Source organism: Lentzea cavernae (genome assembly GCF_014653695.1).
Taxonomy (GTDB): domain Bacteria; phylum Actinomycetota; class Actinomycetes; order Mycobacteriales; family Pseudonocardiaceae; genus Lentzea; species Lentzea cavernae.
In genome coordinates, this window is the sequence record NZ_BNAR01000003.1 from 324,420 (window position 1) to 380,061 (window position 55,642).

Annotated in this window: 60 protein-coding genes (2 of these 60 only partly in view); 32 read left to right on the top strand and 28 right to left on the bottom strand. The window is 69.4% G+C overall.

Going from position 1 to position 55,642, the window contains the following annotated elements:
- Both IE307_RS11640 and IE307_RS11645 read left to right on the top strand, forming a co-directional pair.
- Nucleotides 1-357, top strand: the 3' end of a protein-coding gene (locus tag IE307_RS11640) for an ESX secretion-associated protein EspG (protein WP_191297919.1). It extends 462 nt beyond the left edge of the window; only the last 357 of its 819 coding nucleotides appear in the window; its start codon lies beyond the left edge, outside the window; its stop codon occupies nucleotides 355-357.
- Nucleotides 358-401: 44 nt separating this feature from the next.
- Entirely contained in the window at nucleotides 402-2,045 is a 1,644-nt protein-coding gene (locus IE307_RS11645; protein WP_191297920.1) for a glycosyl hydrolase family 28-related protein, read from the top strand.
- Here the strand turns inward: IE307_RS11645 and IE307_RS11650 are convergent.
- Together IE307_RS11650 and IE307_RS11655 are read right to left on the bottom strand one after the other, a co-directional pair.
- Entirely contained in the window at nucleotides 2,040-3,728 is a 1,689-nt protein-coding gene (locus tag IE307_RS11650; protein WP_191297921.1) for a hypothetical protein, read from the bottom strand. The two genes, IE307_RS11645 and IE307_RS11650, sit on opposite strands and share 6 nt — an antisense overlap.
- Complete coding sequence (locus IE307_RS11655) at nucleotides 3,725-5,257, bottom strand: type VII secretion protein EccC (protein WP_191297922.1); 1,533 nt, start codon at nucleotides 5,255-5,257, stop codon at nucleotides 3,725-3,727. The genes IE307_RS11650 and IE307_RS11655 overlap by 4 nt, the downstream gene beginning before the upstream one ends.
- A 59-nt stretch (nucleotides 5,258-5,316) precedes the next feature.
- On the opposite strand from IE307_RS11655, the gene IE307_RS11660 reads away from it, so the two are divergent.
- Entirely contained in the window at nucleotides 5,317-5,694 is a 378-nt protein-coding gene (locus IE307_RS11660) for a sterol carrier family protein (protein WP_229904628.1), read from the top strand.
- Here the strand turns inward: IE307_RS11660 and IE307_RS11665 are convergent.
- Together IE307_RS11665 and IE307_RS11670 are read right to left on the bottom strand one after the other, a co-directional pair.
- On the bottom strand, nucleotides 5,691-7,652 hold the full coding sequence (locus tag IE307_RS11665; protein ID WP_191297923.1) for an alpha/beta hydrolase: 1,962 nt from the start codon (nucleotides 7,650-7,652) through the stop codon (nucleotides 5,691-5,693). The two genes, IE307_RS11660 and IE307_RS11665, sit on opposite strands and share 4 nt — an antisense overlap.
- Nucleotides 7,649-7,972 (bottom strand): DUF2563 family protein, encoded by a 324-nt coding sequence (locus IE307_RS11670; protein ID WP_191297924.1) that lies wholly within the window; start codon nucleotides 7,970-7,972, stop codon nucleotides 7,649-7,651. Before IE307_RS11670 ends, IE307_RS11665 begins: the two co-directional genes overlap by 4 nt.
- 94 nt (nucleotides 7,973-8,066) lie before the next feature.
- Between IE307_RS11670 and IE307_RS11675 the strand changes: the two genes are divergently transcribed.
- From IE307_RS11675 to arfB, 7 genes are all read left to right on the top strand, one after another.
- The gene (locus IE307_RS11675; protein WP_229904629.1) at nucleotides 8,067-8,813 is read left to right on the top strand and encodes a maleylpyruvate isomerase N-terminal domain-containing protein; all 747 of its coding nucleotides are present in this window, start codon (nucleotides 8,067-8,069) and stop codon (nucleotides 8,811-8,813) included.
- Nucleotides 8,813-9,133: a hypothetical protein gene (locus IE307_RS11680; protein ID WP_191297925.1), complete on the top strand. Its 321-nt coding sequence runs from the start codon at nucleotides 8,813-8,815 to the stop codon at nucleotides 9,131-9,133. The genes IE307_RS11675 and IE307_RS11680 overlap by 1 nt, the downstream gene beginning before the upstream one ends.
- Nucleotides 9,133-9,444 (top strand): hypothetical protein, encoded by a 312-nt coding sequence (locus IE307_RS11685; RefSeq protein ID WP_191297926.1) that lies wholly within the window; start codon nucleotides 9,133-9,135, stop codon nucleotides 9,442-9,444. The genes IE307_RS11680 and IE307_RS11685 overlap by 1 nt, the downstream gene beginning before the upstream one ends.
- Before the next feature lie 172 nt (nucleotides 9,445-9,616).
- A complete protein-coding gene (purF, locus tag IE307_RS11690; RefSeq protein ID WP_191297927.1) occupies nucleotides 9,617-11,143 on the top strand; it encodes an amidophosphoribosyltransferase in 1,527 nt (508 codons plus the stop codon).
- A 30-nt stretch (nucleotides 11,144-11,173) separates the two neighbouring features.
- Nucleotides 11,174-12,235 carry a phosphoribosylformylglycinamidine cyclo-ligase gene (gene purM / locus IE307_RS11695; protein ID WP_191297928.1) on the top strand — a complete coding sequence of 354 codons (1,062 nt, stop codon included), beginning with the start codon at nucleotides 11,174-11,176 and terminating at the stop codon, nucleotides 12,233-12,235.
- 52 nt (nucleotides 12,236-12,287) lie between these two features.
- Nucleotides 12,288-13,388 carry a SigE family RNA polymerase sigma factor gene (locus IE307_RS47420; protein WP_191297929.1) on the top strand — a complete coding sequence of 367 codons (1,101 nt, stop codon included), beginning with the start codon at nucleotides 12,288-12,290 and terminating at the stop codon, nucleotides 13,386-13,388.
- Nucleotides 13,389-13,397: 9 nt separating this feature from the next.
- A complete protein-coding gene (gene arfB / locus IE307_RS11705) occupies nucleotides 13,398-13,826 on the top strand; it encodes an alternative ribosome rescue aminoacyl-tRNA hydrolase ArfB (protein WP_191297930.1) in 429 nt (142 codons plus the stop codon).
- Here arfB and IE307_RS11710 read toward each other — a convergent pair.
- Nucleotides 13,809-14,480 carry a response regulator gene (locus IE307_RS11710; RefSeq protein ID WP_191297931.1) on the bottom strand — a complete coding sequence of 224 codons (672 nt, stop codon included), beginning with the start codon at nucleotides 14,478-14,480 and terminating at the stop codon, nucleotides 13,809-13,811. The genes arfB and IE307_RS11710 overlap by 18 nt on opposite strands.
- Nucleotides 14,477-16,015 carry a sensor histidine kinase gene (locus IE307_RS11715; RefSeq protein ID WP_191297932.1) on the bottom strand — a complete coding sequence of 513 codons (1,539 nt, stop codon included), beginning with the start codon at nucleotides 16,013-16,015 and terminating at the stop codon, nucleotides 14,477-14,479. Before IE307_RS11715 ends, IE307_RS11710 begins: the two co-directional genes overlap by 4 nt.
- A gap of 130 nt (nucleotides 16,016-16,145) precedes the next feature.
- Between IE307_RS11715 and IE307_RS11720 the strand changes: the two genes are divergently transcribed.
- The 3 genes from IE307_RS11720 to IE307_RS11730 are packed head-to-tail and all read left to right on the top strand — an operon-like array spanning nucleotide 16,146 to nucleotide 19,144.
- Complete coding sequence (locus IE307_RS11720; protein WP_229904696.1) at nucleotides 16,146-17,114, top strand: Bug family tripartite tricarboxylate transporter substrate binding protein; 969 nt, start codon at nucleotides 16,146-16,148, stop codon at nucleotides 17,112-17,114.
- A complete protein-coding gene (locus tag IE307_RS11725) occupies nucleotides 17,111-17,632 on the top strand; it encodes a tripartite tricarboxylate transporter TctB family protein (protein ID WP_191297934.1) in 522 nt (173 codons plus the stop codon). Before IE307_RS11720 ends, IE307_RS11725 begins: the two co-directional genes overlap by 4 nt.
- The gene (locus IE307_RS11730; protein ID WP_191297935.1) at nucleotides 17,633-19,144 is read left to right on the top strand and encodes a tripartite tricarboxylate transporter permease; all 1,512 of its coding nucleotides are present in this window, start codon (nucleotides 17,633-17,635) and stop codon (nucleotides 19,142-19,144) included. It abuts the gene before it with no gap.
- A gap of 43 nt (nucleotides 19,145-19,187) precedes the next feature.
- Here the strand turns inward: IE307_RS11730 and IE307_RS11735 are convergent, their stop codons facing one another.
- The 5 genes from IE307_RS11735 to IE307_RS11755 form a co-directional block, all read right to left on the bottom strand.
- Nucleotides 19,188-19,505 carry a hypothetical protein gene (locus tag IE307_RS11735; RefSeq protein WP_191297936.1) on the bottom strand — a complete coding sequence of 106 codons (318 nt, stop codon included), beginning with the start codon at nucleotides 19,503-19,505 and terminating at the stop codon, nucleotides 19,188-19,190.
- Entirely contained in the window at nucleotides 19,502-19,768 is a 267-nt protein-coding gene (locus IE307_RS11740) for a hypothetical protein (RefSeq protein WP_191297937.1), read from the bottom strand. The genes IE307_RS11735 and IE307_RS11740 overlap by 4 nt, the downstream gene beginning before the upstream one ends.
- A gap of 233 nt (nucleotides 19,769-20,001) precedes the next feature.
- Nucleotides 20,002-20,283 (bottom strand): hypothetical protein, encoded by a 282-nt coding sequence (locus IE307_RS11745; RefSeq protein WP_191297938.1) that lies wholly within the window; start codon nucleotides 20,281-20,283, stop codon nucleotides 20,002-20,004.
- 311 nt (nucleotides 20,284-20,594) lie between these two features.
- Nucleotides 20,595-22,088, bottom strand: a complete 1,494-nt coding sequence (locus tag IE307_RS11750; RefSeq protein ID WP_191297939.1) for a CoA-acylating methylmalonate-semialdehyde dehydrogenase — start codon at nucleotides 22,086-22,088, stop codon at nucleotides 20,595-20,597.
- Nucleotides 22,085-23,086: a LacI family DNA-binding transcriptional regulator gene (locus IE307_RS11755; protein WP_191297940.1), complete on the bottom strand. Its 1,002-nt coding sequence runs from the start codon at nucleotides 23,084-23,086 to the stop codon at nucleotides 22,085-22,087. The genes IE307_RS11750 and IE307_RS11755 overlap by 4 nt, the downstream gene beginning before the upstream one ends.
- A gap of 109 nt (nucleotides 23,087-23,195) precedes the next feature.
- Between IE307_RS11755 and IE307_RS11760 the strand changes: the two genes are divergently transcribed.
- The 11 genes from IE307_RS11760 to IE307_RS11810 all read left to right on the top strand — a co-directional run bounded on the left by IE307_RS11760 (nucleotide 23,196) and on the right by IE307_RS11810 (nucleotide 34,267).
- Nucleotides 23,196-24,191, top strand: coding sequence for a Gfo/Idh/MocA family protein (locus IE307_RS11760; RefSeq protein ID WP_191297941.1), 996 nt, complete (start codon nucleotides 23,196-23,198; stop codon nucleotides 24,189-24,191).
- A 2-nt stretch (nucleotides 24,192-24,193) separates the two neighbouring features.
- Entirely contained in the window at nucleotides 24,194-25,054 is an 861-nt protein-coding gene (locus IE307_RS11765; protein WP_191297942.1) for a TIM barrel protein, read from the top strand.
- Nucleotides 25,055-25,068: 14 nt separating this feature from the next.
- Nucleotides 25,069-26,058: a sugar ABC transporter substrate-binding protein gene (locus IE307_RS11770; RefSeq protein ID WP_191297943.1), complete on the top strand. Its 990-nt coding sequence runs from the start codon at nucleotides 25,069-25,071 to the stop codon at nucleotides 26,056-26,058.
- 14 nt (nucleotides 26,059-26,072) lie between these two features.
- Nucleotides 26,073-27,122, top strand: a complete 1,050-nt coding sequence (locus IE307_RS11775; RefSeq protein ID WP_191297944.1) for an ABC transporter permease — start codon at nucleotides 26,073-26,075, stop codon at nucleotides 27,120-27,122.
- Entirely contained in the window at nucleotides 27,119-27,889 is a 771-nt protein-coding gene (locus IE307_RS11780; protein WP_191297945.1) for an ATP-binding cassette domain-containing protein, read from the top strand. The genes IE307_RS11775 and IE307_RS11780 overlap by 4 nt, the downstream gene beginning before the upstream one ends.
- Nucleotides 27,886-28,818, top strand: coding sequence for a 5-dehydro-2-deoxygluconokinase (iolC, locus tag IE307_RS11785; RefSeq protein ID WP_191297946.1), 933 nt, complete (start codon nucleotides 27,886-27,888; stop codon nucleotides 28,816-28,818). The genes IE307_RS11780 and iolC overlap by 4 nt, the downstream gene beginning before the upstream one ends.
- Nucleotides 28,815-29,720 carry a Cgl0159 family (beta/alpha)8-fold protein gene (locus IE307_RS11790; protein WP_191297947.1) on the top strand — a complete coding sequence of 302 codons (906 nt, stop codon included), beginning with the start codon at nucleotides 28,815-28,817 and terminating at the stop codon, nucleotides 29,718-29,720. The genes iolC and IE307_RS11790 overlap by 4 nt, the downstream gene beginning before the upstream one ends.
- Entirely contained in the window at nucleotides 29,717-30,604 is an 888-nt protein-coding gene (gene iolB, locus IE307_RS11795; protein WP_191297948.1) for a 5-deoxy-glucuronate isomerase, read from the top strand. The genes IE307_RS11790 and iolB overlap by 4 nt, the downstream gene beginning before the upstream one ends.
- Nucleotides 30,601-32,454, top strand: coding sequence for a 3D-(3,5/4)-trihydroxycyclohexane-1,2-dione acylhydrolase (decyclizing) (gene iolD, locus IE307_RS11800; protein ID WP_191297949.1), 1,854 nt, complete (start codon nucleotides 30,601-30,603; stop codon nucleotides 32,452-32,454). Before iolB ends, iolD begins: the two co-directional genes overlap by 4 nt.
- 51 nt (nucleotides 32,455-32,505) lie before the next feature.
- Nucleotides 32,506-33,189, top strand: coding sequence for a pentapeptide repeat-containing protein (locus tag IE307_RS11805; RefSeq protein WP_191297950.1), 684 nt, complete (start codon nucleotides 32,506-32,508; stop codon nucleotides 33,187-33,189).
- An 82-nt stretch (nucleotides 33,190-33,271) separates the two neighbouring features.
- Nucleotides 33,272-34,267 (top strand): NADH:flavin oxidoreductase/NADH oxidase, encoded by a 996-nt coding sequence (locus IE307_RS11810; protein WP_191297951.1) that lies wholly within the window; start codon nucleotides 33,272-33,274, stop codon nucleotides 34,265-34,267.
- Nucleotides 34,268-34,340: 73 nt separating this feature from the next.
- On the opposite strand, the gene IE307_RS11815 is transcribed toward IE307_RS11810, so the two are convergent.
- Nucleotides 34,341-34,529 (bottom strand): DUF3073 domain-containing protein, encoded by a 189-nt coding sequence (locus IE307_RS11815; RefSeq protein ID WP_191297952.1) that lies wholly within the window; start codon nucleotides 34,527-34,529, stop codon nucleotides 34,341-34,343.
- Nucleotides 34,530-34,702: 173 nt separating this feature from the next.
- Between IE307_RS11815 and IE307_RS11820 the strand changes: the two genes are divergently transcribed.
- The gene (locus IE307_RS11820) at nucleotides 34,703-35,563 is read left to right on the top strand and encodes a DUF8083 family protein (protein ID WP_191297953.1); all 861 of its coding nucleotides are present in this window, start codon (nucleotides 34,703-34,705) and stop codon (nucleotides 35,561-35,563) included.
- Here the strand turns inward: IE307_RS11820 and IE307_RS11825 are convergent.
- Genes IE307_RS11825 through IE307_RS11845 form a run of 5 tightly spaced genes read right to left on the bottom strand, consistent with a single transcriptional unit; the run spans nucleotide 35,506 to nucleotide 39,652 of the window.
- Nucleotides 35,506-36,687 carry an MFS transporter gene (locus IE307_RS11825; protein ID WP_191297954.1) on the bottom strand — a complete coding sequence of 394 codons (1,182 nt, stop codon included), beginning with the start codon at nucleotides 36,685-36,687 and terminating at the stop codon, nucleotides 35,506-35,508. The two genes, IE307_RS11820 and IE307_RS11825, sit on opposite strands and share 58 nt — an antisense overlap.
- A 43-nt stretch (nucleotides 36,688-36,730) precedes the next feature.
- A complete protein-coding gene (locus IE307_RS11830; protein WP_191297955.1) occupies nucleotides 36,731-37,300 on the bottom strand; it encodes an RsiG family protein in 570 nt (189 codons plus the stop codon).
- A gap of 60 nt (nucleotides 37,301-37,360) precedes the next feature.
- The gene (locus IE307_RS11835; protein ID WP_191297956.1) at nucleotides 37,361-38,185 is read right to left on the bottom strand and encodes a beta-keto acid cleavage family enzyme; all 825 of its coding nucleotides are present in this window, start codon (nucleotides 38,183-38,185) and stop codon (nucleotides 37,361-37,363) included.
- A 19-nt stretch (nucleotides 38,186-38,204) separates the two neighbouring features.
- A complete protein-coding gene (gene ygfZ / locus IE307_RS11840) occupies nucleotides 38,205-39,266 on the bottom strand; it encodes a CAF17-like 4Fe-4S cluster assembly/insertion protein YgfZ (protein ID WP_191297957.1) in 1,062 nt (353 codons plus the stop codon).
- Nucleotides 39,263-39,652 carry a Fur family transcriptional regulator gene (locus tag IE307_RS11845; RefSeq protein ID WP_373306007.1) on the bottom strand — a complete coding sequence of 130 codons (390 nt, stop codon included), beginning with the start codon at nucleotides 39,650-39,652 and terminating at the stop codon, nucleotides 39,263-39,265. The genes ygfZ and IE307_RS11845 overlap by 4 nt, the downstream gene beginning before the upstream one ends.
- Before the next feature lie 81 nt (nucleotides 39,653-39,733).
- Between IE307_RS11845 and IE307_RS11850 the strand changes: the two genes are divergently transcribed.
- Complete coding sequence (locus tag IE307_RS11850; RefSeq protein WP_191297959.1) at nucleotides 39,734-40,576, top strand: aminodeoxychorismate lyase; 843 nt, start codon at nucleotides 39,734-39,736, stop codon at nucleotides 40,574-40,576.
- A 5-nt stretch (nucleotides 40,577-40,581) separates the two neighbouring features.
- Here IE307_RS11850 and IE307_RS11855 read toward each other — a convergent pair whose 3' ends face one another.
- The 11 genes from IE307_RS11855 to IE307_RS11900 form a co-directional block, all read right to left on the bottom strand.
- The gene (locus IE307_RS11855) at nucleotides 40,582-43,116 is read right to left on the bottom strand and encodes a glycosyl hydrolase family 18 protein (protein WP_191297960.1); all 2,535 of its coding nucleotides are present in this window, start codon (nucleotides 43,114-43,116) and stop codon (nucleotides 40,582-40,584) included.
- A gap of 84 nt (nucleotides 43,117-43,200) precedes the next feature.
- Nucleotides 43,201-44,052, bottom strand: a complete 852-nt coding sequence (locus tag IE307_RS11860; protein WP_191297961.1) for a 5-oxoprolinase subunit C family protein — start codon at nucleotides 44,050-44,052, stop codon at nucleotides 43,201-43,203.
- Complete coding sequence (gene pxpB, locus IE307_RS11865; protein WP_191297962.1) at nucleotides 44,049-44,636, bottom strand: 5-oxoprolinase subunit PxpB; 588 nt, start codon at nucleotides 44,634-44,636, stop codon at nucleotides 44,049-44,051. The genes IE307_RS11860 and pxpB overlap by 4 nt, the downstream gene beginning before the upstream one ends.
- 194 nt (nucleotides 44,637-44,830) lie before the next feature.
- Nucleotides 44,831-45,442, bottom strand: a complete 612-nt coding sequence (locus tag IE307_RS11870) for a heme-binding beta-barrel domain-containing protein (RefSeq protein WP_191297963.1) — start codon at nucleotides 45,440-45,442, stop codon at nucleotides 44,831-44,833.
- Nucleotides 45,443-46,520: 1,078 nt separating this feature from the next.
- Nucleotides 46,521-46,820 (bottom strand): DUF1416 domain-containing protein, encoded by a 300-nt coding sequence (locus IE307_RS11875; RefSeq protein ID WP_191297964.1) that lies wholly within the window; start codon nucleotides 46,818-46,820, stop codon nucleotides 46,521-46,523.
- 2 nt (nucleotides 46,821-46,822) lie between these two features.
- Complete coding sequence (locus IE307_RS11880; RefSeq protein ID WP_191297965.1) at nucleotides 46,823-47,668, bottom strand: sulfurtransferase; 846 nt, start codon at nucleotides 47,666-47,668, stop codon at nucleotides 46,823-46,825.
- A gap of 30 nt (nucleotides 47,669-47,698) precedes the next feature.
- Nucleotides 47,699-48,166: a DUF4395 domain-containing protein gene (locus tag IE307_RS11885; RefSeq protein WP_191297966.1), complete on the bottom strand. Its 468-nt coding sequence runs from the start codon at nucleotides 48,164-48,166 to the stop codon at nucleotides 47,699-47,701.
- A gap of 41 nt (nucleotides 48,167-48,207) precedes the next feature.
- Nucleotides 48,208-48,285 carry a putative leader peptide gene (locus tag IE307_RS47615; RefSeq protein WP_373306008.1) on the bottom strand — a complete coding sequence of 26 codons (78 nt, stop codon included), beginning with the start codon at nucleotides 48,283-48,285 and terminating at the stop codon, nucleotides 48,208-48,210.
- Between the two features lie 79 nt (nucleotides 48,286-48,364).
- Entirely contained in the window at nucleotides 48,365-48,778 is a 414-nt protein-coding gene (locus tag IE307_RS11890; RefSeq protein WP_191297967.1) for a thioredoxin family protein, read from the bottom strand.
- Nucleotides 48,775-49,593 carry an LmeA family phospholipid-binding protein gene (locus IE307_RS11895; RefSeq protein ID WP_191297968.1) on the bottom strand — a complete coding sequence of 273 codons (819 nt, stop codon included), beginning with the start codon at nucleotides 49,591-49,593 and terminating at the stop codon, nucleotides 48,775-48,777. The genes IE307_RS11890 and IE307_RS11895 overlap by 4 nt, the downstream gene beginning before the upstream one ends.
- Nucleotides 49,590-50,297, bottom strand: a complete 708-nt coding sequence (locus IE307_RS11900) for an alpha/beta hydrolase (RefSeq protein ID WP_229904631.1) — start codon at nucleotides 50,295-50,297, stop codon at nucleotides 49,590-49,592. Before IE307_RS11900 ends, IE307_RS11895 begins: the two co-directional genes overlap by 4 nt.
- A 190-nt stretch (nucleotides 50,298-50,487) precedes the next feature.
- On the opposite strand from IE307_RS11900, the gene IE307_RS11905 reads away from it, so the two are divergent.
- From IE307_RS11905 to pstB, 6 genes are all read left to right on the top strand, one after another.
- The gene (locus tag IE307_RS11905) at nucleotides 50,488-51,249 is read left to right on the top strand and encodes a response regulator transcription factor (RefSeq protein WP_229904632.1); all 762 of its coding nucleotides are present in this window, start codon (nucleotides 50,488-50,490) and stop codon (nucleotides 51,247-51,249) included.
- A 10-nt stretch (nucleotides 51,250-51,259) separates the two neighbouring features.
- Nucleotides 51,260-52,135, top strand: coding sequence for a mycothiol synthase (gene mshD, locus IE307_RS11910; RefSeq protein ID WP_191297970.1), 876 nt, complete (start codon nucleotides 51,260-51,262; stop codon nucleotides 52,133-52,135).
- A 197-nt stretch (nucleotides 52,136-52,332) separates the two neighbouring features.
- Nucleotides 52,333-53,448, top strand: coding sequence for a phosphate ABC transporter substrate-binding protein PstS (gene pstS / locus IE307_RS11915; protein ID WP_191297971.1), 1,116 nt, complete (start codon nucleotides 52,333-52,335; stop codon nucleotides 53,446-53,448).
- Nucleotides 53,449-53,481: 33 nt separating this feature from the next.
- Entirely contained in the window at nucleotides 53,482-54,546 is a 1,065-nt protein-coding gene (pstC, locus tag IE307_RS11920) for a phosphate ABC transporter permease subunit PstC (RefSeq protein ID WP_191297972.1), read from the top strand.
- A complete protein-coding gene (gene pstA, locus IE307_RS11925) occupies nucleotides 54,543-55,457 on the top strand; it encodes a phosphate ABC transporter permease PstA (protein ID WP_191297973.1) in 915 nt (304 codons plus the stop codon). The genes pstC and pstA overlap by 4 nt, the downstream gene beginning before the upstream one ends.
- 10 nt (nucleotides 55,458-55,467) lie before the next feature.
- Nucleotides 55,468-55,642: the 5' end (the start) of a phosphate ABC transporter ATP-binding protein PstB gene (gene pstB / locus IE307_RS11930; RefSeq protein ID WP_191297974.1), read on the top strand. It continues 602 nt past the right edge of the window; only the first 175 of its 777 coding nucleotides appear in the window; the start codon lies at nucleotides 55,468-55,470; its stop codon lies beyond the right edge, outside the window.

Below are 55,642 nucleotides of genomic sequence, written 5' to 3' on the forward strand. Positions count from 1 at the left end.
GTCGAGAAGGCGATCGGGCAGACCGACGGCTCGCCGAAGTCGATGGAGGCCGCGTTCCGGAACGTCGGCCTCCGCGAGGACGACGCGAAGGCGCTCGTGAAGATGTTCACCGGGCTCCTGCACACCGGGAACTTCGGCGCCGCGGCCCGCGACAAGTACGGCAAGCGCTGGCGCCCCGAGCGCGTGGTCGCGTTCTTCGACACCGAAGAGGGCCGCTACCTGCAGCAACGCAAGTCGTCGAACGGTCAGCCGCCGTGGAGCACGTTCACGCCGACCGACGCGCGCCGGATGATGCACCAGGTCGACGAGCTGATCGCCGAGGCAACGCGTTCCGCAGGAGCCTCAGGTCTGGTTTGATCTGATCACCGCCGCCGTGGCCAAGACCCCTTGGAGACGGCGAAATGAGCATCGACAGAAGGCTGTTCCTGCTGGCTACAGGGGCTGCACTGGTCGGGACGTCGACGATGACGGGGACTGCCACCGCGCAGTCCTCCGCGTCGCTGTGGCAGGAGTTCGCTGCCAACCCGTACAACCACCCGCAGATCCCCAACATCGCCTACGCCGGCTACCGCACCGGTGAGAAGCCCGCCCGTCGGCCCGTTCTCGCGAACGTCCTGTTCTTCGGCGCGCGCCGCGACGGCTCGGCCGACGCCTCCGCCGCGATCAACAAGGCGATCGAGTTCGTCGGCAGGCTGGGCGGCGGCACCGTGTACGTGCCACCGGGCCGCTACCGCATCGACGACGTCGTCCGCATCGGCTACGACAACGTGGTGCTGCGCGGCGCGGGCAGCTCGAAGACGACCTTCTACGCGTCCCGGTCGCTGGAGGAGATCGTCGGCATCAACCGCAGCCGGTACGGCTCGGAGAACTCGGCGTGGAGCTGGTCCGGCGGCCTGGTCTGGGTCTGCCACCGCGATCGCTACCAGCCGCTGGTCGACGCGATCAAGGCGAAGAAGTGGCCCTTCGAGGGCTGGACGGGCAACGAGCTGGAGCAGGGGTCGACGCTGACGGCCGTGACCGGTTCTGCCGCACGGGGTTCGTTCGTGGTGACCGTCGAGAACGGACGGTCGCTGCGCGCCGGTCAGCGCGTGCTGCTGCGGCTGGACGACTCGGACTACTCGCTGCCCAAGCACATGTGCGGCGACGTTCCCGGGACCACGACCTATCGCTGGGACGACAAGGACAAGCTCCTGTCGTACTTCCCGTTCCTGTGGCCGGTGCGCGTGGAGTGGGTGCGCGGCAACAGGGTCAAGCTCGCGCAGCCGTTGCCGCTGGAGATCCGCCCGGAGTGGAAGGCCCGCCTGACCACGATGGCCCCCGTGATCACCGGTGCCGGCGTCGAGGGCATCAAGATCGAGATGTTCAAGGTGCCGACCCCCAAACACCTGCTGGACAAGGGGTACAACGGTCTCGCGTTCCAGTGCGCGTGGGACTGCTGGGCCGACGACGTGCACGTCCAGGACGTCGACAACGGCTTCCTCCTGGTGTCCTCCAAGGGGATCTCGCTGCTCAACACCCGCGTCTCCGGCCGCGGCCACCACCACGCGTACGCCGTGCGCGAGCAGTCCCACGACAACCTGACCGACGGGTTCGTGATCGAGGCGCCGTCCGAACCCTCGCAGGCGGGCGCGGGCAACCACGGTCTGAACGTGGAAGGCCTGTCCTGCGGCAACGTCTGGACCCGCGGCCGCATGGACCACGACGTCTTCGACACCCACCGCGGCCTGCCGTTCGCCAACGTCCGCACCGAGATCACCATCAACAACGTCGGCGCCCACGGCGGCAGCGCGAACGCGGGTCCGCTGTACGGCGCCCGTTTCGCGCACTGGAACGTCACCGTCACCAACCAGCGGGCGGGCAACGTCCGCATCGACCAGGTAGCGCCGTGCAGTGCGACCGTGGCGATCTCCGAGGTCCGCGACTTCGGCCAGGTCGACAAGCCGGACTTCACCGGCGAGCTGAACTCCCGCCTGGAGCTCTACGGCACGACGTCCGTGGTGCCGCGCAACCTCTACGACGCGCAACGAAAGTTGCGCCGCTCATGATCCGGCCATCCTGATCGGCAACGACCACACCACGTCGTTGAGGTCGGTGGGGAGCACGAACCTCTCCACCGACCGCCCGATCCTCCGCGCCCAGCCCTGCTCGGTGAACTCCAGCCGGTACGACCCGTGCTCGCCCGGTGTCGTGTCCGACAGCAGCAGGTGCTGGCCGTAGGTGCGCCCGGCCGTGGCCAGTGTCTGCAGGACCTCCCGGAACTGCGGGCGTTCCTCGAGCAACGCGTGCACGCCGTCGACGCAGACCAGCAGTTCGGGCAGGACGAGTCCGGCGGCGCGGTAGTCCCAGATGTTGCGGAAGTTGTTGTGCGCCAACGTCCGGGTGCGCTGTTCGTGGTCCTCCAGCAGGTCCACGATGCCGTGCCGCACGTGCGGTGCGCCGTCGATGCCCGCGAACACCCCGTTGCCGTGGAAGTCGATGAGGACGACCTCCATCTCCTCCGGGGAATGCCGTGCCATCTGCCCGAGGACCAGCGCGCGGACGGCTTCCGCACGCCGGTCGTCCGGTGCCACGACCTCGCCGTGCGGTCCCATCCCGTCCTGCAGGTGCTTGGACTTCAGGTCCACCTCGACCGGTTGCCCGAACTCGTCCACCCCCACCGGGACCCGGTACTGCAACCGGACCGGGCGCGGCCGCCACGCGTGCCTGTTCGGCATCTCGTGCAGGGTGAAGAAGTCCGGTGCGGGTTCCTCCTCGTGCATCAACGGGGGCAACGACCTCGCCATCTCGCCGAGGTTCGCGGGCGCCGCGCAGTCGTCGACCAGCAGGTCCGCCAGGTCGCTCGGTGCGTCGAGCAGGAGCTGCATCCCGGACTTGCCGACGTCCGCCGCGATGGCCTCGAACGCCTCCCCGCCGATGTCGGAGAACCCGCTGACGCACACCAGGAGCTGCGGCAACACCTGGTCGAAGCCCCGGTGGTCGAAGACCGTCCACGTGTTGCCGACGACCTCGAGCCGCCGCTGCGACTCCTCGGCCAGCAGGTCCGCGATCTTCCGCGGATCGCGTGCCGCGTGCCGGTGACGTGCCAGCACGTGCGGGGCCTGGTCGAGCCCGTCGAACACGTCCGAGTCGTGCGCGTCGACGAAGATCGCCTGGAACAGCTTGGGCGAGTGCGTGGTCATCAGGCCCAGCACCACGCTGCGGAACGCGTCCGGCGACGTGACGCTCAGATGCGACCCCGTGCGCCACTTCCCGTCGGCGAAGTGCGTCAGCTCCACGACCACCGGCACGCCGTCCGAGTCGACGCCGGCCGGGACCTTCCACCACCGGCCCTTCCACGCGAGCGCCTTGGTGAACCGCCGCAACCCGTGCAGCGCCAGGAAGTCCAGCACCTCGACCCGCAGCGGCACCCGTTCCGGCAGCTCCTCCACCGCCCGCGCGGTGACGATCACCCGGACGTTCCACGAGGCCGCCGCGATCCACCGGACGGTGTCGGCGAGCCCGGGATCGCTGTCACTGCAGTACTTCCAGTCGTCCACCAGCAACGTGGCACCGGGCTCCGCGCCGCGTTCGAACCACGCCAGCAGGTTCTGCCGCCGCCGCTCGTCGCCGGGGTCGAAGCTCACCGCGACGCCCGCCGCCTCACCGCGTCCGATGCGGTAGACCCCCTGCAGCGACGCGATCCGCCGCGCGACGAGGCCGGGCGGTCCGATGAGCGCGAGGTGGTTCACGGCAGCGCGATCTGCGCCTGGCGGCGGTCGGGGAGCGAGAGGCCGAAGCCGGGCCGGTCCGGCACGCGGGCGGCCTGGTCCGGGTCGACCAGCGACGTGGCGGGGTCGTCCAGGCGGAACTCGACGGCGAACGCCAGGCTGTTGCGGATGAACGGCGGCACCTGGTCCCACGAGCGAGCGGTCACGACGATGTGGCGCTGCGGGTCGAGCGGCTCGCCAGGGCCGTCGAGGAGCTGGTAGCGCTCCGGATCGCCGAGCACCGCCCTCAGGGTGCGCAGCGTCGTGCTCTTGCCCGAGCCCGGCTTGCCGACGATGGCCCCGTGGCGCCGTTCCCGGGTGAAGTCGGGCACCAGGGCGTCGCGCTGGTGCTCGAAGGGCCGGTCCACCAGGCCGATGGCGCCCGGCGGCAGCATGTCCAGCCTCAGGTCCGAAGTGGACGGACGCGGCGGCAGGGTGAGCTTTTGGGTGGACTGGAAGGCGCCGGGCGGCGGCAGTGCGAGCACGTGCGCGGGCGGGCAGGTGCCGGCCAGGGCCGGTGGCAGGACCTCGGCCCACTCCTCGAGGTCGTACGGCGCGACCGCGGCCGGCCAGGCGGGGATCTGCGCCGGCGGGGGCGCCGCCTGCCCGTCGCCGGAGTAGAGCAGGTGGACGCCGAGCTCGTGACCCGCCCCGCTGAGGGACTGCAGGAGACCTCGGTAACCGGGGTGCCGTTCCACCAGCGCCTCGGGGCTGTCCACGCAGACCATGAGGGCGGGGAAGGGCTCACCCGCCTGCTTGAGCCGACGCCGGCGGTCGAGCTCACCGGCCAGGCCGTCGTGGAACTGCTGGAGCACCTCGTCGTCGTCCTCGCCCGAGAGCGCGCACGCCACGTGCGGCGCCTCCTCGAGACCGTCGAACAACCCGACGTTCTTCATGTCGAAGAGGGCGAAGTTCAAGTCCGTCGACGAGTGCGTGACCATGAGGCCCAGCAACGCGCTCAAAAGCTTCTGCTCGCGTTCCGCGGGCGGGGCCAGGCAGGCGGCGAGAGTGCTGTTGACGTCCACGTACACCGGCCAGCCGCGGGCGTCGGCGCCGATGGCCGCCTTGAGGTCGTGGCGCTGGTACTTGTTGCTCAGATCGAGTTCGATCTCGTGCAGCGCAAGGAAGTCCGTGGCCTCGCCGTGCAGGTGCCGCCGCAGCCGGTCCGGCACCTCGGACCACCTCCGCGCCGTGACGACGACCTGCACGCCCCGCGCCGGCCCGAACGCCGCGATCCACTCGACGGTCCTGTCGAGCTCGCGGTCGAGGCCGGAGCACAGCTCCCAGTCGTCCATCAGCAGCACCGCACCCGACGGCGCGCCCCGCTCGAACCAGTCCAGCAGGCTGCGGCAACCCGGCTCGTCCGCCGGGTCGAACGTGGCCGAGACGGGCAGCGGGTCCGCGCCACGCCCGATCCGGTAGACCGAGATGTTCGGCGCCGCGGCCAGAGCGGTGCTCAGCCGCTCCCTGGTCGCCTGCCCGGGACCGACGACGGCGAAGTTCCTGATCACAGCCCAGATATACCAACAGCGCCCGGAGCGCCGCTGGCCCCTTCGCTAATGTGGGGGCCGTGCCAGCCAAAGCCGTCGACCCCGCCGAGATGCGAGCAGCGGTGGCCGCCGTGCTCCCGTGGCTGCGCGGCGACGCTGACCAGCCAGAACGCCCGGTGCTCGCCGCCGCCGTCCGCCTGAGCCTGCGCACCCTCGAACAGATCGCGCCGGGCCGCAGCGTCGAGGTGCGCGTTCCGCCGTTCGCCGCGGTGCAGTGCGTCGAGGGCCCGCGCCACACCCGCGGCACGCCCCCGAACGTCGTCGAGACCGACCCCCGGACGTGGCTCGAGCTGGCCACGGGCGCCCTCGGCTGGGACACCGCCCTGGACGGCGCCCGCGTCACCGCGTCGGGAACCCGGGCCGACCTCTCGCCCCTGCTGCCGGTCGTGAAGTTCTAGAACCACGACCCGATCGTCTTGATCGCGCCACCGACACCCTCGACGGCGTCACGCCCGAGCTCCACCACGTTGCCCACGGTGTCGACCACGACGTCGCCGACGTCGCTCGCGACCTCTCCGACGGTGTTCGCCGCGTGCCCGGCCGCGTCACCCCAGCGCCCGTTCGAGATGTCGTCCACGACCTGGCCACCACCGCGCCAGACGTCCTCGCCGATGTCGGCGACCTCCTTGCCGGTGTTGACGCCCCAGTCGATGACGGGCCCGATGCCGGGCAGGTCCGAACCGGGCACCTCACGCGGCGTGGGAGCGTCCTGCCAGCGCTGCTCGGTGACGCTGCCGCCGTCACCGTTGGCGATCCTGGCGAGGTTCTGCAGCGACTCGGAGTCCTTGTCGTAGTACGACGAGTGGGCGTGCCCGATCCACGACTCACCGGACGTGCCGAACGTCTTGCCGCCGAACGAGGAGTCGTAGGGGCCGGTCGACGACCCGTCCTTGGTGAACCAGTCACCGCTGGTCGCCTGGATGACCGGGTCGTGCTCGGTGCCACCGACGTAGACGTGACCGGCACCGGCGGAGAGCTGGTCGACGTTGGACGCGCCGACGCCCGGCGAGCCGACGAACACGATGTCGTCCGCCTTCAGGCCGTTGTCCATGGCGGAGTAGCCGACGACCGTGCTGCCATAGCTGTGGCCGATCACCGTGACGTGCGCACCGGGGTTGGCGACGCGGTAGCCCTCGACGTCCTTCGCGAGGACCTGACCGCCCTCGATCGCCTGCGCGGGGTCGTTCACCTGGCCGGGCAGGAACTCCGGCGCGTCGTAGCCGAGCCACTGGATCGAGGCGCCGTCCGGGCCCATCTCCGCGCTGAGGTTCGCGGACTGGTCCAGGCCGAAGCTGCTGAGCGTGGACGTCGTGCCGGGCACGCACACCGCGACGTTCTTCGCCGTGTCCGGGTTGCCGAACGCGACTGCGATCGCACCTTCCTTGGCACCGGCGCCGTCGGGGCTCCACGCGAGGATGTACGGCTTCTTGCCGGTCTCGTTGCCCAGCCTGTCCGCCTGCTGCATCGCGCCGTACGCGTCGTCCGCGTTCTTCGCGCGCCGCGCGGCTTCGTCGTACTGCGACATCAGCTGCGAGCCCTGGGCGTCGTTGCGCAGTGCGCGCTGACCCTCGGCCGAGTCCGGGTCGACGCCGAGTTCGCGGGCACGGTCGGCGAGCTGCTGCTTGAGCCGGTCCTGCTCGGCGTGGAACCGCGCCTGGTCTTCGGGGATCCGCCTGCGGTTCGCGTCGTTCAGCACGTCGGCGGGAAGACCGCGGAGCTGGCCGAGCTCCTGGTACTTGGTGTTCTTGAGCGCGTCCTGCTGTTCCTTGGTCAGCGACTTCCACCAGTCGGCGACGGCCTTCGGGTCGGAACCCGGCGGCGGCACCGGCGGCAGGGCGCCGCCTTGCTGGACGGCCCGGCTCCAGCCCCCGTCCGTGCGCGCGGACTCCTCGAAGCCGGGCTGGATCTTGCCCAGCGCGCTCGCGTAGGACCGCAGAACGTCGTTGTAGCCGGCCCGCACCTTGTCCATGTGCTGGTTGACCTGGTTGGCGAGCTGGCGGGTCTGCTCCTCGTCCATGCCCGGCGGACGGCCGCGCCACACGCCGATCGCCTGGTCGGCGGCACCGCGCATCTGGCCGTAGGCGCGCGAGGCGGCCTGGACGATGTCGACGCCGGCGCCGAGCCGTTCGGCGGCGTTCTTGGCGGCGGTGGCGGAGAGCTGGGCACGCGCGGTGAACTTCGAGGCGGCGTCACCGGTCCAGCTGCTGGCGGCGGTCTTGCCGCCGTTCGCGACGGACTCACCGGCCCGGCCGACCGCGCTGATCGCACCGGTGATCGGGTCGGCCGCGGCGGCGATCCTGCCGGCGTCGCCGGACGCCAGCCGGCCGTACAGGCTCTCCGGGTCCACGTAGCTCACTTGCCGCCCCCGAACCCGTGCATGATCTTCTTCAACACGGCCGTGTGGTCGTCCTCCGTGCGCTGGTAGGCCTCGGCGTTCGACACGAGACCCTCTGCGGCGTCGGTGATCCAGGCGGACCCGCGCTGCAGGTCCTGGGCGTGCGTGCCGACGAACTTCGACAGCGCGCTCGCGAACTCCGCCGCGGCGTCGACCTCCCCGAACGCGCCCGCGTCGAGCTGGAGCATCGAGATCATCTCCGCTGCCTCGCGGACCGCGTCGGAGCCGTTGCCGAACTCCTTCGACGCGGTGCGCAACAGCTCTGGCTCAACGCCGAACATCGCCACCCCCTGTTGGTCCTCGATCACTGCGACGCGAATACATCATGGCCGGTTCCCCACTCACCCGAAGAGCGTTTCGGGCACGATGTCGCTCATGGTGCAGACAGGGTGGACGGCCCAGCGGTGGACCGCTGTGTTCATCGAGCAGGCCGAGTTGTTCCGCAAGGCCGTGGCGGACGCGGACCCCTCCGCTCCGGTGCCGACACGGCCGGGCTGGACCGTGCAGGACCTGGTCATCCACCTCGGGCGCTTCCTGGAGACCTCCACCGAGTACCTGCGCACCGGCAGCCGCACCGCGATGCAGCCGCCGCCCCCGCAGGCGGGACTCACCCCGCTGCAGTACCTCGACCTGCAGATCACCGCGGCCGCCGAGATCCTGTCGGCGGTGCCGGGAAACCGCGCCGTCTGGACGTTCTCGCCCGCCGCGCCTGACCTCGCGTGGGTGTGGCACCGCCGGATCGCGCACGAGACCGTGCTGCGCCGGTTCGACGCGCAGACGGTCGTCCGCCAGGTCGTGGCCACGGATCCCGACCTCTGCGCCGACGGCATCGACGAGGTGCTGACCACGATCGTCGCGGCCCAGCTCGACGGTGACGTGCCGAGTGACGTGACCGGCACCGCCGTGGTCCGGCCGACCGACGTGCCGGAGTCGTGGGTGATCTCCCTGGTGCCGGGCGAGGTGCCGGTGATCCGTGCCGCGGCACCGGGTGAGGACGGCGACGCGCAGGTGACCGGCGAGGCCGAGGTCGTCTACTTCTGGCTCTGGAACAGGATGAACTTCAAGGAGATGACCGGCGACCGGCGCGTGCTGGACGTCCTGCAGGTCGGACGGGGTCACTGATGCGCAAGCTCGCCGTGGTCCTCCTCAGCTGCCTGGCGCTGACCGCCTGCGGCTCAACCTGGCAGGCCGATGTTCGCTACAAGATCGTCGCGGTGGACGAGAGCAACTCGCCGACCGTGTACTTCAAGCTCGAACCGGTGGACGAGGCTCCCCAGGGCACGCTCGAACCCGAGCAGTTGAAGAGGCAGCTCCTGCAGACGAACCTGATCGAAGGCGGTCAGGTCGGTGACGAGGTGCTTTGCGCCGTCGAGCAGGAGAAGGGGAGCGCTTTCGGCAACTCGAACGTCGTGACGCACCTGAGGAACTGTAAAAAGGCTTGATGCGGAAGACCATCGTGGCGTTGGCCGGCCTGCTCGCGCTGGCCGGCTGCAGCTCGAACTGGCAGGGCGACGTCGGCTTCAAGGTCGTGGAGTTCTTCGACCACAAGATCGACGAGAGCGGCGCGGTCGAGAAGCGCGTCAGGCTCGAGCCCGTCGGGTCCCTGCCGGAGGACGCGGAACAGGACCACCTCAAGGGCGCGTGGGTCCTCGAGCACGACATCGCCGGCACCGTCGGCGTCGAGGACGGCGTGGTCTGCGCCGTGCGGTACGAGGCGGACGCCACGAAGATCAGCAAGTGCAAGAAGGCTTGACGCGCGAGATCATCTGCGCGGCGCGGGAGGTGTCCGAGGAGTTCGGTTACCTCAACGGTGTCCCGCTGGAGCTCGAAAAGTGCCGGAAGGCATGAGTTTCATCACCTCACCAGGGGTCTGAGGGGGGTCTACCACGTGGTGCTCCACTTACACTCGGGTTGAAGCCAGCCCCATGCGTGAGGGAGCCAATTCGGTGGTCGACGACCATTCCCAGTCCGAACAGGAACCCCGTGAGGAGTGCGGCGTCTTCGGCGTCTGGGCTCCGGGTGAAGACGTCTCGAAGATGACCTACTACGGCCTCTACGCCCTGCAGCACCGCGGGCAGGAGGCGGCCGGCATCTCGGTCGGAGACGGGACGCAGGTCGTCGTCTTCAAGGACCTCGGACTCGTCAGCCAGGTGTTCGACGAGCAGGTCCTGCAGAGCCTCAAGGGCCACGTGGCCGTCGGGCACTGCCGCTACTCCACCACCGGATCCACGACCTGGGAGAACGCGCAGCCGACGTTCCGCACGACGGCCACCGGAAGCGCGCTGAGCCTCGGCCACAACGGCAACCTGGTGAACACCGCCGAACTGCTGGAGAAGGCCAAGAGCCTCGGCATCAGCAGCCGCAACGGCGCCACGACCGACTCGGACATCCTCACCGCCCTGCTCGCCCACGCGGCGGCAGACAAGGGCATCGAGCAGGCCGCCCTGGAGCTGCTGCCGACGGTCAAGGGCGCGTACTGCCTGACCTTCTCCGACGAGTCCACGCTGTACGCGGCGCGCGACCCGCACGGCGTCCGCCCGCTGGTGCTCGGCCGGTTGGAACGAGGCTGGGTCGTGGCGAGCGAGACCGCCGCACTCGACATCGTCGGCGCGAGCTTCGTGCGCGAGGTCGAGCCCGGCGAGCTGATCGCGATCGACGAGGACGGGCTGCGGTCCACCCGGTTCGCGACCCCCGAACCCAAGGGCTGCATCTTCGAGTACGTCTACCTGGCGCGCCCGGACACGACGATCTCCGGCCGCGGCGTCCACGCGACGCGCGTCGAGATCGGCCGCCGCCTCGCCAAGGAGCACCCGGTCGAGGCCGACCTGGTGATCCCGGTGCCGGAGTCCGGCACACCGGCGGCCATCGGGTACGCCCAGGCCAGCGGCATCCCGTACGGCTCGGGCCTGGTCAAGAACGCCTACGTCGGCCGGACGTTCATCCAGCCGTCGCAGACCATCCGCCAGCTCGGCATCCGGCTGAAGCTGAACCCGTTGCGCGACGTCATCCGCGGCAAGCGCCTGGTCGTCGTGGACGACTCGATCGTGCGCGGCAACACCCAGCGCGCGCTCGTGCGCATGCTGCGCGAGGCCGGCGCGCTCGAGGTGCACGTGCGGATCGCCTCGCCGCCCGTCAAGTGGCCGTGCTTCTACGGCATCGACTTCGCCTCGCGGGCGGAACTCATCGCGAACGGCCTCGACGACGACGGCATCCGCCGCTCGGTCGGCGCCGACTCGCTCGGCTACGTGTCGCTCGAGCAGCTCATCGCCGCGACCGAACAGCCCAAGTCGCGGCTGTGCTCGGCGTGCTTCGACGGCGAGTACCCGATCGAACTGCCGCAGGACGCGCTCATCGGCAAGCACCTGCTCGAGGGCCTCAAGGGTGTGTCGGGCTCGGCCGCTCCCGTTCTGGCGAGCGGCTATGGTGCCGAAGACGCCCTGCGTCGACCTTAGGCATCCCGGATCCAAGTGGAAGAAGTTGACGTGACCGACAGCGCCAAGGCCACCTACGCCGCCGCCGGAGTCAGTATCGCCGCAGGTGACGAGGCGGTGGAGAAGCTCAAGCCGTGGGCGGCCAAGGCGCACCGGCCCGAGGTGCTCGGCGGGATCGGTGGCTTCGCGGGCCTCTTCCAGCTCAAGCTCGACCGCTGGAAGGAGCCGGTCCTCGCGTCGTCCACCGACGGCGTCGGCACCAAGATCGCGATCGCGCAGGCGCTGGACAAGCACGACACCGTCGGCATCGACCTGGTCGCCATGATCGTGGACGACCTGGTCGTGTGCGGCGCCGAGCCGTTGTTCGTGCAGGACTACATCGCGGTCGGCAAGGTCGTCCCCGACCGGATCGCCTCGCTGGTCAAGGGCATCGCCGAAGGCTGCGTCCAGGCCGGCTGCGCGCTGCTCGGCGGCGAGACCGCCGAGCACCCCGGCCTGATGGGCGACGACGACTACGACATCTCCGGCACCGGCGTCGGCGTGGTCGAGCACTCGAAGCTGCTCGGCCCCGACCGCGTCCGCGACGGCGACGTCGTGATCGCGATGGGCTCGTCCGGCCTGCACTCGAACGGCTACTCGCTCGCCAGGCACGTCCTGCTGGAGATCGCGCGCATGCCGCTCGAGGGCCACGTCGAGGAGTTCGGCCGCACCCTCGGCGAGGAGATGCTCGAGCCGACCAAGATCTACGCCAAGGACTGCCTGGCGCTGATCGCCGAGACCGAGGTCCGCGGCTTCTCGCACGTCACCGGTGGTGGCCTGGCCGCGAACCTGGCCCGCGTCCTGCCCGAGGGCCTGCACGCGAAGCTCGACCGCGGCACCTGGACCCCCGCGCCGGTCTTCCAGCTCATCGCCCAGCGCGGCCGCGTGGAGCGCGACGAGATGGAGAAGGCGTTCAACATGGGCGTCGGCATGGTCGCCGTCGTCGCGCCGGAGGACGTCGACCGCGCCCTGGCCGTGCTCACCGCACGCCACGTGCCGGCGTGGGTGCTCGGCGAGATCAGCAAGTCCGAAGAGGGCGGCGCCGCACTGGTTGGCGATCACCCGCGTTTCTGAGGCAACCTCCTGAGTCGGTCGCCGCGTACTAAGCGGCGACCGAGGAGGGGACTTGGACCGCGACCGCGAATTCGGGGAGTTCGTCGACGCACGTGCGCTCGTCATGCGCCGCACGGCCTATTTGCTGTGCGGCGACTGGCACCGCGCGGAGGACATAGTCCAGCAGTCGCTGATCAAGATGTACGTGGCCTGGTCGCGCGTGCGCAAGGACAGCATCGACGCCTACTCCCGCAAAGTGCTGGTGCGCACCGCCATCGACGAGACCCGGCGCGGGTTCTTCCAGCGCGAGCGCACCGTCGACGCCGTGCCCGAACGCGCTGTCGCGGACTCGGCCTCCGACCTGGACCTGCGCGAGGCCCTCGACGCGTTGCCGCCGGGGCAGCGCGCTGTCGTCGTGCTGCGGTACTGGGAGGACCTGAGCATCACCGAGACCGCCCGCATCCTCGGCAGGACGGAGGGCACGGTGAAGAGCCAGGCCGCCAAGGGACTCGCCGCGTTGCGCACCCTGCTGGAGGACGAGCCGGAGCTGCGGATCTACCGCTCCGAGGTCATCCGCAAGGGCAAGACCAAGCTCACCCGCAGGCGCACGGCGATCGCGACGGCCGTGGCGTTCGTGCTGCTGGCCGGGCTGGGCACCGCCGGCTACCTCGCGAGGCCGCACGAGAGCTCCAGTGACGCGACGTTCGCGGCGCTGGACCTCAACGTCGAGCTCGCCCGCGTCCTGCGCGACACGAACGTCGTCCCGGCGGGTGTCGCGGTGGACGACCTCGCGGGCCGGCGGGCGGCGAAGCACCGCTCGGGGAACGGATCTCCGTACGCCGCGGTGCGTCTGACCGATGCCCGGGGGGTGAGCGGTCTCAAGGTCGCGGTCGACCGCACCACTCCTCCTGGGGACCTCACGTGTCCTGAGCCGGCGTCGGCGCGGGACTGCTACGTCGACCCGGTGACCGGGTACCACGTCCGGACCAGTTTCCGGGAGGAGCCCGGCGGTGTCGTCAGCTGGGTCGCCGACGTCGTCCGGCCCAACGGCATCCGGATCGAGGTCAGGAGCGACAACGTCGATCCCGTGTCCGCCGCCGTGACCAGGCCGGAACCGGTCCTCGGCAGGGACGCGGTCGTAAAGATCGCGACATCACCCGGCCTGACCTTCTAACCTGGTGGCATGAACGACGTGACCGTGACGAGGACGCTGGTGCTGCCGGCGTCCGAGTTGCGCGAACGTTTTTCCAGGTCGGGTGGGCCGGGCGGGCAGGGGGTGAACACGGCGGACAGCCGTGTGGAGCTCTCGTTCGACCTGGCTGCCTCGCCGTCGGTCCCCGAGCACCTCAAGGCCCGGATGCTCGACCGGCTGGCCGGCAGGCTCGTCGACGGCGTGCTGACGATCGCCGCCTCCGAGCACCGCGCGCAGCTGCAGAACCGGGCCGCCGCCCGCGAACGCCTCGCCGCGATCCTCAGGGCCGCCGCCGCGCCACCGCCTCCGGTGCGCAGGGCGACGAAGCCCACCAGGGGGTCGCAGGAACGCCGCATCGCCTCGAAGAAGCGCCGTGCGGACACCAAGCGCGGCCGCGGCCGTTCAGGCTCCTGGGACTAACGCGTAGATCCGTTCGGGCCGGCCGGTTCCGCCGTACCGCAACCGGACCTCGGCTCGTCCCATCGACACGAAGTGCTCCAGGTACCGGCGTGCGCTCACCCGCGCGACACCGGTCGACGAGGCGCACTCCGACGCCGACAGGCCTTCCGGGTGCGAGCGCAGGGCGTTGTCCACGAGCCGTGCGGTCTCCGGCGTCAGACCCTTGGGCAGCAAGGGTTTCGAAGTCGGCCGCGCGCCGAACACCTGGTCCACGTCCGCCTGCCCGGCCGCGTGGAGCCCGTGGAACCTCTCCCGCAACGACGCGAAATGCGCGAGCTGGTCGCGCAGGGCCGAGTAGTCGAACGGCTTGATCAGGTAGTGCAGCACGCCGCCGCGCATCGCACTGCGCACGGTGTCGACGTCCGTCGCCGCCGTGATCACGATGACGTCCACGTCTTCCTTCGCGCGCAACGACTTCAGCACTTCGAGGCCGTTCATGTCCGGCAGGTAGATGTCGAGCAGCACGAGGTCCGGCTTCAACGAGGCGACCGCCTTCAACGCGTCCGCGCCGTTGTGGGCGACCCCGACGACACCGAACCCCTCGGTGCGCGCGACGTATCCACTGTGGACCTTGGCCACCATGAAGTCGTCGTCGACGACCAGCACCCGGATCACCAGGGCAGCCTTGCCGTGAAGACCGACCCGGACACGCTCACCGAACCGCCCCGCCGCAGGCACGCCCGTCTGATCAGCGCGAGCCCGATGCCGCGTTCGCCGTGTGATGCCGCCTTGGTCGTGAACCCGTGCCGGAACACCTCTTCCGCGAGCTCCGGCGCCACCCCGGGACCGGAGTCGCGCACCACGACCTGGACCTCGTCGTCCAACTGCATCACACCCACCTCGATCCACTTGCCGCTTCCGTTGCCGCTCAACGAACTCAGTGCGTCGAGCGCGTTGTCCACGAGGTTGCCGAGCACCATCACCAGATCCGCCGACAGCGCCTCGTCGACCCTGCCCAGCACGCTGTCCGGGGCCAGCCGCAGCGCCGTGCCGCGTTCGGCCGCGAGCGAGGCCTTCGCGATCAGCAGCGCGGCCACGGCGGGATCGCCGATCGACGAACCGACCTCGGTCCGCCACTGGTCCTGCGCCGAGCTGATCTGGTGAACGTAGTTGGTGACCTCGTCGTACTCCTTCAACGAGATCAGGCCGGCGATGGTGTGCAGCCGGTTCGCGAACTCGTGCGCCTGCGCCCGCAGCGTGTCCGTCGCGTGCTGCGAGGCGTCGAGTTCGTGTTGCAACGCAAGGAGTTCCGTGCGGTCTCGCAAGGTCACGACCGCGCCCTCGCCGCCGTCGATCGGCATGCGGTTCAACGTCAGCACGACGCCCTGGCGCAGCACCAGCTGGTCGACGCCGGTCGCGCGGCCCGTCAGGACGTCGCGCAGCCGGTCGTTGAGCTCCAGCTCCTCGACCGAGCGGCCGACGGCGTCCTCCGGCAGCACCAGCAGGTCGCTCGCGTGGTCGTTGACCAGCGTGATCCGGTTCTGCCCGTCGAGGCCGACGACCCCCTCGCGGATGCCGTGCAGCAACGCCTCGCGGTTCTCGACCAGCGCGGTGATCTCGTGCGGCTCCAGCCCGAGCGTCTGGTTCTTCACGCGCCGGGCCAGCAGCAACGACCCGGTCACGCCGATGATCAGCGCGATCGCCAGGTAGCGCAGCACGTCGACGGGCTGCTCGAGCGCGCCGGCGAAGATCCCCGGGTCCTCCGCACCCGCGATCACCATGCCGTTGACCCGGCGGCTCACCGGGTCGAACACCGGCACGTGCGCCTCGATCGAGTCACCGGCCGTGCCCGTCCACGACCTGCCCTCGAGCGCGGTGTCCCTCGTGTCCAGTGTGGACCCGATCTGCGACGGGTCCGGCGAGGCGATCACGAGCTGCCGGTCGTTGAGGATCAGCACGTAGGAGGCGCCGGACAGGCTGCGGGCGGTCTCGGCGGGCGCGGACAGCTCGCGCCAGTTGCCCATCCGCTCCTGGACCAGCTGGTTCGCCGCGACGGTCTCGGCGACCGACAGCATCCGGCGTTCCTCGTTGGAGCGAAAGTTGCTGCCCGTCTGGACGACGGTCAGCGCGCCCACCGCGCCCAGCAGCAGCGTGACGACTACGAGTTGCCATGCGAGGAGTTGGCTGGCCAGGGAACGGCGGCGACGCATGAGACCTCCCGTGACCAGAAAGACCGAAAGAAACCTTAGAAGCGCAAGAGCGACATCAAGGTTTACACGAGAGCAACATGTCCAACCACGCGGACGAGAGGCGGGGATCACAGTGTCGGTGAAGGTGTGGGTGGCGGTGGCGACGGCGTTGCTCGCCGTCCTGCTCGTGCCACCGCTGCTGACGCCGGGTGCGGACAGCGGCGAGGGCAGTCAGGTGCGGGCGTTGCGAGTGCTGGTGCCGAACGCCCCCGGTGGCGGTTACGACATCACGGCCCGCACGGCGGCGAAGGCCATGGAAGACGCTGACCTGCTGCGCAACGCCGAGGTGTTCAACCTCCCCGGCGCCGGCGGCACGGTCGGACTCGGCCGCACGGTCGGTGAGCGCGGCAACGGCAAGCTGATCATGTCGATGGGCCTGGGCGTCGTCGGCGCGGTGTACACGAACAAGTCGCCGAACTCGCTGCTCGACACCACCCCGATCGCGAAGCTGATCGAGGAACCGGACATCGTCGTGGTCGCGAAGGACTCGCCGTACACGTCGATGCAACAACTCGTCGACGCGTGGAAGGCGAACCCCGGCACCGTGACGGTCGGCGGCGGTTCGGCCCCCGGCGGCCCCGACCACCTGGCGCCGATGCTGATCGCCAAGGCCGTGGGCCTGCAGCCGAAGACGGTCAACTACATCCCGTTCGACGGCGGCGGCGAGCTGCTGGCCAGCGTCTTGGGCGGCAAGGTCGCGTTCGGCGTCTCCGGCGTCGGCGAGTACCGCGACCAGATCCAGGCCGGCACGCTGCGGGTGCTCGCGGTGACGAGCAAGGACCGCATCGAGGGCGTCGACGCGCCGACGCTGCAGCAGTCCGGTGTGGACGTCGAGTTCACCAACTGGCGCGGCATCGTCGCTCCTCCCGGCATCTCGCCGACCGACAAGGCGAAGCTGGTCGAGGTGTTCCAGAACCTCCAGCGGACGCCGCAGTGGAAGGAAGCGCTGCAGCGCAACGGCTGGACGGACGCCTTCGCGCCGGGAGACGAGTTCAGGACCTTCCTGGAGAACGAGAACAAGCGGGTGGCGACGGTGCTCAAGGACTTGGGGCTGGCATGACGACCGTGACCGATCCGGAGCAGCGCAAGAGCTGGCTCCGCGAACACTCCGAGCTGGGCATCTGCGTCCTGCTGGTCGTGCTCGGCGTGCTGGTGCTCACCGACGCGCTGCGCATCCCCACCGACTTCGCCCAGCGCGGCCCCGTCGGCCCGAAGGCCGTGCCGATCCTCGTCGGCTCGCTGCTGCTCATCGTCGCCGCGCTGCTGGCCCGCGACGTCCTGAAGGGCGGCAAGGGCGAGGCTGAAGCCGGCGAGGACGTCGACCTGTCCGCACCCGCCGACTGGAAGACAGTCCTGCTGCTGTGCGGTGCCTTCCTCGCGAACGCCGCCCTGATCGGCGTGGTCGGGTTCCCGATCTCCGGCGCGATCCTGTTCTGGGGCTCCGCCTACGCGCTCGGCAGCCGCAACCTGGTCCGCGACCCGCTGATCGCGGCCGGCCTGTCGATCTTCACGTTCGTCATGTTCAACAACTTGCTCGGAGTCCCGCTCCCCGGTGGCCCGTTGATGGAGGTGTTCTAGGTGGAACAACTGCTCGACGGCTTCGCGACCGCGCTGACGCCGACTCACCTGCTGCTCGCCGCCGTCGGCGTGCTGTTGGGCACCGCGATCGGTGTCCTGCCGGGCATCGGCCCGGCCATGGCGGTGGCCCTGCTGCTGCCCGTCACCTACGGCATGGAGCCGACCGGCGCGTTCATCATGTTCGCGGGCATCTACTACGGCGGCATGTTCGGCGGTTCGACCACGTCGATCCTGCTGAACACACCGGGTGAGAGCGCCGCGGTCGTGGCCGCGTTCGAAGGCAATCCCATGGCCCGCAAGGGCCGAGGTGCGCAAGCGCTTGCCGCCGCCGCCATCGGCCACTTCACCGGCGGCATCATCGGCACGATCCTGATCGTCCTGCTGGCGCCGTTCGTGGCCAAGCACGCCGTCGACATCGGCGCGCCCGACCTGTTCGCCGTCATGGTGCTGGCGTTCATCGCCGTCACCTCGGTCCTGGGCGCCTCCCGGATCCGCGGCTTCGCGTCGTTGCTCATCGGCCTGACGATCGGCCTGGTCGGCCTCGACGAGATGACCGGCCAGCAGCGCCTCACGTTCGGCTCGCTGCACCTGGCCGACGGCATCGACATCGTCGTGGTCGCCGTGGCCCTGTTCGCGGTCGGCGAGGCCCTGTGGGTCGCGGCCCACCTGCGCCGCAAGCCGTTCGAGCCGATCCCCGTCGGCCGTCCGTGGCTCTCGAAGGCCGATCTCAAGCGCACCTGGAAGCCGTGGCTGCGCGGCCCGGTGATCGGGTTCCCGTTCGGCGCGATCCCGGCCGGCGGCGCGGAGATCCCGACCTTCCTGTCGTACGTGACGGAGAAGCGGCTCTCCAAGCACAAGGACGAGTTCGGCAAGGGCGCCATCGAGGGCGTCGCCGGCCCGGAGTCCACGGCCTCCGCCTCCGCCGCGGGCACCCTCGTCACGATGCTGACGCTCGGCCTGCCGACCACGGCGGTCGCGGCCGTCATGCTCGCCGCGTTCCAGCAGTACGGCATCCAGCCGGGCCCGTTGCTGTTCCAGCGCGAGTCCGGCCTGGTGTGGGCGCTGATCGCGTCGCTGTTCATCGGCCTGACCCTGTTGCTGGTGCTGAACCTCCCGCTGGCACCGCTGTGGGCGAAGCTGCTGCGCATCCCGCGGCCGTACCTCTACGCGGGCATCCTGTTCTTCGCCTCGGTCGGCGCCTACGCGGTGAACGCGGACATCTTCGACCTGCTGCTGATGTTCGTGGTCGGCCTGCTGGGCTTCGGCATGCGCCGCTACGGCCTGCCGGTGCTGCCCGCGATCATCGGCGTCATCCTCGGCCCGGCAGCGGAACAGCAGATGCGCCGTTCGCTGCAGCTCTCCGACGGCTCGCTGACCGGTCTGGTCAACAGCCCGATGGCGGTCGTCGTGTACGTGGTCATCCTGGTGATCCTGTTCTTCCCGCTGATCAGGAGGTTCCTGCCGAAGCCTCCCGCGTCGGCAGAGCCGGAACGCGAGAAGGTCGACGCCTGACCGCGTTCTGATGAAAGCCCCCGCTCTCCCGGCGGGGGCTTTCTCATGCGGCGAGCGCGGCCTGCTCGCGCAACGTCGCCCACAGCTCCATCACGCGGGCGACCTGCGGTTCGGGCAGTCCGCAGATCGTCACGAACGCCCGCACCTGCCCCGGTTTCGTGGGCAGCTTGCAGCGCCGGAACAGCGAGTACACCTGGCTGCGCGGCAACGTAGTGCCCGCCCGGCGGGAGATCTCCGGCAGCGTCAGGCCGGACCGCAGCTGGATCCTGCGCAGCAGCACGATGAACTCGGACCCGCTCATCGCCCGCAGTTCGGCGGCCGTCGTCGTGACCAGCGGCTCCGCGGTCTCGTGGTGGGTCATCGCTCGTCCTCCTGCCAGATCACCATCGGGTTCGCGGGCGGCAGCGGGCCGAACCGCGCGGTGAACGGCCGGCTGCGGCTCAGCGTGATCGTCACGGCCAGCACGGCGGTCGTCGTGGCGACGGAGGCGACCGGTGAGTGGTGGTTGGCGAGCATCCAGCCGGTGAAGAGGAACGCCGCCGTCGCCAGCAGGACGGTGCTGGAACCCGAGGTGGAACAGCGGCGGCGCGGGTGCAGAGCCCCGTTGTAAGGGGTGGTGGTCATGCGAACTCCTGGATCGGCAGAACGACGAAAAGCCTCACGTGCAGAAGTGTCATTGCGGGCTATTACGTGCGCCGGGGACTCTGCGACATTGCGGCTCAACACGATTCTGTCACCCACACGGGTGACTGCCAACTGAATCGTCGTCCAGGTTTTTCAGGTCTCGCAACCGCGTCCAAAGGAGTCCAACGGCGTTCGCCTGACCAGTTTCTGTCAATTCCCCCGCGTTTCGCCTCTCACAACCGCCGCCACTGCGTGACCCAGCCGCCGAGGGCCTCCGCGGGTTCCCCGCACGCGGTCAGGAACGCCCGCAGCTGGTCCTCCCGCTTCGGGAACTGGCCCGTGCACAGCAGGTGAGCTGTGCTTTTCGGCATCGCGAGCCCACCGGCGTTGGCGGACACGCGCTGGTACGACAGTCCTCTGGAGACTCGGAGCTGGTTCAGCGCACCGACGAATTCGGCGCGGGTGGTGGCGCGGCATGCCGTCGCGAACGGACTGTCGTCCTCGCTGGGCGACATCGTGTCGATCCTCCTGCTGTGGCGTTCTCGCCCTTTCCCGCGCAGGCGTGTAACGGCTCGGACCGGCGCTGCGAAAAGGGGGAAGTCGTTCGACTGTCTGAACGCGGATGCTACCTCCGCGTCCAGCACCTTTGTCGAATCGATGGCGCGTGTCCGGATATTCCATGATCAGCGAATCGTGGAAGATTTCAGCAGGACAATCGTTCGCTTAGTTCATCGGGGCAGATCAGCGAGTTGCCCGCACTTCAATTGGTTCGTACCAAATGGAAAACGGCCGCCTCGGGATCGAGACGGCCGTTGCTCCGGACGGGTCAGCCGTGCGTCGGGAAGCCCAGGTTCACACCGTGCTGCTGCGGCCACCGCGCCGTGACGGCCTTGGCGCGCGTGTAGAACTTCACGCCCTCGGCCCCGTGCACGTGCGTGTCCCCGAACAGCGAGTCCTTCCACCCGCCGAACGAGTAGTAGGCCATCGGCACGGGGATCGGCACGTTGATGCCGACCATCCCGACCTGCACCCGGCGCTGGTACTCGCGGGCGGCGAGCCCGTCACCGGTGTAGATCGCGGTCCCGTTGCCGTACGGGTTGGCGTTCACCAGCTCCAAGGCGTCCTCGAACGTCTCGGCGCGCACGACGGTCAGCACCGGCCCGAAGATCTCGTCGGTGTAGATCGTCATGTCGGGCGTGACGTGGTCGAACAACGTCGGCGCGAGCCAGAATCCGCCCGGCGCACCCTCGGGCGCGTACCCGCGCCCGTCGACGACCAGCGACGCACCGGCGGCCTCACCCGCGTCCACATAGGACCGCACGCGGTCCCGGTGCACGCCGGTGACCAACGGCCCCATCTGCGCGGCGGGATCGGTGCCCGGCAGCACGGACGGGTGCAGCTCGCGGGTCCGCGAAGCGATCTTCTCGACCAGCGAGTCGCCCGCCGGGCCCACGGCCACGACGACCGAGATCGCCATGCAGCGCTCGCCCGCGGAGCCGTAACCGGCCGAAACGGCCGCGTCGGCGGCCACGTCGAGGTCGGCGTCGGGCAGCACGACCATGTGGTTCTTGGCGCCGCCGAGGGCCTGCACGCGCTTGCCGGCCGCCGTGCCGCGCGAGTAGACGTGCCGGGCGATGGGAGTCGAGCCGACGAACGACGCCGCGGCGACGTCGGGGTGGTCCAGCAGCGCGTTGACCGCGAAGGCGTCGCCCTGCAGGACGTTCAGCACGCCGTCGGGCAGACCGGCCTCCTGGAACAGCTCGGCCAGCCTGAGAGAAGCGGACGGATCGCGTTCGGAAGGCTTCAACACGAACGTGTTCCCGGTCGCGATGGCGATGGGGAACATCCACATCGGCACCATCACGGGGAAGTTGAACGGCGTGATGCCCGCGACGACGCCCAGGGGCTGCCGCAGCGAGTACGCGTCGACGCCGCGCGAGACCTGTTCGGAGTGCTCGCCCTTCAGCAGCTGCGGGATGCCGCAGGCGAACTCGACGACCTCCAGGCCGCGCTGCACCTCACCGGCCGCGTCGGAGAGCACCTTGCCGTGCTCGGACGTGATGATCGCGGCGAGCTCGTCGCGGTGCGTGTGCAGCAGGTGGCGGTACTCGAAGAGGATCCGGGAGCGCGTCGACAGCGACGACTCCGACCACGACTGCGCCGCCTTCAGCGACGAGGACACCGCGAGGTCGACGTCGGCCTGCTCGGCGAGCACGACCTGTGCGGCCACCTCGCCCGTGGCGGGGTTGAAGACGTCAGAGGTCCGGGACGACACCCCGCTGGTGCGGGCGCCGTCGATCCAGTGGGGGATGGTGCTCAACGCGGTCCTCCTGGGGGAGCGGTCGTACTCCGAACAACGAGTGAGGGGGTGAGGAGATGGCGCACGGGTTCGGTGCGCTCTTCGCGAACGCGCTGCAGAAGCGCGTCGGCGGCCAACCGGCCGAACTCGGCACGGGGCTGGTCGATCGTGGTCAGCGAGACGTGGCGCAGAGCCGCCAGCGACGTGTTGTCGTACCCCACGACGGAGACGTCGTGAGGCACGCGCAGGCCGGCGTCCTCCAAAGCCGAAATGGCACCGACGGCGTTGAAGTCGTTGCAGGACAGGATGGCCGTCGGCAGAGCGTCCGAGGTGATCAGCGAACGGATGGCGCGCGCACCGGCGGCATCGGTGTACTCGGACGACACGACCTGCGGCACGAGCCCGTGCGCTTCCATCGCGGCGACGTACCCGCGTCGGCGAGGACCGGCCTGAGTGCCCTCACCACCATCCAGATGAGCAATCCGCTGATGTCCCAGGGAAACCAGGTGGTCGACGGCCAGTCGTGCGCCGACCTCGCCGTCGTCGTTCACGGTGTCCACATCGGACACGCGGGACGACCGGGCCACCAAGACCACGGGAAGCTGTTCCGCCGCTTTGCCGATGGCGGTCGCGGGTACGACCGGCGACAGCAGGATCAACCCGGCGGGGCGGAAGGACAGCAGCGACTCCAGGGCCCGGCGCTCGCGGGCGGGAGAGCGGCCACCGGTGTTGATGATGACGTCGAACCCCTGCTCGCGCGCCACCTCGTCGATGCCGTCCACGACCTCCGCGAAGAACGCGTTGTGCAGGTCGGACACCATCACGCCGAGAACTGTCGACGTGCGCGAGGCCAGCGACCGCGCCATGGCGTGCGGCGAGTACCCCAGCTCCTCCGCGGCCTTCAACACGGCGCTGCGTCGCAACTCGCTCACCTTGGGTGAACCGCGCATCACCAGTGACACCAGGGCACGGGACACACCCGCGCGCAGAGCGACGTCTTCCATCGTCGGCCTGACCACCTGACACCACCTCCCCTCTTGACACCCTGTGGCCGAAGTTACAGCATTAGAGCGCTCCAACCAATAGAGCGCTCTAACACATCAAGCTCATGAACAGGGGAAACCTGCGATGCGGATCGGAGTAGCGGGTGTCGGCAGGATCGGCACCATGCACGCCACCAACCTCGCCGCACTGGATCGGGTCGACGAGGTGCTCCTCTTCGACCCGGTGCCCGGTCGCGCAGCGCAGGCGTCAGCGGAGCTCGCCGGGACCAAGGCGGTCGACGACCTCGACACGCTCCTGGGCGACGTCGACGGCGTCCTGCTGGCCACCCCGACGAACACCCACCCCGAGATGCTGCGCGCGGCGATCGGCAGGGGCGTCCCGACGCTGTGCGAGAAGCCGATCGCGAGCGACGTCGCCGAGATGACCGCGCTGGTCGAGGACGTGGAGAAGTCGGGCGTCGAGGTGCTCGTCGGCTTCCAGCGCCGCTTCGACCCGGCGATCTACGAGCTCAACCGCCGCATCAAGGCGGGCGAGGTCGGTGACATCTACCTGGTCAGGGCCATCGGCAACGACGCGAACCCGCCGGACTTCTCCTACCTGCCGGCCTCCGGCGGCATCTTCCGCGACCTGCTGATCCACGACCTCGACTGCGTGCCGTGGCTCGTCGGCCAGAAGGTCGTCGAGGTCTACGCGTCCGGTTCCGTGCTGGTGCACCAGGCGTTCGCCGACGCCGACGACGTCGACAACGCCGTCGTGATGCTGAAGTTCGAGGGCGGCGCGCACGCCACGCTGGCCGGCGGACGCCACGACCCGGTCGGCTACGACCACCGCATCGAGGTCATGGGCAGCAAGGACTCGCTGGTCGCGGGCGTCGACCCGCGCACCCCGCTGAACTCGCTGGAGCCCGGCGGTCACGTGGCCGGAGCGGACGCCTACCCCGGCTTCCCGGAGCGCTTCCACCGCGCGTACGTCAACGAGATGAACCTGTTCACGCAGGTCATCAAGGGCGAGGTCGCGAATCCGTCCCCGGCGCGAGAGAGTTTGATCAGCCTCCGCCTGGCAGAAGCTTGTGAACAGTCGCGCCGCAGCGGCACACCGGTGAGGATCGAGGGGAACTAGGCATGGCGAAGATCGCTGGGGCACCGATCTCCTGGGGTGTGTGCGAGGTACCGGGCTGGGGCACCGTGCTCCCGTCCGAGACGGTGCTGGGCGAGATGCACGCCCTCGGCCTCACCGCCACCGAACTGGGCCCGCCCGACTACCTGCCGGCCGACCCCGCAGCGTTGAAGACGCTGCTGAGCGGACACGAACTGACGCTGGTCGGCGGCTTCCTGGCCGTCACCCTGCACACGGACGTCCAGTCCACTCTGGACGAGGCGGACCGCGTCGCCGCGATCCTGAAGGCCGGTGGCGCCGAGGTGCTCGTCCTCGCCGCGGCCACGGGCCTCGACGGCTACGACGAGACGCCGAAGCTCACCGACGACGAGTGGAAGACGCTCGTCGGCACCTGCGCGAAGATCCGCGAGATCGCCGCCGGGCACGGCCTCAGGACCGTGCTGCACCCGCACGTGGGCACCCACGTCGAGCGGGAGGCGGAGGTCGACAGGTTCCTCGCGGACTCCGATCTCCAGCTCTGCCTGGACACCGGCCACCTCCTCATCGGTGGCACGGACCCGGTCGAGCTGGCGCGCCGCCACCCGGACCGGATCGGCCACGTGCACCTCAAGGACGTGCGTGGCGAGATCGCGGCGAAGGTGCGCGGCGGCGAGCTCAGTTACACCGATGCCGTGGAACAGGGCATCTACGTGCCGCTCGGGGACGGCGACGTGGACGTGGAAGCGCTGGTGCAGTCCGTTCAAGAGGCGGGCTACACCGGTTGGTTCGTCCTTGAGCAAGATACTCAGCTCAAGGACGGAAGTCCGGTGGACAAGCCACTTCAGGACACCGCGCGCAGTCTTGCGCACCTCAGCAAGATCCTCTGAAGGGACTGGAGACGATGAAGTCTCGTCTGGTTCTCCGTGCGGGCGTCGCGCTCGCCGGTGTTGCTCTGCTGGCCGCGTGCAGCGGTCCCACCGGTACTCAGAACACCCAGGACACCGGGAGCAACAACAGCTCGCAGGCCTCGGGCGACCTCAAGGTCTCCGTCATCACGCACGGCACCGCGGGTGACGCGTTCTGGAGCGTCGTGAAGGTCGGTGCCGAGGACGCGGGCAAGCAGCTCGGCGTCGGCGTCACCTACAACTCCGACGGCGACCCCGGCGCCCAGGCCAAGCTGATCGACAACGCCGTGTCGCAGAAGGTCGGCGGCATCGTGGTGTCGATGGCGAACCCGGACGCGCTCAAGACGTCCATCGAGAACGCGGTGAAGGCCGGCATCCCGGTCATCACGATCAACTCCGGCAGCGCGAAGAGCGCGGAGTTCGGTGCCATGGCGCACGTCGGCCAGGAGGAGTCGATCGCCGGTGAGGAAGCCGGCAAGAAGCTCAAGGCCGCCGGCAAGACCAAGCTGCTCTGCGTGATCCACGAGGCCGGCAACTCGGGCCTCAACCAGCGCTGCGACGGCGCCCGCTCCGGCTTCGGCGGCGCGGTGGAGAACCTGCAGGTCGACATCTCCAACCCGACCGACGTCGAGGCCCGCATCAAGGCCAAGCTGCAGTCCGACACCGCGGTCGACGGCGTGCTGGCGCTCAACCCGCAGGTCGCCGTGAACGCGGCGTCCGCCATCAAGGGTGCGAGCTCCAAGGCGCAGGTCGCGACGTTCGACCTCAACGCCGACGTGGTCAGCTCCATCAAGTCCGGCGAGGTGCTGTTCGCCGTCGACCAGCAGCAGTACCAGCAGGGCTACCTGCCGATCGTGATGCTGAAGCTCTTCAAGGACAACGCCAACACCCTCGGTGGCGGCAAGCCCGTCCTCACCGGTCCCGGCTTCGTCGACAAGTCCAACGTGGACAAGGTCGCGGAGTACGCCAAGAACGGCAAGAGGTAAGGGAAGGCGGGGAGATGACCGTGACAGCCACAGCTCCACCGGCTGCCGACGAACGGCTGGGCAAGCCGAGGGCGATGGATCAGCTGATCAAACGCCCCGAGATCGGCGCGATGCTCGGCGCACTGCTGGTGTTCCTGTTCTTCTCCGTGGTCACCGAGCAGTTCCTCAGCGTGGGAGGCGCGGCCACCTGGCTGGACGACGCCTCCATGCTCGGGATCATGGCGGTCGCGGTGGCGATGCTCATGATCGGCGGCGAGTTCGACCTGTCCGCCGGTGTCATGACCGCGTCCACCGCGCTCGTCACGGCTCTCCTCGCCACCCAGCTCGGACTCAACGTCTGGCTGGCGTTGCTGGTGTCGCTCGCGTTCGCGCTGGGCGTGGGCGCTTTGAACGGTTGGCTCGTGATGCGCACGGGCCTGCCGAGCTTCATCGTGACGCTGGGCAGCTTCCTGGCGTTGCAGGGCCTCAACCTCGGCGTCACGCGCCTGGTGACGGGCAGCGTGCAGGTGTCGGGCATGCGGGAGGCGGCCGGGTACGAGTCGGCAGGCTTCCTGTTCGCCTCGACGTTCCAGATCGGCGGCACGAGCTTCTACGTGTCGATCATCTGGTGGGTCCTGTTCACCGTCGTCGCCTCGACCGTGCTGATGCGCACCAGGTTCGGCAACTGGATCTTCGCGATCGGCGGTGCCGCGCAGAGTTCCCGCGCGGTCGGCGTGCCGGTCGTGCGGTCGAAGATCCTGCTGTTCATGACGACGGCGTTCGCCGCGTGGCTCGTCGGCTCGATCAACATCCTGCGGTACGCGAGCGTGCAGGCGAACCAGGGCATCGGCCTCGAGTTCCAGTACATCATCGCGGCCGTGATCGGCGGGTGCCTGCTCACCGGCGGCTTCGGCTCCGCGGTGGGTGCGGCGATCGGCGCGCTGATCTTCGGCATGGCCCGGCAGGGCATCGTCTACGCCGGCTGGAACAGCGACTGGTTCCAGCTGTTCCTCGGCGTGATGCTGCTGGCGGCCGTGCTGGTCAACAACATGCTGCGCCGCCGGGCGGAAAGGGTCAGGCGATGACGTCCCTCATCGAGACCGAGAACATCGGCAAGACCTACGGCAGCGTCATCGCGCTGAGCGAGGTGTCCACCGTGGTCAACGCGGGTGAGGTCACCTGCGTGCTCGGCGACAACGGCGCCGGCAAGTCGACGTTGATCAAGATCCTGGCCGGTGTCCACCAGCACGACCAGGGCTCGTTCAGGGTCGAGGGCGAGGAGATCAAGTTCTCGTCGCCCCGCGAGGCCTTGGACCACGGCATCGCGACCGTGTACCAGGACCTCGCGGTCGTGCCGCTGATGTCGGTGTGGCGCAACTTCTTCCTGGGTTCCGAGCCGACGACCAGGTTCGGTTTCCTGGACAGCAAGAAGGGCAAGGCGGTCACCAAGAAGGCGTTGTCCGACATGGGCATCGACCTGCGCGACGTCGAGCAGCCGGTCGGCACGCTGTCCGGCGGTGAACGGCAGTGCGTCGCCATCGCCCGAGCCGTGCACTTCGGCGCCAAGGTGCTGATCCTGGACGAGCCGACGGCGGCGCTGGGCGTGAAGCAGGCCGGTGTGGTGCTGAAGTACGTGGCCCAGGCGCGTGATCGCGGTCTCGGCGTCGTGCTGATCACGCACAACCCGCACCACGCCTACCCGGTCGGCAACCGGTTCCTGCTCCTCAAGCGGGGCCGCGCGCTCGGCAGCTACGAGAAGTCCGAGATCGACATCAACGAGCTCACGCGGCAGATGGCGGGCGGTGCCGAGCTCGAAGCGCTGGAGCACGAGCTGCGGGGTGTCGAGGCGTGACGTCCCTGGAAGTGCTGACCGTCGGCCGGGTCGGCGTCGACCTCTACCCGGAGCAGTCCGGGGTGCCCCTGGCCCAGGTCAGCACCTTCGCCAAGTCGCTCGGCGGGACCGCGACCAACGTCGCGGTCGCCGCCGCGCGCCTCGGCCGTCGTGCCGGCGTGCTCACGAAGGTCGGCCCGGACGGCTTCGGCACCTACGTCCGCGAGGCGCTGGAGGGCTTCGGCGTGTCGTCGGAGTACGTCGGCACCTCACCGGACCTGCTGACACCGGTGGTGTTCTGCGAGCTCAACCCGCCCGCGGACCCGCCGTTGCTGTTCTACCGCCTGCCGACCGCGCCGGACCTGACCATCGGCGAGGACGACGTGCCGTGGTCGCTGGTGCGCGACGTCCCGCTGTTGTGGGTGACGGGCACGGGCGTTTCGGCAGAGCCGTCCCGTGGTTCGCAACGGATGATGCTGGCTTCACGGGCCCGCAACGGTCACACCGTGCTGGACTTGGACTACCGGCCGATGTTCTGGCCGGACGTGGAGACCGCGCGGACCGAGATCAGCTGGATGCTCGACCACGTGACGGTCGCCGTCGGCAACCGGACCGAGTGCGAGATCGCGGTCGGCACGTCCGATCCCGACGAGGCCGCCTCACGGCTGCTGGAGCACGGGATCTCGCTGGCGCTGGTCAAGAAGGGCGCCGAGGGCGTGCTCGTGGCCACGCCGGACGGGCGGTGGACGGTCGAGCCGAACCCGGTCGACGTCGTGTGCGGACTGGGCGCCGGAGACGCGTTCGGCGGGTCGCTGGCCCACGGACTGCTGTCCGGCTGGGACCCGGTGAAGATCGCCCGCCACGCCAACGCGGCCGGCGCGATCGTGGCGTCCCGCCTGGCGTGCGCGGACGCGATGCCTGACCAGGAAGAGATCGAGGAACTGCTGTGATCACCGACGGCCAGTGGCGCGAACTGTTGTGGCGGCGGGCGGAGGACCCCGGTTCGATCAGACGCGCCTACCAGTCCCGCAAGCGGCGCAACTCGTTGCTGAACGGCAAGTCCACGCTGTTCCTGGTCGCGGCGGACCACCCGGCGCGCGGTGCGCTGGGCGTCGGCGGCGACCCGCTGGCGATGGCCGACCGCCGCTCGTTGCTGGCCAGGTTGCTCACGGCGCTGGCGAATCCCGAGGTCGACGGCGTGCTCGGCACACCGGACGTGATCGAGGACCTGCTGCTGCTCGACGGCCTGGACGACCGCGTGGTCATCGGTTCGATGAACCGCGGTGGCCTGGCCGGTGCGGACTGGGAGATCGACGACAGGTTCACCGCGTACGACGCGTCGTCCATCGCGACGTTCGGCCTGGACGGCGGCAAGATGCTGCTGCGCCTGGTCGACTCGGACCCCGGCACGATCCCGACGCTGGAAGGCTGCGCGCGGGCCGTCACCGAACTCGCCGAGCACGGCCTGATGGCCATGGTCGAACCGTTGCCGTACAAGCGCGACCACAACGACAAGCTGGTGCTGCAGAAGGACGCCGCCGCTCTCTCGCGCGCTTCCGCCGTGGCTGCCGGGCTCGGCTCCACCTCGGCCTACACCTGGCTGAAGCTGCCCGCGCCGGAGGAGCCGGAGGTCGTGCTGGACACCACGGCCCTGCCCGCGTTGGTGCTCGGTGGTGTGCCGTCGGCGAATCCCGCGGACGACCTCGCGTCGTGGGGCCGTTCGCTGAAGCACCCCACCGTGCGCGGTCTGGTCGTCGGCCGTGCGTTGCTCTACCCGCCGGACGGTGACGTGGCCGCCGCCGTCGCCGCCGCCGCCGAAATCCTCCGTACCGCGAAGGGGATCACGGAATGACCCTGCACCGTCCACACGGGACGCTCTCGACCTCCGGCGACGTCATCTCGCTGACGCCGGAGGACGCGGGCTGGACCTACACCGGTCTGCGCGTGCTGCGGATCGAGGCAGGCGGGTCGCGCACGGTCGAGACCGGCGAGTTCGAGGCGTTCGTGCTGCCGCTGGCCGGGTCGCTGGTGGTCGAGGTCGACTCCGAGCGGTTCGAGCTGCAGGGCCGTGACTCGGTGTTCACCCGCGTCACGGACTTCGCCTACGTGCCGCGTGACGCCTCGGTCGTCCTGTCCTCTGTGGACGTATGCGAGGTCGCTCTGCCCATGGCGCGGTGCGAGAACAGGCTCGAGCCGAAGTACGGCCCGGCCGACGGCGTGCCCGTCGAGGTGCGCGGCTCCAGCAACGCGACCCGCCAGGTCACGAACTTCGGCACGCCGGGCGTGTGGGACCACGCGGACAAGCTCAACGCGTGCGAGCTCATCACCCCGGACGGCAACTGGTCCTCGTACCCGCCGCACAAGCACGACTCCTCGGAGCCGTGCGAGGTCGAGAACGAGGAGATCTACTACTTCCGCATCGCCGATCGGGACCAGATCACCCCGTCCCGCACCGGTTTCGGCTTCCACCGCACGTACACCGGCGACGGCACGATCGACGAGGACGTGACCGTGCGGGACGGCGACGTCTTCCTGATCCCGCGCGGCTACCACGGTCCGTGCGTCGCGGCGCCGGGTTATCCCATGTACTACCTGAACGTGCTGGCCGGTCCGGGCCCCGAGCGCTCGATGGCGTTCTGCGACGACCCGGCCCACACCTGGATCCGGGACAGCTGGGCGAGCCAGGAACTCGATCCCCGTTGCCCGGTCACGACTGCCGAGGGGCGGGTCAAGTGAAGCTCACGACCGCGCAGGCGCTGGTCCGCTGGATGCTGGCCCAGCGCACGGAACTCTTCGACGGCACGGAAGCGCCTCTCTTCCCCGGCGTGTTCGCGATCTTCGGCCACGGCAACGTCCTCGGCCTGGGCAACGCCCTGGAGGAGGTCCGCGACCGCCTTCCGGTGTGGCGCGGCCACAACGAGCAGGGGATGGCCCTGGCGGCCGTCGGCATCGGCAAGGCCACGCACCGCCGTCAGGTCGGCGTCGCCACGTCGTCGATCGGCCCCGGCGCCCTGAACATGGTCACCGCGGCCGGCGTCGCCCACGCCAACCGCCTGCCGTTGCTGCTGCTGCCCGGCGACACGTTCACCGGCCGCGCACCGGACCCCGTCCTGCAGCAGGTCGAGCACTTCCACGACCCGACGGCCACGGTCAACGACGCGTTCCGCGCGGTCAGCCGCTACTTCGACCGCATCACCCGCCCCGAGCAGCTGCTGTCGACGTTGCCGCAGGTGGCGCGCGTTCTCACCGACCCGGCCGACTGCGGCCCGGTGACCCTGGCGCTGCCCCAGGACGTCCAGGCGGAGTCCTACGACTTCCCCGACGCGCTGTTCGCCCCCGTCGTGCACCGCCCGCTGCGCCAACGCCCCGACGTGCGCGCACTGGCCGACGCCGCCTCCGCGATCCGTTCCGCCGAAAGGCCGCTGCTGGTGCTGGGCGGCGGCGTCCGCTACTCGGGCGCGGCGGGCCGGGCCCTGCGCTTCGCCGAACAGCACAACCTCCCGATCGTCGAGACGACGGCCGGCCGCACCCTCGTTCCGCACGAGCACCCGCTGCACGCCGGCCCGCTCGGCATCACCGGCTCGACCTCGGCCAACGTTCTCGCCGGCGAGGCGGACCTGGTCATCGCCGTGGGCACCCGCCTGCAGGACTTCACCACCGCGTCCTGGACCGTCTTCTCGCCCGACGTGCGGATGATCTCGCTGAACGCCGCGCGCTTCGACGCCGTGAAGCACGGCTCGTCCGCCCTCGTGGCCGACGCCGACGAGGGCCTGCGCGAACTCACCGACGTCCTGGCGTCCTGGCAGGCCCCGGCGTCCTGGGCCGCCCGCGCCCAGTCCGAACGCTCCCAGTGGGACGCCCACATCACCTCATTGCGCGCTCCCGGCGAAGGCCTACCGACGTACGCACAGGTCGTCGGCGTCGTGAACGACGTCAGCGAACCCACCGACTACGTCATGACGGCGTCCGGCGGCCTGCCGGGCGAACTGATCGGCGGCTGGCGGGCCACCGGCGAGTCCACGATGGACGTCGAGTACGGCTTCTCCTGCATGGGCTACGAACTGGCCGGCGCCTGGGGAGCCGCGATCGCGCACACACAAGGCGTCGTCACCACGCTCCTCGGCGACGGCAGCTACCTGATGCTGAACTCCGAGCTCTTCTCCGCTGCCTTCGCAGGTCACGGCTTCGTGGCGGTCGTATGCGACAACGACGGTTACGCCGTGATCCACCGCCTGCAGACGGGCCAGGGCGGCGCGGGCTACAACAACCTCTACGCCGACTGCACCTCGTCGCACCCCGAACCCCCGCGCACCGACTTCGCCGCCCACGCCTCGGCGATGGGCTGCGCGGTGTTCACCGTGGACTCGCTGGGCGACCTGGAAGGCGCTTACCGCAAGGCGCGCGAGGCGTCCGTGGCGGAGAAGCGCCCGGCCGTGGTCGTGATCCGCACGCACCCGTCTTCGTGGACGGAGGCCGGGGCGTGGTGGGAGGTCGGAGTGCCCGAGGTGGCGCACCGGTCCGAGATCACGTCGGCCCGCGACGAGGTGCTGGAGGGCAAGGCGAAACAGGTCCGCTTTCTGAGCTGAACTCCAACAGCGGATACCGCCTGCTCCGGCCCATCACGAGGATGGGTCCCCGTGAGCAAGCGGATGTTCAGGCTCGAGGCGGTCGCGCTGATCGTGTTCGGCGTTGTCCTGCTGGTGCCGCAGACCGGTCCGCGTTCCTCGTCGCTGCTGTTCCTCGGTGGTCTGCTGGTCGTCGCGGGGGTGGGGCTGGCCTGGTTCCAGGTCAGCGACGGCCAGGTCGTCGACCGGTACCGCCACGCCGTCGAGCAGCTCGGCAGCGACCAAGCCGAGGTCCGGATCGGCGGGCTGCACGAGCTGGACCAGATCGCGGAGGACTCGGCTAAGAGCCGTCCGCTCGTGGAGGGCACCATCGGTGACTTCCTGCGCGAGCGATTTCCCTGGACGGCCGCGGAGCAGCCGTCACGGCCCGCCGGCGCGAGTCCGGCACCGGACATCGAGGCTGCTCTGGCGATCCTCACCCGGCGGCCCGGCGCGGTGATCGACCTGTCCCACGTCGACCTGCGGGGCGTGAACCTGCGAGGGGTCAGCCTGCGCGAGGCCTCGCTGCGGGGCGCCTGCCTCGAAGGCGCCGACCTGCGCGCCGCCGACCTCACCGACGCGGACCTGCGCGGCGCCGACATGCGGGCCGGCAACCTCGACAAGGCGGCCCTCACCGGGGCCCGCGTCGACCGGCGAACGGTCTGGCCGCCCGACTTCACCCCGGCCCGTGTCTCTGCGTCGCTGTTCAGTGACTGAGACAACCCCATCGCGGGGAACAACCCGCCGAACCGCTCCCTTGAACATTTAGTTAGGTCTACGAAACGTTCGAGGAGCACCCGTGAGCCTGTTGTTCTCCCCGCTGACCCTGCGCTCGGTCACGCTGCCGAACCGCATCGCGGTCAGCCCGATGTGCCAGTACTCGGTCGAGAAGGAGGACGGCGTCCCCACCGACTGGCACCTCGTCCACCTGGGCTCCCGCGCGGTCGGCGGCGCCGGCCTGGTGATGGCCGAGGCCACCGCGGTCGAGGCCATCGGGCGGATCTCGCCGCAGGACACCGGCATCTGGAACGACGAGCAGGTCGAGGCCTGGAAGCCGATCACGAAGTTCATCAAGGAGCACGGCTCGGTGCCCGCGATCCAGCTCGCGCACGCCGGCCGCAAGGCGATCGGTGACTGGGTGCCGGTGGCGCCCACGACCGAGCCGTTCCCCGGCGGCAACCAGCCGGAGAAGCTGAGGAACACGACGCAGATCGTGAAGGCGTTCGTCGACGCCGCGCTCAGGGCGATCGAGGCCGGCTTCGAGGTGCTCGAGGTCCACGCCGCGCACGGCTACCTGCTGCACGAGTTCTACTCGCCGCTGACGAACGAGGGCAGCATCGAGGAGCGCATCGCCCTGCCCGTCGAGGTCACCGCCGCCGTGAGGGCAGCGGTCGGCCCCGAGGTGCCGGTGCTGGTGCGGATCAGCGGCACCGACTGGGTCGACGACGGCTGGACCGCCGACGACAGCGTCGTGCTGGCACAGGCGCTCAAGGCCGCGGGTGCGGACCTGATCGACGTGTCCAGCGGCGGCAACACCGCGCAGGCGGACATCCCCGTGGGGCCCGGCTACCAGGTGCCGCTCGCCGAAGCTGTGCGACGCAAGGCAGACGTGCCCACGGGTGCGGTCGGCCTGATCACCGAGGCGAAGCAGGCCGAGCAGGTTTTGGCGGACGGTTCCGCCGACCTGGTCCTGCTCGCGCGCGAACTGCTCCGCGACCCGTACTGGCCGCTGCACGCGGCACAGCAGCTGGGTGTGGAAGTCAGGGCGCCGAAGCAGTACGCCAGGGCTTTCTGAAAACGCCCTCAGAGTTCAAGGGCTGGGCACCGGGGTCACCGGTTGCCCAACCCTTGAACTCCGAAGGCTGAATTCAGCGACGGTAATCGTCGTAGTCGTCGTACGGGTCGTCGTGTGGCTCGTCGCCACCACCACTCCCGTTCGCCGACCTTTCATCAGTCGACAGCTCGCGCTGCAACGCAGCGAAGTCGGTCTCATGAGAGCTGTATTTGAGCTCCCTGGCGACCTTCGTCTGCTTGGCCTTCGCTCGGCCGCGCCCCATGGCTCGACCCCCTCGCACAGGGACGGGGGCGGCCGGGGGAACGGCGGCCCCACTCGTCTCGACAACTGATTCCTGGTAACTACCGTACCGTGCCGATGGGGTTCCTCGCGACGCGGTAGGCGTGACACGTACCGCCAAATCTCGTGGCCGCCCCCGAGTGGAAGGATGCACAGGTGCCCAGACCGTTCGTCGCCTACCTACGGGTGTACGAACCGTTATCGGTCTTGGACGCTGAGCTAGCTTCCAAAGTGGAGAAAGCCCTGGAAGAGGGCCCTGTCCCCCGCTCGGAGGCAGGTGACCGGGAACGAGAGCTGTGGTTGCGATCACAGTTGGGACGAAAGCTCCTCCCGGGCGAGTCCTTCGACGTCATGACGATCAGTCCGGCCGAGGTTCCGACCTCCGAGGCCGCCAGGGTCGGGCAGGGTCCGCTCGTCTGCCCGCTGGACCTCCGGGCCCGCTCCGCCGCCGCCCTCGTGGGCTTCCTGGCCTCCGCGCCGCCGATCCTGCAGGACGCGGCCCTCGACCTCTCGCCGGAAACGGTCCGGGCGCGCGCGTCCGCCGTGATGGCCGAACTCTCCTCCGGCGCGGTCCACGTGATCTCCACGACGTGGACGATCCCGCTCCCGTGGTTCGCCCTCGTCGACCCGGCCCAGCGCCGTGTGGTCCTCGCCAGCGCCCAGGACGACCCGGAACGCCAGGTGTCGTGGCGGGTGGCCATGGCCGACGCCCGCCGCCGGGTCGCGCGGGCCCACCGGGTCGTGAAGCGCTCCCTGGGTGACGACGGCCCGGCCAAGGTCCTCGCCGACACGGGCCGCTGGCTCGAGCACTTCCACCCGCACGCGGCCGTCGAGCTCGACTACGGCGGCCTGGTGCAGCTGCTGGAGGACAAGGACCTGCTCGAGGACACCTCGGCGGTCGACGTGAACGCCATCATCGACGCACTCGAAGCGGACGACGCCGAGGAGGTCGCGCTGCGCTACGAGTCGCTGCGGGAGTTCTGGAGCGAGCTGGCCCGCAGGGAACGCCACGGCTGAAGCAGCACCCGCGCGGCCACGGCGGCCACCGCTGCCAGCACCATCGCCGCCGGCCATCCCACGGTCACCGCGACGAAGCTCGCGACGAACGGGGTCACCGAGGCGCTGAGGTAGTTCGCCGAGTTCTGCATGGCGATCGCGGTGGCGCTGCGGCCGTCCGGCGCCAGCTCACCGGCCTCGGTCACCGCGAGCCCGTTCCAGCACAGCGCGAACAACGACGTGGGCACCAGCACCGCGACCAGCACCGGCAACGGCGCCTGGTCCAGCGCGGCGACCAGCACGAACCCACCTGCGGTGATCACTGAGACGATCTTCAACGGCCCGATCCGGCTGCGCGCCCGGTCCGACCACACCCCGACCGCCAGCCTCCCCGCCCCGCCGAGCACCTGCGCGACGGCGAAGACGGCCGCAGCCGCCGTGACGCTCATGCCGCGGTGCTCGTGCAGGAGAGGGACCATCAGCGCCGTGGTGGTGAACTGGGGCACCACGAGCAGGCCGCTGGCGAGCGACAGCCGCAGCAACCGGGGGTCCTTGAGCACCAGGCCGTGCTCGGAGGTCGCCCGGACCGCGCCGGGGGGTTCGCGGACCAGCAACGCCACCGCGAGCGCCACGAACGCCGTCACGCCCGCCAGCACGACGAACGCGGTGGGCACGCCGGACGACAGCGCGATCCCGGGCAGGACGGCGGCGGTGAGGGCCGCGCCGAGCGGGGTCGCCGTCTGGCGGACGCCCATCGCGAGCCCGCGCGACTCCTTGCTGAACCACGACATCACCGCCCGCCCGCTGGCCGCGTTGACGCTGGCCCCGAACAGGCCGGCCGCGAGCAGTGCGAGACCGGCGATCCAGGCGTTGCCCAGCGCCACGGCGAGAAGACAGGCCGCGGCACCCACGCCACCGATGGTCATCACGAGCCGTTCGCCGCGCCGGTCCGCGACGACTCCCCACGGCACGAGAGCGATCATCGTGCCGAGGTTGACCGCACCGAGGAGAAGCCCGACCTGGGGCAGCGTGAGGGAGAAGTGCTGCTGGAGCTGCGGGCTGATCGCGGGCAGACCGAGGAAGACGGCCGCGTTCGTGCCCTGCGCCAACGCTCCGACAGACAGCACGACCCAGCGGTACCCCATGGGGGCACGCTAGGTCGGCTGCTCAGAAAGTGGAAAGGTCGTCTTATCTCTTGGGACGGTGGTGGCCGCGCTCGGCGGCCAGCAGCTCGTCCACCGACGCGCTCCCGCGCTGGTAGCGCGAGGCGATCTCGGCGTTGAGCTTGTCCACGACCACCTGCACCTCACGCCGCCGCACCGACACGGACGCCTCTTCCGAGATGAACGTCTCCAGCACCTCGATGAGCTTCGAGTCGTCCAGAGAGCTCACGTCGGAGAGGTCCACGTCGGAGATGAGCGCCTCGACGTGCCGTTGATGCGCATCAGCACGTGACGGCTCATGGGTCTGATACCGGCCCAGGCCGGTCGCGGGACCCACGGCGTTCGTGGAGAGGATCGTGGCCAGTTGGTCGACCACCGCTGAGCCGCCGGAGCTGCGGCGCTCTTGTTCGGCACGCACGATGTCGATCCGCGCGTGCAACAACCGGCGCAGGTAGGACAGATCTGTCTCTTCCTGCGCGGCCTCGTCGCGGAGTTCGCGCACCTCGACGAGCGGGCGCTGCTCGACGCCCTCCGTGTAGTCGGGGGCGAGCACCCGGTCGATTCGGCGGCGCCCGCCAGGACGCACCTCGATCACGTGTCCATCCTGCGGTAGATCCTCCCTACCCGCCAACACATCCCATGCACCAAACTTGTCTCAAATGTGCACGCCCAGCAGCTTTCGCGCCTCGTCCGGGGACAAAGCGGGTCGCTGGGCGATCTTGGAGAGACCTGCGGCACGTGCCACGAGCTGTGCGTTGTCCCGCACCGGCACGCCCCGCGAGTAGCTGACGGTGTCTTCCATACCCACCCGGAGGTGGCCACCCGCACCCAAAGCGGTGAACATCACCGGCAGGGTGGTCCGGCCGATCCCGGTGGCCGAGAACGTCGCCCCGTCCGGCAGGGCGTTCAGGGCGGCGACCAGCGTCGCCGCGTCACCCGGCATGCCGCCGGGCACCCCCATCACGAAGTCGACGTGCACGTGACCGCCCGCGGGCAGGCCGTGCTGGTCAAGCAGGCGCTTCAGCGACGCGAGCTGCCCGACGTCGAAGATCTCGTACTCCGGGACGATGCCGCGTTCCTGCATGCCCTTGTGCAGGGAGACGATGAACTCCCAGCGGTTCAGGAACACGTCGTCACCGAAGTTGACGGTGCCCATCGTGCAGGACGCCGAGTCCGGCATCGCCTCCAGCACGCGCAGGCGGTCTTCCTCGGGGTCGTGCACCGACCCGCCGGTCGACAGCTGCACGACGAGGTTGGTCTCGGAGCGCAACGCCTCGACGGTGGCCTTGAGCAGACCCAGGTCGAGCGACGGCTTCGCGTCCTCGCCCCGGATGTGGACGTGGATCATCGCCGCGCCGACCTGCTCGCAGCTCTGCGCCGTCTTGACCAGCTCTTCCAGGGTCACCGGAAGCTGCGGGACGTCGGCTTTCGCGTGCTCCGCTCCGGTGGGAGCGACAGTGATGAGCGTGCCCAGGGACATGTACCGGGACTTTAGGGCGTCACGCCCTCAAGTTGCGAACAGCTTCCCGGCCCAATCCGGGCGTGTCAGCGGGCACCGAGTCGGGGTCGATCCGCGCCGCGACCTCGCGCTCGGGGGCACCCGCGGTCAGCTCCGCGTCGATCGGCACAGACCGCTTGACCAGCGCCAACGCGATCGCGCCGAGCTCGTGGTGCAGCGCCACGCTGCCCACCCGGCCCACCGCGCGGCCGTCCAGCGCTACCGGGTCACCGGGCTCGGGCTGGGCATCCGCAGAACCATCCAGGTGGAGTAGGAGCATCCGCCGCGGCGGTCGTCCCACGTTGTGGACCTTCGCGACCGTCTCCTGGCCGCGGTAGCACCCCTTGTTCAGGTGCACGGCCGGGTCGATCAGGCCGACCTCGTGCGGGATCGTGCGTTCGTCGGTGTCGACGCCCTGCCGCGCGCGCAGCGACTCGACCCGCAGCGCCTCGAACGCGTAGCTGCCCGCGGGGCGCGCGCCGGCGTCCGTGATGCGCTCCCACCACGCCGCCTTCTCGTCGCGCGGGACCAGCAGGTCGAAGGCGTTCGGACCGGGCCACGACGCCTTGCGGACGAAGCCCTCTCCGAGCGCGTCGACCCCGGACGGCCGCGGGACGCCGAGCTTCTCGAGCAGCGCGGGCGCGTCCGGACCGGTGATCGTCAGCAGCGCGAACTCGCCGGTGGCGTCGCGCGGCTCGACCTTGGACCAGAAGACCATCTTCTTCAGGTACGCGAGCAGGTCGTCGACCTTCTCGACGTCGAGGAACACCGTTCCGCCGACGTTCGCGACCACCATGTGGTGCTCCAGGCGCCCCTGGGCGTCGAGGATCAGCGCCTCGGTGGCCGCGCCCTCGCCCAGCTGCTCGAAGTGCTGGCTCGTGAGCTGGTGCAGCCACTTGAGCCGGTCCTCGCCGGGGATCGCGATGATCCCGCGGTTCGAGCGGTCGACGACGACCACCGAACGGGCGGCTGACCGCTGCTCCGCGAACGGGTCTCCGTAGTGCCAGGCGACGCCGGCATCCGTCGAATCGTCGGGCGGCGGGACGGCTCCGGGGAGAGTCACTCGGTCTCCTGCTCCTGCTTCAAACAGTCGCGGCACGTGCCGGACAGCGCGAGATGGGTTGCATCCAGTTCGAACCCGTCGCGCTCCCGCAATGTTCCGACCAACGGGTCGAGAAGCTCACACGGGATCTCCTGGACCGAGCCGCAGACGTGGCACACGAGGTGCACGTGCTGGTGCTCGTCGACCGAGTAGCTCGGCGCGCCGTGGCCCAGGTGCGTGTGCCGCACGAGCCCGAGCCGGTCGAGCAGGTCGAGCGTGCGGTAGATCGTCGTGATGTTGACCGTCGGCGCCGTCTCCTGGACGCGCGCGCAGATCTGCTCCGGAGTGGCGTGCTCCAGCGCCCTGACCGCGTCCAGCACGAGCTGGCGCTGCGGCGTCATCCTCATGCCGCGGTCGTGCAGCGTTTTCCGCAGGCCTCTTGCGGTCTCCACGGCCGCCATGTTAATCGCTGCCAGTAGGCTCGGCCCATGCGCGTGCTGGCACTGCTCGACGGAACCCTCGCTGACCCCGACTCGCCGCAGATCCGCGTCGACGACCTGGGGCTGATGCGCGGTGATGGCGTGTTCGAAACGATCCTCGTGGTCGGCGGGAAGCCCCGCGAACTGACGCCGCACCTGGACCGGCTCGACCGGTCTGCCGCCATGCTCGACATGTCGCCTCCTCCGCGTGCGGAGTTCGAGCGCGCGGTCGAGCTCGTCATCGGCAACTGGACCGGCGGCGAGGAGTTCGCCCTCAAGCTCGTCTACACCCGCGGTGTCGAGGGCGGCGACGGCACGCCCACCGGGTTCGCGATCGGCATGGAGATCGGCGCGAAGGTGCTCAAGCAGCGCGCCGAGGGCCTGTCCGCCGTGACGCTGGACCGCGGCATCGACGCCGACCTCGCCGACCGCGCGCCGTGGCTGCTGCTGGGCGCGAAGTCGTTGTCGTACGCGATCAACATGGCCGCGCTGCGCGAGGCCGAGCGCCGCGGCGCCGCCGAGGTCATCTTCACGACCTCGGACGGCTCCGTGCTCGAGGGCCCGACCTCGACGCTGATCCTGGTGCGCGGCAAGACGTTGGTCACGCCGCCGTCGAAGCTCGGCATCCTGCCCGGCACCACGCAGTACGCGCTGTTCCGAGCCGCCGAGCGCGCCGGCTGGACCGTGCTCGTGGAGCCGATCCAGACCGGCGAGCTCTACGACGCCGAGGGCGTGTTCCTCTGCTCCAGCGTCCGCAAGATCACGCGGGTGACCGTGCTGGACGGCAAGCAGCTGCCCGACTCGGCGGCCCTGCTGACCGAGCTGCAGGGTCTGTACGAGTCCGAGTACTAGAACTTCTAGCGGAGTCCGGCGTCGACCGCGGCCATCAACGGGCCGCGGTCACCGGACATCTCCCAGAACATCGCGCCCAGCAGGTTCTTCGACTTGAGCCACGCGGTCTTGCGCTGGATCGACCAGGCGTCGTCGAAGGTCCACCACTGGTTGCCGGTGTAGCAGGACGTCGCCACGGCCACCTCGTCGTGGAAGACCGTGCAGTTCGGCACCGACGCGACGAGGTTGGCGTACCCGCGCGTGCCCGACTCCTCCGGGAACTGACCAGGAGCCGCACCACCCGCGGTCTGCCACTCGCCGTTCTTGCCGCCGTTCGCCACGTTCTGCCAGCCGCGTCCGTAGAACGCGAGGCCGAGCGTGATCTTGCGCGACGGCACTCCCGCGTCGAGGTAGGCCTGCACGGTGCTCTCGACGCTGAACTTGGTCGTGTAAGGGTCGTCCGGGTCCGGGTAGAGGTTGCCCTGGTGGCCGGTCCGGTTCGGCTCCCACGAGTTGTCGCTGCCGGAGCCGTGGAAGTCGTAGCCCTGGACGTTGAAGATGTCCATCGACTGCGCGACCCGCCCGAGTTCCCAGCCGGCCTCGATCTTGGCGGGGTCGGCCGGGGTGAACGCCGTGAGCTGGTAGCGCTTGCCCGTGGTCGTGGTGAGCGCGTCGAACTGCCGGCGGAACTCCTCGATCAGCAGGGTGTTGTTGACCTTGTCCTGCGGTCCGAAGTGGTTGCCCGCGTGACCTTCCGCGCCCGGCCACTCCCAGTCGAGGTCGATGCCGTCGAAGATGCCCGCCGCGCTGCCGGGACCGCCCGCGCCGTTGTACACGGGCAGGTTTCCCTTGATGTAGACGTCGATGCAGGACGACACGAACTTCTTGCGCGCCGCGTCCGTCGCCGCGACGTCGGAGAAGTACTTGGAGTACGTCCACCCGCCGAGCGAGATCAGCACCTTGAGGTTCGGGTGCTTCGCCTTGAGCTTCTTGAGCTGGTTGTAGTTGCCGCGCAACGGTTCCCAGCCGCTGTCCGCGACGCCGTCGACGGACTGGGCCGCGGACATCGGCCTGCTGTAGTCGGCTTCCGCGTCACCGGCGCCGTCACCCTGGTTCGGGTCCTGCGGGTTCGGGCTCGTGCCCTTCGTGACGCCGTGCAGGCACGTCAGGTTGACCGGGTCGATGTTGCCGAACGCGTAGTTGACGTGCGTCATCTTCGCGGCGTCCATGTCCTTTACGAAGTACTGGCGCCCGTAGATGCCCCACTGCACGAAGTACCCGACACGGGCGTACCCGCCGACGATGTCACCGGTGCGCTCGTTCAGCGTGTTGCTCGGCGTCGAGAGGTTGTCGTAGAGGTCGCGTGCCCGGACGGTGAACGTGTAGTTCGTGGACGGCGAGAGTCCGGTGATCGTTGCAGTGGTGCCTGCGATGGTGGTCTTGACCGTCCCGCCGACCAGAACGTCGTAGTTCGCGACGCCTTTGTTGTCCGTGGACGCGTTCCACGCCAGCGTGATGCTGCCCGCGTCTTTCGCCGTCGAGCGCAGGTTGCCTGGAGCGGTCGGCGGGGTCGTGTCGTCGGCGGGGTTGTTGGTGGTGACGGTGACGGCGGCGCTGGGTCCGCTCTGCGTGCCCTTGGAGTCCTTGGCGCGCACCGTGAACGAGTAGGCGGTGTTCGGGGTCAGACCGGTGATGGTGGCGGACGTCGTGGTGGAGCTTCCGGCGAGCGCCGTGCCGTTGTAGACGTCGTAGCCGGCGATCGGCAGCGAACCCGCCGTGGAGGCGTTCCACTGCAGGCTCACCGTGCGCGTGGTCTTCGCCGGGGACGTCAGGTTCGTCGGCGTGGCCGGCGGGGTGTCCGCGCTGCCGTCGCAGTTGGCGTTGCTGATGCGGCACGTCACCGGGTCGACGTTCTGGCTGATCGAGAACGTCGGGCTGTACGGCTCGGTGCTCGCTCCCGCGTTGATGGTCTTGTTGTAGAAGGCGGGGGTGACGGTGACCTGGTTGCCGTTCTGAGCGACCGTGCCGTTCTGGCCGTTGCTCACCGTCACGCCGTTGGGCAGCGTGAAGGAGATCGACCAGTCGCTGACGGTGGCGGTGCCGTGGTTGCGCACGACGAACTTCGCCGTGCCACTCGCGACCGTGTATTCGGCCGTGAGTCCCGTCGGTGCCGGTGGCGTGGTGCCGCTGCCGTCGCACGCCATGTTGTTGATCGTGCAGGTGGCCGGGTCGGCCGCGGCGCTCAGCGTGAACGTCGGGCTGTACGGCTCGGTGTTGCGCCCGGCGGGGAGGTTGTTGATGTAGAAGGCCGGAGTGAGCGTCACTCTCGTGCCGTTCTGGGTGATCGTCGCGTTCTGGGGACTGGACGCGGTGACACCGGCCGGGAGGTCGAACTTGATCGACCACCCGTTGAGCGCGGTCGTGCTCGCGTTGGCGACCACGAACTTGCCACTCGTGCCGGTGCGGGAGAAGGTCGCGGTGATGCCCGTGGCGGCGTGTGCAGGGACCGCCAGGGCCAGTAGTGCGACCAGAACCGTTAGCAGGGCAGGGATTCGGCGCATGCGGAACTCCAGTTCGGAGAGATTCCGCGGCGGCCGTCAGTTACGGTATTTGGTCTGGACCACTCACGTCAATGCCGCCGTTCGTCAGCCGACCGGCCGGAACCTGACGGCCGTCCCCGGCCGCGCCTGCCCGAGAAACCCCAGGTGATCGCCGTCCACCACGCCGATGACGGGGTAGCCGCCGGTCGTCGGGTGGTCGTTGAGGAAGACCACGGGCTGACCGTCCGGCGGCACCTGAACCGCGCCGGTGATCATCCCCTCGCTGGGAATCTCCCCGTCACGACGATTCAGCACCGTCCCCTGCAACCGCGCGCCGACCCGGTTGCTGCGGTCCGACACCGCCCAGGACCCTTGCCGCAGCTGGGTTTCCGCGTCCTCGAACCAGTCGTCGCGCGGCCCGAGCAGGATCGGGACGACCAGCGTGTGCAACGCCCGGTGCGGCGGCACGACGTCCGCCCCCGTCGCCGTGCCGGGCTTCCCGAGCGTGAGGACGTCGTTGTCCCGCAACGGGTCTGGACCGATTCCGGAGAGCAGGTCGGTGGACCGGCTGCCGAGCTCCTCCGGCACGTCCACGCCCCCGGACAGGGCCAGGTAGGTGCGCAGCCCGGTCTGCGGCGTGCCGATCTCCAGAACCTGCTGCGGCTTCAGGTGGACCGGCTGGTGCGAGTCGACCAGCCTGCCGTCGACGCGGAGCTCGGTGGACGGCCCGGTGACCGCGATCGTGCAACTCGAGTTGGCCTCGAGCGCGAGGCCGCCGAGCAACAGCTCCAGCCCGGCGGCGGACTCGGCGTTGCCGACGAGCCGGTTGGCGAGCTTGAGCGAGTCCCGGTCCAGCGCACCCGACGGAGGCACCCCGAGGTGCGCGTTGCCCGGCCGGCCGAGGTCCTGGACCAGCGCCTGCGGACCGGTCCTGATGATCGTGACGGTGCGGCTCACGCGATCACGAACCTGACCTGGTCGCCGGGCTGCAGGAGCGCGGGCGCCTCGGCCTTGGCGTCGAACAGCGTGATCTCGGTGCGCCCGATCAACCGCCAGCCGCCCGGTGTCGGCCGCGGGTAGGCGGCGGTGAACTCGCCAGCGATGCCGACCGAACCCTGCGGGACCTTCGTGCGCGGGGAGTCGAGCCGGGGCTGCTGGAGTTGTTCTGGAAGGCCGGTGAGGTAGCCGAAGCCCGGCGCGAAGCCGCAGAACGCGACCTCGTAGACGGCCTCGGTGTGGAGCTTCACGACCTCGTCAGGGGTGGTGCCGGCGGTGTCGGCGACCAGGTCGAGGTCCGGGCCGTCGTAGATGACGGGGATGGTGATCTCGCGCGAGTGCGTGGTCGGGGCTTGGCTCAGGTCGACCGTCTTCAGCGCTTCCCTGACCTGGGCCAGCGCGCCCTTGACCAGCACCGTTCGGGCGGCCGGGACCAGTTCCTCGACACCGTCGAGCCTCTCGAGGGCGGCGCGGACGGCCGCGACCTCGGTCAGTGAGTCGACCTCGACCAGGAGCGCGTCGGTTCCGCAGCGCCGCAGAAGCATGGACCCATGCTACGGGGAATCGTGGGATTGTTGAACAATCCGACACGCGAATCGTTCAACAATCCCGCAATCCATCGATCCGATCGTCGGATCGTAGAACGATCCTTCGATCCTTCGATCCTTCGATCCTCACGTCGATCGTTGAACGATCCGACGATCCCCGCGTGGGATTGTTGAACAATCCGGCAGTCTGCTCAGCCGACGATGCGCTTGAGGTGCGCCGACGTGTGCGGCTGCATCTCCTGGCCCATCATGGCGCGCTCCTCGACATACGCGAGGTCGCCGTTGACGACGCCGTACAGGCGCTGCGAAGCCTTGACTTCCTTGGCCGTGGCGGAGCGGATGACCGCGTCCGTCTCGAACTCCCAGGACGTCTGGGTGCGCACCTTGCCGTAGTACAGCTCGACGATGCCCGTGTTGTGGGTCAGCAGGAGCTCGATCGTGTCGTCCTCCTGCGGCCGCCAGAACCCCTGCTCACGCGCTGCGGGACGAATGACCTCGCCCGCCTCGTTGAGCAACCAGCTCCGCGCCTCGTAAACGAGGAACGGCCGCCCGTCGTGAGCGAACGTGATCTGCTGCCCGAAGCGGAACGGACCATCGATCGTCGGGTAGACGACCTCGCCCTCGCCACGCCACACACCCACGAGCGGCAGCACGCCCAACAGGGCGTCGTTCAGGTTCGCGCCTTCACGCAGGTTCGCCGTGTCCGCCGGAATCGGCATGTCGGTGAACTGCGGGAGGTTGCGCTCCCTGGTGGCCGCCGCACGTTCCTCGGCCAGGCGAATGGCCTCGTCGCCGCTGCTCATCGCTGGTCGGAGTAGAGGCGGTAGACGACGTAGCCGGCGAACCACGTCACGGCGATCGTCACTAGCACCAGGAGTCCGGTGAAGATGTGTTCCACGGGGTAAGGATATCTCGGCTGGTTTGACGTGCAGGGTTGTGGTGGTGGAGGACACCGGTTCTTGGTGCGGGTTGCGGGTTGCGGCCTGGTGGGTGGGTTTTGTTGCTTGCGGCCCGTTGCGGTTGAGTGCTTCCCCTGGGGGCTCTGCCCCCAGACCCCCGGCAATCTGATCCGGGGGGTGGCGCCGCCCGTAGGTAGATGGCACGCCTGTTGCGTTGGGCGGCTGCGCGTTGAGTTCGTGGTTGCGTTGGCGGTGGGGTCCCGTCACGAGTCGCACCAGGAGCTGGCCACATGCAGGTAGGGGTGTCAACTCGACGAAGAGCGTGTCGAGTTGACACCCCTACCTGCATGCAGCAAGAGCTGTGGCGCGACTCGTGACGGGACCCCACCGCCCAGGCCTCTTGGTAAGGACGGCTCGCCTGCGGCATCGCGGACGATCTGGGTGCGATGCCGAGAGCATGCGCTCGCACGGCTCGCCTGCGGCATCGCGCGAGAAGGCAGCTCGCCTTCGGCTTCGCGCCGATGCCTGCTCGCGGCCTTTCCGCCTGCTGCCTTCGCCGCCCGCCTGCCGCTCTGCCCCGCGACTTGCTTTCCCCGAGACCTGCCTGACGCTCGGCCGGCCTGCCGCTTCCGACACCTGCAGCCGCCTGCCGCCTAAGCCGCGTGTCGCCCGCCGCTCCACCCGCTTGCCGCTCCACCCGCTCGCCGCTCCGCCCGCTAGGCGGGCTGTCCCCATGACCGCGCGCTCCTCGCCTGCAGCCTCTCCCGCAGCCTCCGCCACTCAGCCCTTCTGCCACCCGGCTCGCATGCCGCCCACCCGGCCCGCATGCCGCCCACCCGGCCCGCCGCCCAGTCCACCCACCGCCCGGCACGATGCCCGGCCAGCTGATCCACCTCCCCCAAGACCACCCGCCCCAAGACGTGGAAAACCCCGGCGGTGAGTCACCGCCGGGGCCTTCGTCATGCCGATCAAGTCGTGCGAACTAGGCGACTGCGATCTCCACCGCGTGCACGCCGGGGCCGGAAGCCGACACGTCGGCCTGGCCGTTGCCGGAGCGGTGCAGTGCGCGGACGGTCCAGCTGCCCGGGGCGGCGAAGAAGCGGAAGTCGCCCTCCGGGGAGGTGACCACCTCCGCGGTGAACTCGCCGGTCGAGTCCAGGAGGCGCACGAAGGCGCCGCCCACGGGGGTGCCGTCGGAGAGGACCTTGCCCTCGAGGACCGTTTCGGTCGTCGCCACGTCGATCGAGCCGCCCTGGGTGGGGGCGCCGCAGCCGTTGGTCATGGTCAGGACTCCTTGCCGGAACCGAGCTCGATCGGCACGCCGATCAGCGAGCCGTACTCCGTCCAAGAACCGTCGTAGTTCTTGACGTCTTCGTGGCCGAGCAGCTCGCGCAGGGCGAACCAGGTGTGGGAGCTGCGCTCGCCGATGCGGCAGTACGCGATGGTCTTGCGGCTGCCGTCGAAGCCGGCTTCGGCGTACAGCGCCTTGAGCTCCTCGTCCGACTTGAAGGTGCCGTCCTCGTTGGCCGCCTTGGACCACGGGACGTTGACGGCGGACGGGATGTGGCCGCCGCGCTGGGCCTGCTCCTGCGGGAGGTGCGCGGGTGCCAACAACTTCCCGGAGAACTCGTCGGGGGAACGGACGTCGACGAGGTTCTTGTTGCCGATGGCCTCGACGACCTCGTCGCGGAACGCGCGGATGGAGAGGTCCTGCTCCTGCGCGGAGTAAGTGGTCGCGGAGCGGGTGACCTCTTCCTTGTCCAGAGGACGGCCGTCGAGCTCCCACTTCTTGCGGCCGCCGTCCAACAACTTCACGTTGGTGTGGCCGTAGAGCTTGAAGTACCAGTAGGCGTAGGCGGCGAACCAGTTGTTGTTGCCGCCGTAGAGGACGACGGTGTCGTCGTTGGAGATGCCCTTGGCCGAGAGCAGCTTCTCGAAGCCTTCGCGGTCGATGAAGTCGCGGCGGACCGGGTCCTGCAGCTCCGTCCGCCAGTCGATCCTGACGGCACCGGGGATGTGGCCGCCTTCGTACGCGGTGGTGTCCTCGTCGACCTCCGCGAACACGACGCCCGGCGCCTGGAGGTTTTCCTCGGACCAGGCGGCCGAGACCAGCACGTTCTCACGGCTCATGGGAAGTTGCTCCTGTAGTAGTGCGTGTCGTCATTGCGGTCGAGCGAGGGCAGGCACGAACCTGCGCAGTACGAGGTACATCTCGCACCCGAGGCACAGGCCGAGCGCCGCGTTGAGCAGTGCTGCCACCAGTGCGAAGCCGGTCGCCACCATGCCGAGCGTGGTGAGGCCGGTGGCGTAACCGAGGGTGCCGATCAGTGCGAAGACGAAGCCGACGCCCTGCGCGAACCGCAGCGGGGCGGCTTCCTCGCGTTCGGTGGTCGGGGTCAGACGCGGCTGGATCGCGTAGCGGTAGACGTGACCCCACGGGTTCAACTTCAACGAGATGAACGCGCACATCGCGAACAGCACCGTCTGGGCGGCGAGGAGTCGCCACCAGCCGGTGAGCAGCACGATCGCGAGGATGACGGTGGTCATCCAGGCGGAGAAGCGCGGTCCGCGCGGGTCTACAGGGGAGTCTTTGAGCACGACGACCTCCGGGCAAACGGACGAGAGCATTCAGTCCGGCAGAGGTGGCTGTCAGGCGTCAAGCGGCCCGATCAGCCCGTCGTGCGACACAGGCTGCTGCGCGTGCGGCACAGGTCAACCGCGCGTCGCTTCGTGAGCAGCATGGTCATGGCAGCGAGGGTAGCCCCCAATCCCTCGGTGCGGGAGGTATGTCCACTTGGTGGAACCAACGAGGTTCACCCGACTGGATTAGGGCAGATGCGGGCGCAGCGCTTCGAGCAACGAGTCGCGCTTCGGCACGCCGCCGACCCGCAGCACCTCGGTGCCGTCGGACGTCAGGGCCAGCGTCGTGGGGGTGCGCATGACGCCCAACGACGTGGTGACGTCCGGGAGGTTCGTGACGTCCAGTTCGGCGTGCGTGAGGCCGTCCGTGCGGTCGGCCAGGTCGCGCAGGATCACCTTCGCGTGCCGGCACGGCGCGCAGAACGTGGTGGAGAGCTGGACCAGCGTCACCCCCGGCGCGAGCAGGTCGCGCACGGGAGCGGGCAGGTCGGGGACAACGGCCTTGGAACGGGACGAGATGCGGCCCTCGCGGACCTTGAGCAGCACACCGATCGCGCCGGCCACGGCCAGCGCGCCCAGCAGCGCCCACACACCAGTCATCGTTGGCTCAACGGTACATCCGTGATCTGGCCGGACAGCTTGAACGAGCCGCTCTCCACCTCGACGGCGGTGGGCGTCGCCCCGAACGGCAGCGTGCCGGGGTCGATCTTGATCGCGAGCGCCTGGCGGAGCTGCGGGATGATCTGCTTCAACGACGCGTCGTTGAGCTCGATGTCGTCGATGTTGATCTGGATGGCACCGCTGACCAGGGCGATCTGCCCGTACGCGGTGAGCGTGACGACCTTGCCGGCCACGTTGGTCTCGCCGGAGAGCTTGATCGCGGCGGTCGTCTTCGGCGCCGCGGGGTCGGCCGGGGCCTGCGTGGCGGTGCGGTTGTCAGGCTCGATCGAGAGCTTGTCGAACGGCGTCACCTGGTTCGCGAGCCGGTTCAGGTCCATCGCCTTGATCCGGACGCTGCCCTTGACGGTGTCGATGGTCGCCTTGGAGACGTTGCCCGCGAGCAGGTCTGACAGCTCCACGCGGGTGTGCAGGAGATCGGCCTCGACGTCGAGGTCGCGCAGGTCGACGCCCTGCTGCTCGTCCTTGATCGGCACGCCGTACGCGCGGATCTCCACGTGCTGGTAGTCGCCGCGCAACGCCTGCAGCGTGAACGGGAACCCGTTGATGCGCACCGCAGGGTCCTCGCTGAGCTGCAGCTTCTCCCGCATGCGCTGGGCGATCTGGTACTCGCCGGCGGCCGCGAGGGCGAAGTCGGCCGCCACGAGCAGGATGCCCAGGACGATCACTGTGATGATGAGGAACTTCCCGCGGCGGGACTTCTTCTTCCGCGGCCGTGCGGGCGTCTGCGCAGTCATTCCTCGTCCTCGACGTTAACGGCGATCCATGCCGCCACCCGGTCTACCAGTTCTGGAGTCGCGGCCGTTTCCGCGTGCCGCATGCCGGGTTCGATCCACAACTCGGCATGTCCGGAGGACGCGCGGTGCAGCGACCTGGCGTGCTCCACGGAGAAATAGTGGTCCAGGTCACCGTGCACGATCAGCAGTGGGGTCGGTGTGATGCGCCCGACCACCTCCAGCGGACTCTCCGGCGCTTGTACCCAGCTGCCGCCGAGCCGAACCCCCAGCGCCCGCGCCGCGAGCTTTCCGTGAGGCTGCTCCAGCAGCCAGTGCACCCGGCGCATGGGAGCGGTTTCACGCGACCACCAGCGGGCCGGTCCGCTCACGGCGACGACGGCGTCCGGCCTGGTCTCGCCGAGCGCGGCGTGCCGCAGGACGATCGACGCGCCCATGGAGAACCCGATCGTGGCGATCTTCGAGTAACCCAGCGAGCGAGCCGTCCGCACACCCGCCTCGATGTCGTGGACCTCGTCGGCACCGACCGTGGAGCGCCCTTCGGAGCGTCCGTGCCCGCGGAAGTCGAACGCGACGACACCGGCTTTCCTGGCCAGACGGGCGAGGATCCGCGCGACGTACGGGCGCCGCACGTTGTTCGTGAACCCGTGTCCCACAACGAAAGCGAGGTCGCTTTCGCCCTTGTGGTGGACCCCGTGGAGCCGCACTCCGTCATGTGACGTGGATGTAACAGGGATGACGCCTGTGGAAACAAGTGTGAGCACGGCTTCTTGACCTGGGACTTTCTCGGGTTGCACCGGTATTGTCTCCGTCATCCGCAGGCAACGGGGCCCGGTCACCGTACGCCGCTGGTCTGGTCGAGGTGACCTGACCACGGCCGATTTGGAGGGCACCCCGATGAGCATCGACGTGCTGCTGCTGACGACAGACCCCGACCCGGAGGCCGTGCTTCCCGCTCTGGCTCTGCTCCCGCACGCCGTTCGCCCGCTGCGTCCCGAGGTGTCCGCGCTCCTCGAGGCCGGCCCCCACGACATCGTGCTGGTGGACGCCCGCACCGACCTGGTCGGCGCCCGTTCGCTGTGCCGGCTGCTCGACTCGTCCGGTGTGGACGTGCCCGTGGTGGCGGTCGTCACCGAGGGCGGTCTGGTCGCGGTCAACTCCGACTGGTCGGTCGACGAGATCCTGCTGCCGAACTCCGGCCCCGCCGAGGTCGACGCCCGCCTGCGACTCGTTCGCTCGCGCCGCGGCACCACGGCGCCCGGTGGCGACGGCGCGATCCAGCTCGGCGACCTCGTGATCGACGAGGCCACCTACACCGCGCGCCTCAAGGGCCGCCCGCTCGACCTCACCTACAAGGAGTTCGAGCTGCTCAAGTACCTCGCGCAGCACGCGGGCCGGGTCTTCACCCGCGCCCAGCTGCTGCAGGAGGTCTGGGGCTACGACTTCTTCGGCGGCACCCGCACGGTCGACGTCCACGTGCGACGGCTGCGCGCCAAGCTCGGCCCCGAGCACGAGGCGCTCATCGGCACGGTCCGCAACGTGGGCTACAAGTTCGTCCGCCCGCCGCGTCCCGGATCGTCGCGCCGCCCGGCCGACGTGGCCGAGGTCGAGGTCGACGACTCCGCGCGTGTCCTGGATGAGCGTTTGATCGCGCGGTAGGTTCGCCTTTGTGGCGCAACTGAGCTGGTTCGAGGAGCTGACGGCCGACCAGGCCGCCGAGGTGACGCGGCTTTTGCAGGCCGCGCAGGGCAGCGACGGGGTGGCGCCGGTCGGCGAGGCCGTCCGGCTGCGGTTGCGCCCCGGCGCGACGGGCAGCCGGCACCTCCTCGCGCACCTGGACGGCGAGCTCGCCGGGTACGCGCACGTCGACCTGATCGGTGACTCCGGCGGCAACAAGGTCGCCGAGCTCGCCGTGCACCCGCGGTACCGCCATCAGGGCGTGGGCGAGGCGCTGGTCAACGCGCTTCCCCAGGAGTCTCTGCGCATCTGGGCCCACGGCGGCCACCCGGACGCCGAGAAGCTCGCCGAGAAGCTCGGCTTCCGCAAGGTGCGCGAGCTGCTGCGGATGAAGCTGCGCGTCGAGAACGACCTTCCCGAGCCCAAACTGCCCGAGGGCGTCACCATCCGGCCGTTCGTGCCCGGCAGGGACGAGGCCGCGGTCGTCTACGTGAACCACCGCGCGTTCGACTGGCACCCCGAGCAGGGCGCGATGTCCATCGAGGACGTTCGCGCCAAAGAAGAAGAGGCCTGGTTCGACCCGGAGGGCTTCCTGCTCGCGTTCGACGCCGACGACCACCTGGCGGGCTTCCACTGGACGAAGGTCCACACGCCCGAGCTGGGCGAGGTCTACGTCGTGGGCGTCGACCCGGACCGCCAGGGAGGCGGCCTGGGCAAGGCGCTCACCCTCGCCGGTCTGCGCCACCTGCGCGAACAGGGCGTCAAGGAAGTGATGCTCTACGTCGAGTCCGACAACACGGCGGCGGTGCGCGTCTACACGAAGCTCGGCTTCACCCTTTGGGACGCCGACGTCCAGTACGCCCGGTAGTCAACGTACCGTCACAAAACGCATACGCGCTGGTCACGCACTCACTCATTTGGCCGTGTGACCCGTCACTTCCCGTCCTGTGTTCACCTCTCGTTCACCTTGTCTAGGTGGGTTGTCCATTCTGGCTACCTACCTTCCACAACGAGCGGCGGCGTCCGTCGCGAACCGCTACTGCTTCCGCAAGGTGGAGGACCAAGGTGAAGATCCAGCGGCACGGTGCCGTGCTCGGCCTCGTCGCGGCCAGCGCGCTGCTGCTCAGCGCGTGTGGCAGTGACAACAACGCGCCGACGGGTGGCACCAACAACACCACGTCGAACGCCGCGTCCGTCCCGGTCGAGTGCGGTGGCAAGACGAAGCTCAACGCCGAGGGCTCCTCCGCGCAGAAGAACGCGGTCGACGCGTTCGTGCAGGCCTACCAGGCCGCCTGCCCCGGTGTGGACCTCGCGTACAACCCCTCCGGCTCCGGTGCCGGCGTGAAGAACTTCAACGCCGGACAGGTCGACTTCGGTGGCTCCGACTCCGCGCTCAAGGAAGGCGCGGAGACCACGGACTCCACCAAGCGCTGCAAGGAGAACCCGGCCTGGAACCTGCCGCTGGTCTTCGGCCCGGTGGCCGTCGGCTACAAGGTCTCCGGTGTGGACAGCCTCGTGCTGGACGCCAAGACCACCGCCGCGATCTTCTCCGGCGCGGTCAAGAAGTGGAACGACCCGGCCATCAAGGCGCTGAACGGCTCCGCGACCCTGCCGGACAAGGACATCGCGGTCATCTACCGCTCGGACGAGTCGGGCACCACCGACAACTTCCAGAAGTACCTGAAGGTCGCCGGCGGCTGGACCAAGGGTGACGGCAAGCAGTTCAAGGGTGGTGTCGGCGAGGGCAAGGAGAAGTCCGCCGGTGTCGCGCAGGCCGTCGGCTCCATCGACGGTGCGATCACCTACGTCGAGTGGTCCTTCGCGCAGGACAACAAGCTCTCGGTCGCCAAGATCGACTCCGGCGCCGGTGCCGTCGAGCTGACCGCCGAGACGGCCGGCAAGGCCATCGACGAGGCCAAGATCAAGGGCGAGGGCAACAACCTGGTCCTCGACCTCGACTCGATCTACGGCTCCAAGGCCGCCGGTGCGTACCCGCTCCTGCTCGCGACCTACGAGATCGTGTGCTCCAAGGGCTACGACGCCGACACCGCGAAGGCCGTCAAGGCGTTCCTCACGGTTGCCGCCACCACCGGTCAGCAGCAGCTCGCCGACGCGGGCTACGTGCCGCTGCCCAAGGCGTTCCAGGACAAGATCCTGACCGCTGTGAAGGCGATCGCCTGAGGTTGATGCGAAACTTCGGCTGACGCAGACGCGATGAAAGATCCCGTCGTGGCCAAGCGCCCCGCCCGCCCCGGTGACACCGGTGCGGAGCGGGGCGTCGCGGCTGCTCCCCACGCCTCGGAGGCTCCGATTCCCCCGACACCGGAAGCTCCAGAAACGACCAAGGCACCTCACGTCCGGCCTGGCGACCGCATCTTCCGCGGCCTGGCGACGGGGTCCGGTGTCTTCATCGTCGTCCTCATCGGCGCGATCGGCCTGTTCCTGATCCTGCAGGCCATCCCGTCGCTCGGGCTGGACAACGTCAACTTCCTGACCAGCCGCGAGTGGAACACGACCGACCCGACGAACCTGCGGTTCGGCATCCTCGACCTGACGCTCGTCACGGTCGTCGTCGCGGTGCTCGCCCTGCTGATCGCCATGCCGATCGCACTGGGCATCGCGTTGTTCCTCACGCAGTACGCGCCGCGCAACCTCGCCCGGCCGTTCGCGTACGTCGTGGACCTGCTCGCCGCGGTCCCCTCGATCGTCTTCGGTCTGTGGGGCCTGTTCGTGCTCGGTCCCGTGCTCTTCCCGTTCTCGGAGTGGCTGATCGAGAACCTCGGCTGGATCCCGCTGCTCGCCAAGGGCAACGTGAACGTGCAGCTCGGCGGCACCATCTTCACCGCGGGCATCGTCGTCGCGGTCATGATCCTGCCGATCATCACGGCCGTCAGCCGCGAGGTCTTCGAGCGCACGCCCACGATGCACATCGAGGGCGCGATCGCGCTCGGCGCGACCAAGTGGGAGGTCGTCCGCACGACCGTCCTGCCGTTCGGCAAGGCGGGTTACGTCTCCGCCTCGATGCTCGGCCTCGGCCGCGCACTGGGTGAGACCATCGCCGTCGCGATCATCCTGAGCACCGCCACCAGCTCGTTCGGCTGGTCGCTGTTCGACGGTGGTTCGACGTTCGCCTCGAAGATCGCGCTGGCCGCGCCCGAGTTCAACGACGCGCGCTCGGCCGGTGCCTACATCGCCGCCGGTCTGGTGCTGTTCGTGCTGACCTTCGTCGTGAACGCCATCGCGCGCTCGATCGTCGCCGGCCACAAGGAGTACGAGTGAGCACCAACCTCGCGGATCCCCAGCGCCTCGCGACGCCGCCGACGTTCCAGAAGGTCAGCACCTCCCGCCAGATCAAGAACGGCCTCGCCACCGCACTCGTGTGGGGCGCGTTCCTGATCGCGATCATCCCGCTGGTGTGGGTGCTCTACACCGTCATCCAGCGGGGCTTCCCGGTCATCCTCGACGGTGACTGGTGGCAGAAGTCGATGTCCGGTCTGCTGGCCCGCCAGCAGGGCGGCGGCGCGTACCACGCGATCTACGGCACCCTGGTCCAGGGCCTGGTCTGCGCCGTGATCTCGGTGCCGATCGGCATCATGATCGCCATCTACCTCGTCGAGTACGGCGGCCGCTCGAAGCTGGCGAAGTCGACGACGTTCATGGTCGACATCCTCACCGGTGTCCCGTCGATCGTCGCCGCGCTGTTCGTCTACACGGTCTGGATCACGACGTTCGGCCTCGGCCGCAGCGCGCTCGCCGTGTCGCTCGCACTGGTGCTGCTGATGGTGCCGGTCATCGTGCGCACGACCGAGGAGATGCTCAAGATCGTTCCGGACGAGCTGCGCGAGGCCTCCTACGCGCTCGGCATCCCGAAGTGGAAGACGATCGTCAAGATCGTCATCCCGACGGCCCTGTCCGGCATCCTGACCGGCATCATGCTGGCCCTCGCCCGCGTCATGGGCGAGACCGCACCGGTGCTGGTGCTCGCGGCCTACGCGCCGTTCATCAACTACAACCTGTTCGACGGCCCGATGGCCTCGCTGCCGTTGATGATGGTGAACGAGCGCAACAACCCGACGCAGGCGGGCTTCGAGCGCATCTGGGGCGCGGCGATCACGCTCGTCGTGCTCATCACCCTGTTCAACCTCCTGGCGACCGTGATCTCGCGGGCGCTGGCGCCGAAGACGAAGTGAGCGGGCGGACATGGCCAAACGACTCGACATCAAGGACCTGAACCTCTTCTACGGCAAGTTCCACGCCGTGGAGAACGTCTCGCTCGCCGTGCCGCCGAAGAACGTCACTGCGTTCATCGGCCCGTCGGGCTGCGGCAAGTCGACCGTGCTGCGTTCGCTGAACCGCATGCACGAGGTCGCCCCCG

Coding starts and splice junctions, on each gene's coding strand:
- IE307_RS11870 (WP_191297963.1), bottom strand. CDS start 45,442: ATGAGCAGCGGCGACGAGGCCATTCGCCTGGCCGAGGAACGTGCGGCG.
- IE307_RS11765 (WP_191297942.1), top strand. CDS start 24,194: ATGGCGAAGATCGCTGGGGCACCGATCTCCTGGGGTGTGTGCGAGGTA.
- IE307_RS11685 (WP_191297926.1), top strand. CDS start 9,133: ATGCGGAAGACCATCGTGGCGTTGGCCGGCCTGCTCGCGCTGGCCGGC.
- IE307_RS11760 (WP_191297941.1), top strand. CDS start 23,196: ATGCGGATCGGAGTAGCGGGTGTCGGCAGGATCGGCACCATGCACGCC.
- purF (WP_191297927.1), top strand. CDS start 9,617: ATGCGTGAGGGAGCCAATTCGGTGGTCGACGACCATTCCCAGTCCGAA.
- IE307_RS11885 (WP_191297966.1), bottom strand. CDS start 48,166: ATGCTCTCGTCCGTTTGCCCGGAGGTCGTCGTGCTCAAAGACTCCCCT.
- IE307_RS11855 (WP_191297960.1), bottom strand. CDS start 43,116: ATGCGCCGAATCCCTGCCCTGCTAACGGTTCTGGTCGCACTACTGGCC.
- IE307_RS11850 (WP_191297959.1), top strand. CDS start 39,734: ATGCGCGTGCTGGCACTGCTCGACGGAACCCTCGCTGACCCCGACTCG.
- IE307_RS11670 (WP_191297924.1), bottom strand. CDS start 7,972: ATGTTCGGCGTTGAGCCAGAGCTGTTGCGCACCGCGTCGAAGGAGTTC.
- IE307_RS11835 (WP_191297956.1), bottom strand. CDS start 38,185: ATGTCCCTGGGCACGCTCATCACTGTCGCTCCCACCGGAGCGGAGCAC.
- IE307_RS11715 (WP_191297932.1), bottom strand. CDS start 16,015: ATGCGTCGCCGCCGTTCCCTGGCCAGCCAACTCCTCGCATGGCAACTC.
- IE307_RS11875 (WP_191297964.1), bottom strand. CDS start 46,820: ATGACCAACGGCTGCGGCGCCCCCACCCAGGGCGGCTCGATCGACGTG.
- arfB (WP_191297930.1), top strand. CDS start 13,398: ATGAACGACGTGACCGTGACGAGGACGCTGGTGCTGCCGGCGTCCGAG.
- iolB (WP_191297948.1), top strand. CDS start 29,717: ATGACCCTGCACCGTCCACACGGGACGCTCTCGACCTCCGGCGACGTC.
- IE307_RS11880 (WP_191297965.1), bottom strand. CDS start 47,668: ATGAGCCGTGAGAACGTGCTGGTCTCGGCCGCCTGGTCCGAGGAAAAC.
- IE307_RS11905 (WP_229904632.1), top strand. CDS start 50,488: ATGAGCATCGACGTGCTGCTGCTGACGACAGACCCCGACCCGGAGGCC.
- IE307_RS11780 (WP_191297945.1), top strand. CDS start 27,119: ATGACGTCCCTCATCGAGACCGAGAACATCGGCAAGACCTACGGCAGC.
- IE307_RS11645 (WP_191297920.1), top strand. CDS start 402: ATGAGCATCGACAGAAGGCTGTTCCTGCTGGCTACAGGGGCTGCACTG.
- IE307_RS47615 (WP_373306008.1), bottom strand. CDS start 48,285: ATGACCATGCTGCTCACGAAGCGACGCGCGGTTGACCTGTGCCGCACG.
- IE307_RS11745 (WP_191297938.1), bottom strand. CDS start 20,283: ATGTCGCCCAGCGAGGACGACAGTCCGTTCGCGACGGCATGCCGCGCC.
- IE307_RS11725 (WP_191297934.1), top strand. CDS start 17,111: ATGACGACCGTGACCGATCCGGAGCAGCGCAAGAGCTGGCTCCGCGAA.
- IE307_RS11770 (WP_191297943.1), top strand. CDS start 25,069: ATGAAGTCTCGTCTGGTTCTCCGTGCGGGCGTCGCGCTCGCCGGTGTT.
- IE307_RS11825 (WP_191297954.1), bottom strand. CDS start 36,687: ATGGGGTACCGCTGGGTCGTGCTGTCTGTCGGAGCGTTGGCGCAGGGC.
- IE307_RS11895 (WP_191297968.1), bottom strand. CDS start 49,593: ATGACTGCGCAGACGCCCGCACGGCCGCGGAAGAAGAAGTCCCGCCGC.
- IE307_RS11735 (WP_191297936.1), bottom strand. CDS start 19,505: ATGACCCACCACGAGACCGCGGAGCCGCTGGTCACGACGACGGCCGCC.
- IE307_RS11680 (WP_191297925.1), top strand. CDS start 8,813: ATGCGCAAGCTCGCCGTGGTCCTCCTCAGCTGCCTGGCGCTGACCGCC.
- pstC (WP_191297972.1), top strand. CDS start 53,482: ATGAAAGATCCCGTCGTGGCCAAGCGCCCCGCCCGCCCCGGTGACACC.
- IE307_RS11775 (WP_191297944.1), top strand. CDS start 26,073: ATGACCGTGACAGCCACAGCTCCACCGGCTGCCGACGAACGGCTGGGC.
- pxpB (WP_191297962.1), bottom strand. CDS start 44,636: ATGCTTCTGCGGCGCTGCGGAACCGACGCGCTCCTGGTCGAGGTCGAC.
- IE307_RS11845 (WP_373306007.1), bottom strand. CDS start 39,652: ATGAGGATGACGCCGCAGCGCCAGCTCGTGCTGGACGCGGTCAGGGCG.
- IE307_RS11890 (WP_191297967.1), bottom strand. CDS start 48,778: ATGACTGGTGTGTGGGCGCTGCTGGGCGCGCTGGCCGTGGCCGGCGCG.
- IE307_RS11740 (WP_191297937.1), bottom strand. CDS start 19,768: ATGACCACCACCCCTTACAACGGGGCTCTGCACCCGCGCCGCCGCTGT.
- IE307_RS11815 (WP_191297952.1), bottom strand. CDS start 34,529: ATGGGGCGCGGCCGAGCGAAGGCCAAGCAGACGAAGGTCGCCAGGGAG.
- IE307_RS11675 (WP_229904629.1), top strand. CDS start 8,067: ATGGTGCAGACAGGGTGGACGGCCCAGCGGTGGACCGCTGTGTTCATC.